Source organism: Amycolatopsis sp. WAC 04197 (assembly GCF_003947475.1).
GTDB lineage: Bacteria > Actinomycetota > Actinomycetes > Mycobacteriales > Pseudonocardiaceae > Amycolatopsis > Amycolatopsis japonica.
The window spans coordinates 114,802-171,713 of the sequence record NZ_QHJK01000014.1; the positions used below are offsets into that span (position 1 = coordinate 114,802).

Here is a 56,912-nt window from a genome sequence, read left to right on the forward strand (position 1 = left end):
GAACGGCATGACGCTCATCGGTTTCCTGCGCGGCGACAGCATGAACCTCTACACCGGGGAACAGCGGGTGCTCGGCCTCGGGAGCTGAGTCAGGCACCCACCCAGTTGCCGTGGAAACCGTTCGGCACCCGGTCCGGCAGGTGCACGGCGCCCACGGTCTCCAGCGTCTCCGCGTCCAAAATGGTCAGATCGCTCTTCTGCGTCGCGGGGTCGTAGACGAACCCCATCAGCACGCCCTCGTCCTCGCCGGCGTCCACCGAGGACGGCACGAACACGAACTCCCCCACCTGCGCGCCGTCGCCGAATTCCCGCGACCGGACCGACCGGTTCCACAGATCGTGCTTCAGCAGGGAACCCGACGACGCCGAACCATCCTTTGTGGACACCGAGTAGCCGAACCGGTGCGGCCGCCCGACCAGCCGTTCGTCGACGCGCGGGAACTCCTGCCCCTGGTCGTCGAGACGTTCCTCGACGACCTTGCCGACGCTCAGGTCGACGGTCCAGCGGTCCAGGGTCGGCGGCCCCTCGGCCGGTCCGAGCAGCTCGGTGTCGAACATCTTCGGATGCCGGACGACGTCCAGCACGATGGTGTCGCCGTCGTCGTAGGCGTTCATCGGGTGGAACACGTAGCACGGCTCGATCTCGAACCAGCGGACGTCGCCGTTGCCGCCGTCGCGCGGCATGACACCGATCCGCGCCGGGTACTTCGGGTTCCAGCGGTACGGCAGGCCGGCGTTGCCCGAGATCCGCTGACGCAGCCGCGCGCTGAGCGGATCCGGCACCTTCACCTTGCCCACCAGCGCGGACACCACCAGCTGCGCGGGCGTGCGCAGGAACGGCGGCACGGACGCGGCCACGGCCTGCTCGCTGTCGAAGGCGACGGGGAGGTCGTAGAAGACGACGTGTTTCTCGGTCAGGGAGAAGTCGTGCATCATCGGCGAACCGGCGACCTCGACGTCGACCGTGCGCCGCGCCCGGCCCTGCGCGTCGATCACCGAGTACTGCACCTTGTTCCCCGAGCCGAAGAAGTACGAGACGGCGTGCAGCTCACCGGTCTCCGGGTCCCGCTTCGGGTGCGCTGTGTAGCCGCCGGGCAGGGTGCCGTCGAAATCGCAGGCGCCCACGGTGTCGAGTTCGTCGGTCAGTTCGAAACTCGTGGCGCCGCCCTCGATCAGGGCGAGGGTCTTGCCCGCGTGGCCGATCACGTTCGTGTTGGCCCCCAGGCCGGCGGCCGTGCCGCCTTCCCAGCGTTCACCGAGCTCCCGCGCGAGCCGGGGATTGCGCACCCAGCGGTTGCGGTACCACTCGGCGCGGCCGTCCCGCAGCCGGACGCCGTGCACCATGCCGTCGCCCATGAACCAGTGGTACGTCGCGGGGTCCACTTCGGACAGCGGGTTCGGCCCGTTCCGCAGATAACGCCCGTCCAGGTACTCCGGGATGTGCCCGGTGACGTTCAGTTCGGTGATCGTGTGCTCACGGCTGACCGGGGCGAAGTTGCCCTCGAGGAACTTGTTGCCCATCACAGACCCCTACCCTGGAATAACGATGTTATGCGCTCATTTATAACAGGGTTATGAGATACTGGCAAGCATGGCACCGAAACCCTCCGCCGCCGAGGTCAAGGGCAAGCTGATCGAGGCGGCGATCCGGCTGCTCGCGCACGGCGGCCCGGAGGCGCTCCAGGCGCGCAAGCTGGCGGCCGAGATCGGCGCGTCCACCATGGCCGTGTACACCCACTTCGGCGGGATGGGCGCGCTCGTGGACGAGGTCGCGCGCGAGGGATTCCGGCGGCTGTCGGCGAATCTGGGCCGGGTCGAGGAGACCGACGACCCGGCGGCCGACATCCTCACCCTGGCGCTGGCGTACCGGCGGACCGTCGTGGACGACCCGCAGCTCTACGCGGTGACCTTCGGCCAGAGCCAGCCCAGCGGGCAGAAGGTGACCCTCGGCGACATGACCAACGAGGAGACCCGCCAGAACGCCAGCGAAGAGGGCATCGAGGCCTTCGGCTATCTCGTCCGCGCCGCGAAGCGGGTGATCGACGCCGGCCGGTTCCGCCCCGCACCGGAGTTCGAGGTCGCCGCGCAGCTCTGGAGCGCCGTGCACGGCTACATCACGCTGGAGGTCGCCGGCCATTTCGGCGACGGCGAGAATGGTGTGGACCACATCCTGATTCCCCTGGCCACCGCCCTCGGCGTGGGTCTGGGCGACACTTACGAGGCCGCGACGCGGTCCGCCCGCCGCTCGATCGAGGCCTGGCGCGCGAAAGAGGGAAACATCGGCACCTGATCCGGCGATACCCCGGTCACAGGTCGGTGAATCGTGCAACCTTCGAGCGGAAACGCGCGTCTGACCTGGTGGAAGCTCTACGGGGGAAACGGGGATCGGTGAACGAGGACGACCAGGGGCACACGACGCTGCCGGGGGTGGACGGCGCCCGCCGGTGGCTGAGCCGTCGTTCCGTGCTGATCGCGGGCGCCTCCGGCCTCGGCGTCGCCGGTCTCGCCGCCGGAACGGCCACCGGAGCCCTGCCGTTCAGCGAAGCGCTCCAGCGGGCGCTCGGTGTCGCGTCGCCGACCCCGGCCACCCAGCTGGGCAGTCCGCGGGTCGAACGCGTCTACTCCGAAGCCCGCGGCCGCGAGGTCGATCTCGTGCTCATGCTGCCGACCAAGGCGCCGCCCAAGGGCCTGCCGATGTCGCTGATGCTGCACGGCCTCCACGGCACCGCGCGGCACGCGGCCCCGACGGGACTGCTGAAACAGCTCGGCAGCGAGGTCGCCCGCAAGGCGGTGCCCCCGTTCGGGTTCGTCGCCGTCGACGGCGGAGACCACTACTGGCACGAGAACAAGCCGGGTGACAACCCGATGGCGATGCTGCTCGAAGAGGTCCCCCGCTGGCTGGCCGCCCGCGGTCTCGGCGGCCGGGACGGGCAGCCGTTCGCCGCCACCGGGCTTTCGATGGGCGGCTTCGGCGCGCTGCTGTACACCCGTCGCCGTCTGGAACGCCGTCGCCCGCCCGCCGCGGTCGCGGCCCTCGCGCCCGCGCTGATCACGTCGTGGGCCGAGATGAGCAAACGGCGCGCGTTCCGCGACGCCGCCGACTGGGGCTCGCTGGACCCGTTGCGCCATATCGACGTCACCAAGAGCGTGCCGACGGGGATCTGGTGCGGGACCGAAGACCCGTTCATCGGCGGGGTGCGGAAGTTCATCTCCGAGGCGCGGCCCATGGTCGCGCACACCTCGCGCGGCAAGCACGGCGACGCCTTCAACCGCACGGTCGTGCCGAGCCTGATCGCGTTCCTCGGCAAACACGTCCCGAAGAACGCCTGAGCCGCTCAGACGCGGAAGTAGATCCTGGTCACCGTCGACCCCGGTCTCAAGTACTGCCGGACCAGGTCGGCGACCTGGTTCACCAGCACCAGGCCACGTCCGCCGATCTGTCCCGGCGAGGCGGGACGGCGGCCGGCCAGCGGATCGCTCAGCGTGCCTTCGTCGATGACCTCGCAGAGCACGTAGTCCTCTTCACGCCAGACGCGGACGACACCGTGGCCGGAGCCGTGCAGCACGCTGTTGGCGGACAGTTCGGCCACGGCGAGCACGAGATCTTCCACCCGCTCCAAAGCGAGCCCGTACTCCTCGGCCCGGTCCTGCGCGAAACTCCGCACCGCGCCGAGCCGGGCGAGGTCGAAGCGGAACGCGTCGGCCGCCCTGGGTTCGGGCAGCGGCAGGTTGTACTTCTCGACGACCGCGTCGGGCGCGTATCCAGCGCTCGGGCGGTCTCCCTCGGCGCCGGACAGCGTCGGATGGGTTCGTTCGGCGTCGGCGAGGACGTCGTCTTCGAGCCGGTTGCGGTCGTACGGGCAGAGGATGCTCAGCTCGCGGTCCCCGAAGGCGAAGTTGATCAGGGCCTCGTGCTGCGCGCACGCCGGGTATTCGAGGGCCGACCGGCCCGCCCAGATCGGCTCGCCGATGATCCGCACCGGACCCGGGCGGTTGTCCGCGAACGCGAGCAGCACGCCGGGGAGGATGCGGCCGGGATTGCGGCCCGCCTCGGTCATGTCGATGAACTCGACCGCGGTCGCGGAATCGCCCAAGGCCGCTTCGATCAGCGCCAGATTCCGGCCGGGGACGGCCACCGCGACGGGCTCATCGAGTTTCAGGCCCTCCAGGATGTACGGAACCGTACCGTTCAGATACTCGGTGTCACCGGAGTAGAGCAGGCCCACGTGGGAAAAGAGACCCGCGGTGACTGTCACGGTGTCGTCTTACCCCGCGGAGACGGTTTTGAAACCCTGCTAACGGAGGGAAAACGCGGAAACGGTGCCGGGCCGATCAGCCGAGCCAACGCCCCGCCATCGAGATCAGCCAGAATCCGGCGAGCGTCGCACCGGTGAACAGCCCGGTCCAGGCGACGAGCGATCGGTTGGCCCCCGCGCTTTTCGCCGTCTTGAGCCGGACGAGCGCGTACGCCGAAACGGCGAAGAACGGCAGCGGGATCAGCGGCAGCGGCGACAAGCGGACGACCCCGGCCACCAGGCAGGTCGCCACGAGCACGCCCAGCGCGATCGTCAGCGCGCGCGGGAGCCACGGATGCCCGCGGTAGGCCCCGACGACGATACGTTCGGTGAGTTCGACGAGTCCCCTGACCTCGCGTGGACTCGCGGCTGCCAGCTCGGGAGCCTCGTTCTCGTCCTTCGTGGGAGTCAGCGGCACCTTCGCATCCTATCCCGGTCCGGTCGCCGGCCGGACCGGGCCGGAGAAAGCGATGCCCCGGCCGGAGGTTTCCGGCCGGGGCATCGCTGACGAAACAGCTTTTCGTCAGGCGGACTTCTCGCCGCGCTCGCTGCTGCGACGGCGTGACGGCTGACGCGCCACGATCGTCGGGTTCACGTTCTCGCGGACGGTCTGCTCGGTGATGACGACCTTCGCGACGTCGTCGCGGCTGGGGATGTCGTACATGACCGGCTGCAGGACCTCTTCCATGATCGCGCGCAGACCACGGGCGCCGGTGCCGCGGAGCACGGCCTGGTCGGCGATGGCCTCGAGCGCGGTCTTGGTGAACTCCAGCTCGACGTTGTCCATCTCGAAGAGCTTCTTGTACTGCTTCACCAGCGCGTTGCGCGGCGTGGTCAGGATGCTGACCAGCGAGTCCTTGTCGAGGTGGGTCACCGTCGCCACGACGGGGAGACGCCCGATGAACTCCGGGATCAGCCCGAACTTGATCAGGTCCTCCGGCATGGTGTCGGAGAAGATGTCGCTCTCGTCGATCTCGGCCTTGGTGCGGATCTCCGCGCCGAACCCGAGGCCGCGTTTGCCGACCCGCTCGTTGATGATCTTCTCCAGCCCGGCGAACGCGCCGGCCACGATGAACAGCACGTTCGTCGTGTCGATCTGGATGAACTCCTGGTGCGGGTGCTTGCGGCCGCCCTGCGGCGGCACCGAGGCGGTGGTGCCCTCGAGGATCTTCAGCAGCGCCTGCTGCACGCCCTCGCCGGACACGTCGCGGGTGATCGACGGGTTCTCCGACTTGCGGGCGATCTTGTCGACCTCGTCGATGTAGATGATGCCCGTCTCGGCGCGCTTGACGTCGTAATCCGCCGCCTGGATCAGCTTGAGCAGGATGTTCTCGACGTCCTCGCCCACGTACCCGGCTTCGGTGAGCGCCGTGGCGTCCGCGATCGCGAACGGGACGTTCAGCATCTTCGCCAGGGTCTGGGCCAGATAAGTCTTGCCGCAGCCCGTCGGCCCCAGCATCAGGATGTTGGACTTCGCCAGCTCGACGGTCTCGTCCTTGGAATCCTTCGGCCCGGCCTTGTCGTCGGACTGCACACGCTTGTAGTGGTTGTACACCGCCACGGCCAGCGAACGCTTCGCGTCGTCCTGGCCGATGATGTACTGCTCGAGGAACTCGTGGATCTCGGCGGGTTTGGGCAGCTCGTCGAGCTTGACCTCACCGGCCTCGGCCAGTTCCTCTTCGATGATCTCGTTGCAGAGATCGATGCACTCATCGCAGATGTAGACCCCGGGGCCGGCAATGAGCTTCTTCACCTGCTTCTGGCTCTTGCCGCAGAAAGAACATTTCAGCAGGTCGCCGCCGTCACCGATCCGTGCCATGGCCGTTGACCTCGTCCCCTCCGGCGCGATACGCGCCTGACTGTCTTACCGCCCCGGTCACGGATGACCTCTCGGAGCCTCACACACTGCCACTGACGGTACCCGTCCGATGCCGCCGACGGGAGAACCAACGTCACATCTGAGCACGCCAGAAGCTGACCATAGACCAGGGGTCCGGTGCGTGTCGTCTCCCGACACGCACCGGTCCCCTCGCCCGATCAGCTGCTCGAAGCCTTGCGGTACTCGAGCACCTCGTCGACGATCCCGTACGCCTTGGCCTCGTCGGCCGTCAGGATCTTGTCGCGCTCGATGTCCTTCTTGACCTCGTCGGCGTCCTTGTTCGTGTGCTTCGCCAGGATGACCTCCATCTGGCGCCGCACCCGCTGGATCTCGTTGGCCTGGATCTCCAGGTCCGACACCTGGCCGTAGGTGCCCTCGGTGGCGGGCTGGTGGATCAGCACGCGCGAGTTCGGCAGCGTGAACCGCTTGCCGGGGGTACCGGCGGCCAGCAGCACCGCGGCGGCCGAGGCGGCCTGGCCGATGCACATGGTGACGATGTCCGGGCGGACGTACTGCATCGTGTCGTAGATCGCCATCAGCGCGGTGAACGAGCCACCGGGCGAGTTGATCAGGATCATGATGTCGCGGTCCGGGTCCTCGTGCTCGAGGTGCAGCAGCTGGACCATCACGTCGTTGGCCGACGCGTCGTCGATCTGCACGCCGAGCATGATCTGACGCTCTTCGTACAGCTTGTTGTACGGGTTCGATTCCTTGATGCCGTAGCTCGTGCGCTCGACGTACGAGGGCAGGACGTACCGCGACTGCGGCAGCTGGAGCCGCGACTGCATCCCGGGCGCCTGCGACCCGATCGGAAGCTGGAAGTTGCTCATTGAAATTCTCCTGTGTGCCGGGCGCGGATCAGCTGTTGGGAAGCGGGTTCTCACGGGTGAGGACCTGGTCCACGAAGCCGTAGTCCTTCGCCTCCTGCGCGGTGAACCAGCGGTCGCGGTCACCGTCCTTGACGATCTGCTCGACCGTCTGGCCGGTCTGCTCGGCGGTGATCCGGGCCAGCTCCTGCTTCCACTTGCCGAACACCTCGGCCTGGATGGCGATGTCGGAGGCCGTGCCGCCGACACCCGCCGAGGGCTGGTGCATGAGGATGCGCGCGTGCTGCAGCGCGTACCGCTTGCCGGGCGTGCCGGAGGAGAGCAGGAACTGCCCCATCGACGCGGCCAGGCCCATCGCGTAGGTCGCGACGTCCGGGCGGATCAGCTGCATGGTGTCGTAGATCGCGAAACCCGCGGTGACCGAGCCACCGGGCGAGTTGATGTAGAAGCGGATGTCCGACTCGGAGTCGTCTGCGTCGAGCAGCAACAACTGGGCGGTGATCCGGTTCGCGACCTCGTCGTTGACCTCGGAGCCGAGGACGACGATGCGCTCCTGGAGCAACCGCTCGAAGACCGAGTCGGTGAGGTTGAGCCCTGCGGTACCGGTCCGCGCCTGGGGCGTGTGCTGCGTCACGTCATGCCTGCCTTTTCGCCGACGGCGGCGGGTGGAACGTTCGCCGCCGCGTATGTCCAGATGCTTGAGGATCTTGCAACCGACCCTAACGAACTTGGGCGGTGCAGAATGCCTGACACCGCCCAAGTTCGCTTACAGCTTTACGGTCCGATTCGACCGGACCGGATATTCCCTACTCGGCCGCAGTCTTCGCGGTCTCCTCGGTGACCTGCGTCTCCTCGGCTGCGGGGCCGAAGAGCTCTTCGAGGTCGACCGTGGCGCCGGAGGCGTCGGTCACGGTGGTCTTGCGGACCACCGAGGCCAGCGCCTTGCCGCGGCGCACGTCGGCGTAGATCGCGGTCAGCTGACCGGACTGCTGCGCCCGCTGGACGTACTCGTCCGGGCTGACGCCGAAGCGCTGCGCCTGGTAGATGATCCGCTCGGTGAGCTCGCCGTCGTTGACCGACGTCTGCTCGGCGTCGGCGATGCTGTCCAGCAGCAGCTGCGTGCGGACCGCCTTCTCCGACTCCTCGCGGACCTCGGTGTCGAACTCTTCGATCGTGCGGCCTTCGGCCTCCAGCGCCTTCGCGAACTGCGCCTCGTCGTGGTCGAAGGGGTGGATCGCGTCGTGCTTGCGGTTCTCGATCTCGGCCTCGAGGACCTTCTCCGGGATCGCGACCTCGGTGCGCTCGAGGAGCTCCTCGAGGACCTTGTCGCGGGCCTGGACGCCCTGCTGCATCTTCTTGACGCGGCCGAGACGCTCGCGGAGGTCGTTCTTCAGCTCTTCGATCGTGTCGAACTCGCTCGCCATCTGGGCGAACTCGTCGTCCGCCTCGGGCAGCTCGCGCTGCTTGATGGTCTGCACGGTGACGGTGACGTCGGCGTCCTTGCCGGTGTGCTCGCCGGCGACCAGCTTCGTGGTGAAGGTCTTGGTCTCGCCGGCGTTCGCGCCGATGATCGCCTCGTCGATACCGTCGACGAGCTGGCCGGAGCCGATCTCGTAGGACAGGCCGGTGGTCGAGGCCTCCTCGACCTCCTGGCCGTCGACGGTGGCCGCGAGGTCGATCGAGACGAAGTCGCCGTTCTCGGCCGGGCGGTCGACACCGGTCAGCGTGCCGAAGCGGGCGCGCAGCTCGTCGAGCTGCTCGTCGACCTCGGCGTCGGTCAGTTCGACGTCGTCGACGCTGACCGCGAAGCCCTCGAGGTCGGGCAGCGAGATCTCCGGGCGGATGTCGACTTCGGCGGTGAACTCGAGGACCTCGCGGTCCTCCAGCTTGGTCACCTCGAACTCGGGCTGGCCCAGCGTGCGGACCTCGCCCGCGCGCACGGCTTCCATGTACTTGGCCGGAATGACCTCGTTGACGACCTCGTCGAGCACCGGGGCTCGCCCGATCCGGCTTTCCAGCACGCGAGCCGGCGCCTTGCCCGGACGGAAGCCGGGGATGCGCACCTGCTGGGCGATCTTGCGGTAGGCGCGGTCGAAGTTCGGCTTGAGCTCGTCGAACGGCACCTCGACATTGATCTTGACTCGCGTCGGGCTGAGCTGCTCGACGGTGCTCTTCAACGTATTCTCCTCGAGCGGTAAACGATGTGTTGGGGCATCCGCGCGTCTTCGACGGCGGATGTGCCCTGGTCACCTTGCAGACCGGGCCGTCCGAGTCTAGGCCCCGGGGCTTACCGGCCCGGGCCCGGGGCCATCAGCCCGCCCTCGCCCGCCGGTCACAGGTTTCGAACCACGTCGGACCATCAGGCCCCCGACCACCCGATCGGACCAGTTTTCGGTTCTTCTCTGTTACGAACCGGCCCTTTCCTGGACACGGATGCGTGCCACGCTTCACCATCGGACGCCGTGACGAGGCGTTTCGGCGATCGGATGAAGTTTACAAACCAGTACTAATTGTCTACGGTGTGCAAGCTTGTCCCGGTAGCCATCGACCGAGGGGAACGATCGATGACCGTCGCCGTAACCCGGTCCGAGGACACGGGGGAATCACCCGAGAGAAGACCGAGACGCGGTGTGCCCAATCCGCGGCTGCCGCTGCCGCTGGTCTCGGTACCGACCGTGCTGCTGTTCACCGGCGGTGCCATGGTCTGGACGGGCGCCACCTGGCTGGTCGTCACCGGGGCCGCGCCGCTGTGGGTGACCATTCCCCTGCACGCGCTCGTCACGTTCACCATGTTCACCGTGCTGCACGAGTCGACGCATCACGCGGCCGGGCGGCTCACCTGGGTCAACGAACTGCTCGGCAGGCTCGCGATGCCGTTCGTGGCGGCCTACGGCTCCTTCCCCCTGGTGCGCTACATCCATCTGGAGCACCACCGCAACACCAACGAGGACGCCCACACCGACCCCGACGCCTGGACCGCGCACGGCCCCTGGTGGCAGTTGCCGCTGCGCTGGCTGACCATCGACTTCTGGTACGCCCGTTTCTACGTGGCCCGGCAGCGCACGCGGCCGCCGTCGGAGCGGATCGAGACCGCGGCCGTCGTCACGCTGAGCCTCGCCGCGTTCGCCTGGCTGACCGTCAGCGGCCACGGCTGGGAACTGCTGATGGTCTACCTGATCCCGCAGCGGGTCGGGCTGGCCGTGCTGGCCTGGTGGTTCGATTGGCTGCCGCATCACGACCTCGGCGCGCAGCGGCAGAACCGGTTCGGCGCCACCCGCGTCCGCGTCGGGCTCGAATGGCTGATGACGCCGATCATGCTGTGCCAGAACTACCACCTGGTGCACCATCTCCACCCGGCCATCCCGTTCTACCGGTACCTGCGCACCTGGCGGGACAACCGCGACGCCTACCTCGCCAGGGACGTCCCGATCGCGACTCCGTGGGGCCGCGAGCTGACGGCGGCGGAGTACCGCGAATGGCGGCGGCTCACCGGCTCGTTCGACGAGGAACCGCCCGCACCGCAGCCACTGCGGCCGAGCCGGTTCCACTCGCTGCGGGTCGCCGAGGTCCGGCCGCTGTGCGAGGGCGCCGTCACCGTGACGTTCGAGGTGCCGGAGCGGCTGCGCGAGACCTTCCAATTCACCCCCGGCCAGCACCTCGTCATCCGCGCGGAGGTCGACGGGGAAGAGGTGCGGCGCGCCTACTCGATCTGCTCGACGCCGGACTCCGGTGAGCTGCGGATCGCGATCAAGCACCAGCTCGGCGGCGCGTTCTCGACGTTCGCCACCACGGAACTCGCGGCGGGCGACGTCCTGGACGTCCTGCCGCCGGACGGCGAGTTCACGCTGACCCCGGAGTGCGGCCGCGCCGGTCGTTACGTCGCGCTCGCCGCGGGCAGCGGCATCACGCCGATCCTGTCGATCCTGACCGCGACCCTGCGGAACGAGCCGAACAGCAAGGCGACCTTGCTCTACATCAACACCTCCGGCGCCAGCACGATGTTCGCCGACGAGCTCGGCGAACTCGCCGCGCGGCTGGGCGGACGGCTGCACGTCGTGCACTACCGCACCGACGAACGCGACCCGGATCTGCGCACGCACCGGCTCGAGAAACCGTTCGACATCGTCGGCGAGGCGCTGGCCATCTCGCACGAGCGCTACCAGCGCGGCCGTCTCGACAGCACCCGCCTCCGCGCGCTGCTGCAGGCGCGGTTGCATCCGGCGAAGGTGGACGACTGGTTCCTGTGCGGCCCGCGCGACCTCGTCGACATGGCCCGCCGGACGCTCGCTGACCGGGATGTCCCGGAGGAGAACGTCCACTTCGAACTGTTCCAGGGCGCGCTTCCGGTCCGCCCCTCGCGGCGCCCCGGCCCGACGCTGACCGTCACCGCGGGTGGCAAGACCGTCGAAATCCCCGCGACCGTGGGCGAAACCGTGCTCAGCGCCGCGCTCCGGCACGGCGTCGACGCGCCATACGCGTGCGTCGGCGGGGCTTGCGGCACGTGCCGGGCGACCGTGGTGCGGGGCAGCGCGCGGATGGACGTCCACTACGCGCTCGGGGACGACGAGGTCGCCGCGGGCCGGATCCTGACCTGCCGGGCGGTGGCGACGTCGCCCGAACTCGGCGTCGACTACGACCGCTGATCGGCCCCCAATCACGCGAGTTCCGTCTCTGATCACGCGAGTGACGTCTTCAATCACGCGAGTGCGGCGTTGCGGCACACAGCGGGCTCACAGGTGGGACACAACGCGCGCATACGACGGCGGCGCACGCTCGGGTCATGGCATCCGGTCCGACCGCCGGCCCGCGCCGGTGGCCCCGGCCCGGGCGGCTTTCCCTGCGCGCCAAGCTGACCGGCTCGATGGTCTTGCTGCTCACGTTCGTCTGCCTGGTGATCGGCGTGGCCAGCGAGATCGCGCTGCGGTCGTTCCTCACCCGCCAGATCGACGACCAGCTCTCGGCCGCGTCGTCCCGCGCCCAGGACTTCGCCAACCGGCCGCCGGAGGACGGACTCGGTCCCAATCCGCTCAACGCCCCGGGCCAGGCCTCCGGGACGCTCAGCGTGCGGGTCTCCGGAGACCGCGTGCTCTACGCGGGAGTCCTTACCGTGCAAGGACTTCCGCAAGGACTGTCGGCCGAGCAGGAGGCCGGGCTGTTCTCGATCCCGGCGGACCGTCCGCCGATGACGCTGACGATCGGCGGGCTGGGCGACTACCGCGTGCAGGCCTCCTCGATCCCCGGCGGCGTGGTCGTCACCGGGCTCCCGCTCGGGCCGATGCAGGACACGCTGGCCACCGTCGGGTGGATCCTGTTCGGGGTCGCGGCGGCGGGCGTCACCGGCGCCGGGTTCCTCGGCGCGTTCGCCGTCCGGCGCACGTTGCGGCCGCTCGACCGGGTCGCGGCGACCGCGGGCCGGGTGTCGGCGATGCGGCTCGACCGCGGTCAGGTCGCGCTTTCCGTACGGGTGCCCGAGATCGACACCGATCCGCGGACCGAGGTCGGCCAGGTCGGTTCCGCGCTGAACCTCATGCTCGGGCATATCGCGCGGGCGCTGGAAGCCCGGCAGGCCAGCGAGACCCGGGTCCGCCGGTTCGTCGCCGACGCGAGTCACGAACTCCGCACGCCGCTCGCGGCGATCCGCGGGTACGCCGAACTCGCCGGCCGCGGCAGCGCGCTGGCGCCGCCGGAGGTCGCGCGTTCGATGTCGCGGATCCAGTCCGAGGCGGCCCGGATGACGACGCTGGTCGAGGATCTTCTCCTGCTCGCGAGACTCGACGCCGGGCGCCCGCTCGAAGCGGGCGATGTCGACCTCACCAGGCTGGCCGCGGACGCCGTCGGCGACGCGCACGTCGCGGGTCCGGACCATCGCTGGGAACTCCGGCTCCCGCCCGTTCCCGTCCTTGTCCGTGGCGACGTCCAGCGCCTGCACCAGGTGCTGGCGAATCTGCTGTCCAACGCGCGCACGCACACCCCGCCGGGCACCACGGTGATCACCGCGCTGACCCGCTCGCACGGTGGGGCCGCGGTGCTCACCGTCACCGACGACGGCCCCGGGATCGCCCCGGAACTCCTGCCGAGCGTGTTCGAACGCTTCGCCCGCGGCGATTCCTCCCGGTCCCGGACCGCGGGCAGCACCGGGCTCGGGATGGCGATCGCGTCGGCGATCGTCGTGGCCCATCACGGCACGATCGAGGTGCACAGCCGTCCGGGCCGCACCGAATTCGCCGTCCACCTTCCGGTGATCGGATCCTCACAGCGGGTGCACAGCTTCGGCACAACCACCCCCCAGGTCGGCCCCCGACGCTGAGGCCATGACCCTCCTCGCCTCCCGCGACGAAGCCGATCGAACCGCTCCCCCCGCCCGAGGCACGCCGGCCGATCCGCGCTGGGTCCGGCCGTCACTGGCCGCGCTCCTGCTCGCGACCGCCGTCCTGTACCTGTGGAACCTCGGGGAATCCGGCTGGGCCAACGCCTTCTACTCGGCGGCCGCGCAGGCGGGATCGCTGAGCTGGAAGGCGTTGTTCTTCGGATCCAGCGACGCCGCGAACGCGATCACGGTCGACAAGACACCGGCCGCGTTGTGGGTGATGAGCCTTTCCGCGCGTCTGTTCGGCGTCGACGCCTGGAGTGTCCTGGTGCCGCAGGCGTTGATGGGCGTCGGCTCGGTCGCGGTGCTGTACGCCGCGGTGCGCCGGACGTCCGGCCCGGCCGCGGGGCTGCTGGCGGGCACCGTCCTCGCGCTCACTCCGGCCGCCGCACTGATGTTCCGCTTCAACAACCCGGACGCGTTGCTCGTCCTGCTCCTGACCGCGGGCGCGTACTGCGTCGTCCGCGCGCTGGAGAAGGCGAGCCCGCGCTGGCTGGCGCTGGCCGGGGTCGCCGTCGGTTTCGGCTTCCTCGCGAAGATGCTGCAAGCGTTCCTGGTGCTGCCCGCGTTCGGGCTCGCCTACCTGATCGCCGCGCCGACCTCGCTCGGCAAACGTCTGCTGCACCTCCTCGGCGCTTTGGGCGCGACCCTGGTCTCTGCCGGCTGGTATCTCGCCGTCGTCGCGTTGTGGCCCGCCGCCGACCGGCCCTACATCGGTGGCTCGCAGGAGAACAGCCTGTGGGAACTCGCTTTCGGCTACAACGGCCTCGGCCGGATCACCGGCGACGAGGTCGGCAGTGTCGGCGGCAGTCCCAACGGCGGCTGGGGCGGCACGGGCTGGGACCGGTTGTTCGGCGAGGAGATGGCGGGCGGCATCGCCTGGCTCCTGCCCGCCGCCGTCGTCGCGCTGGCCGCCGGGTTGTGGTTCACGCGCCGTGCCCCGCGCACCGACCGCGGCCGGGCGGCGCTGATCGTCTGGGGCGGCTGGTTCGTGGTGACCGCCGTCGTGTTCAGCTACATGGGCGGCATCATCCACGCGTACTACATGATCGCGCTCGCCCCGGCGGTCGCCGCACTCGTCGGGATCGCGGGCACGCAATTGTGGCGCGCACGGGGGAATCCGGCCGCCGCGGGCACGTTGAGCGCGGGGATCGGGTTGACCGCGCTGACGGCGTATCTCCTGTTGTCACGGCAATCCGACTGGCTTCCCGGGCTCGCGATCACTGTCCTCGTGGCCGGGCTTCTGTGCGCCTTCCTGGTGTTCTTCGCCTCGCGTTTGCCTGCCGTGGCACGGCGTCTGATCGCCGCAAGCACACTCATCACCATTCTCGCCGGCACGGGGGCGTACACGGTCGCGACCGCCGCCACCCCGCATTCCGGCGCGCTTCCCTCCGCCGGACCGGACACGGGCCGGGGCATGCGGATGGGCGGCGGCGGACTGCTCGGGACGAGCCTGCCCGGCGACGAACTGGCCGCGCTGATCCGGCAGGGCAGCGCGAACTACACCTGGGCGGCGGCGACCGTCGGCTCCAACAACGCCGCGGGCTACCAGCTGGGCAGCGGTGCGCCGGTGATGGCCGTCGGCGGGTTCAACGGCACGGATCCCGCCCCCACGCTCGAACAGTTCCAGGAATACGTCCGAAAAGGACGGATACATTACTTCCTCGGCGAAGGCATGATGATGCGCGGAGAGACCGGCAGCGACGCCGCCGAGCGGATCGCCGCCTGGGTCGCGGACACCTACGAACCGACCACTGTGGACGGTGTCACCGTCTACGACCTGAGCCGGTGAATCCCGTGACAGGACACAGCGACAGCACAGCTCGGGCACAAGGCGACCTCAGCGCGATGGCCGAGATTGACGTCATGACAACCGCGATCCTCTCCGGCGCCGAAACCGGCCGCCGCCCCGCCATCGCCCCGGACGGCTCCCCCGTGCTCGACGTCGTCATCCCGGTCTACAACGAGGAGACCGACCTCGAACCGTGCATCCGGAGGCTGCACGCGCACCTCGTGGAGCAGTTCCCGTACCCGTTCCGGATCACCGTCGCCGACAACGCCAGCACCGACGGCACACTGCACGTCGCGGAACGGCTGAGCCGCGAGTTCGACGCCGTCGAAGTCCGGCACCTCGACGAAAAAGGCCGTGGCCGTGCGCTGCGTGCCGTTTGGTCCACTTCGGACGCTCCGGTGCTCGCGTACATGGACGTCGACCTCTCGACCGATCTGGCCGCGCTCGGGCCGCTCGTCGCGCCGCTGCTGTCCGGCCACTCCGACCTCGCCATCGGCAGCAGGCTCGCCCGTGGCGCGCGAGTGGTGCGCGGGCCGAAGCGGGAGTTCATTTCCCGGTGCTACAACCTGATCCTGCGCGGCACGCTGGCGGCGAGGTTCAGCGACGCGCAATGCGGGTTCAAGGCGATCCGCGCCGACGTCGCCGAACGGCTGCTCCCCCACATCCAGGACACCGGCTGGTTCTTCGACACCGAACTGCTCGTGCTGGCGCAGAAGGCCGGGCTGCGGATCCACGAGGTCCCGGTCGACTGGGTGGACGACCCGGACTCGTCGGTGAACATCATCGCCACCGCGACCGCCGATCTCAAAGGCATCGCACGGCTGACCAAGGCCACGATGACCGGCCGGATCCCGATCAGCGGCCTGCGCGAACAACTCGGCCGCGCGCCGATCCAGGTACAGGCGCCGGGAGTGGCACCGAGCCTGGTGCGGCAGCTGGTGCGGTTCGCCGCCGTCGGCGTCGCCAGCACCGTCGCGTACCTCGTGCTTTTCCTGCTGCTGCGCACGTTCACCGGCGCGCAGGCGGCGAACCTCGTCGCGCTGCTGGTGACGGCGATCGGCAACACCGCGCTCAACCGGCGCCTGACCTTCGGCATCCGCGGCAGGCAAGGCGCGGGCTTGCACCAGTTCCAGGGCCTCATCGTGTTCGGGCTCGGGCTCGCGCTCACCAGTGGCGCGCTGGCGCTGCTGCACACGATGACCGCGCCGGGGCTGGCACTGGAGATCACCGCGCTCGTGCTCGCGAACCTCGCGGCCACCGTCCTGCGTTTCCTGCTGCTGCGGGGCTGGGTGTTCCGCCGCCGCCCCGCCACCGAGATGGAGAGCTGAGCCATGACCACCGCACTCGCTTCCCGGGCAGAACCCGGCCACGTCGGGGAAACCGCCACGAAACCACCCGGCCGATGGGTCCGGCCCGCCGTGTTCGGGCTGCTCGCCGCCACCGCGCTGCTGTACTTCTGGAACCTGACCGCTTCCGGCTACGGCAACTCGTTCTACGCGGCGGCCGTGCAGTCGGGCACCCAGGACTGGAAGGCGTGGCTGTTCGGCTCCCTCGACGCGGGGAACGTCCTGACCGTCGACAAACCCCCGGCCGCGCTCTGGGTGACGACGGCGTTCGCGCGGATCTTCGGTTTCTCCAGCTTCACCGTGCTGGCCCCGCAAGCGCTGATGGGCGTGGCATCGGTCGGTTTGCTGTACCTGACGGTGAAGCGGACCTCCGGACCGATCGCCGGACTGTTCGCCGGGGCGGCGCTCGCCGTCACGCCGGTCGCCGCGCTCATGTTCAAGTTCAACAACCCGGACGCGTTGCTGACGCTGCTCCTGATCGCCGGCGGGTACTGCACGATCCGCGCGATCGAAACGGCGAGCCCCCGATGGCTGGCGCTGGCCGGGGTCGCCATCGGATTCGGCTTCCTGACCAAGATGATGCAGGCGTTCCTGGTGCTGCCCGCGTTCGGGCTCGCGTACCTGGTCGCGGCGCCGACCTCGCTGGGCAAACGCCTGCTGCACTTGCTCGGCGCAGTGGTCGCGGTCGTCGTCTCGGCGGGCTGGTTCATCGCTCTGGTCGATCTGTGGCCGACCGACTCACGACCGTACATCGGCGGCTCGGACGGCGACAGCCTGCTCGAACTCGCCTTGGGCTACAACGGTCTCGGCCGGATCTTCGGCATGGGCGGCGGCGTGATGGTCGGCGGCCCCGGCGGTTCCGTCAGCTCCGGCGGCGGGAACGTCGGCTTCGGCGGCGAGAGCGGCCTGACCCGGATGTTCGGCGCCAGCTTCGGCGGCGAGGTGTCGTGGCTGCTGCCCGCCGCGCTGATCGGGCTGGTCGCGGGACTGTGGTTCACCCGGCGGGCGGCCGGGACCGACCGGACGAGGGCCGCGTTGATCGTGTGGGGCGGCTGGATGCTGGTCACCTCGCTGGTGTTCAGCTTCATGAGCGGGATCGTGCACCCGTACTACGCCGTCGCGCTGGCGCCGTCGATCGCCGCGGTGGTGGCGATCTCCGGGACCTCGCTGTGGCGCGGCCGGGCGCACTTCGCGCCTCGGGTGTTCCTGTCGCTGATGATCGCGGCGAGCGCCGTGTGGGCGTACATCCTCCTGGACCGTGACGCGGACTGGCTGCCCGCGTTGCGCTGGATCATCGTCTGCCTCGGTCTGGTGACCGCGACCGTCGTGCTGGTGGGTGTCCCGTCGACGCGCAAACTCGCCGCCGTCGTCGCGACGGTCTCCGTGCTGACGATCGGCCTCGGGACCACCGCGTACGGCATCGAGACCGCTTCGCAGTCGCACTCCGGCTCGATCCCGATCTCCGGCCCGTCCACCGGTGGCGAGCGCGGAATGGGCATGGGTATGGAAGAGGGGTCCTCGGCGGAGATCGGGGCGGTGCTCGCGGCGACCACGACGAAATGGGCGGCCGCGACGTCGAGTTCGCAGTCGGCGGCGAACCTGGAACTCGCGAGCGGGAAGTCGGTGATCGGCATCGGCGGTTGGAGCGGCGGGGATCCCGCACCGACCCTGGCCGAATTCCAGCGGTACGTGGCGAACGGCGACATCACCTATTACGTCGAAGGCGGCCGCGGCGGCGGGCCGGGCGGCGGTTCGAACGAGATCTCCGAATGGGTCGCCCAGAACTTCACCGCCACGACGGTCGGCGAGCAGACGGTGTACACCCTGCTCTCCTGAAATTGCGTCGACAAACCTCGGGGCGCACGGGAACCTGGACGGCGTGAATCGGCCGTACCGCTGGGATCTCGTGCGCCCCGACCAGCTCGGGACGCTACTGGAGCGCGCCGGAGAACCGTGGTTGTGGTTTTTGGACGAATTGATCGAATGCGCCGCGAAGGTGGTCGCCCGGGCGGGAGACGCGGACCTCTACTTCGTCGGCCGCTCCGCGGACAGCGTGCACGATCTGCTGAGCGGAACCCCTTGGCGGGAACGGATCCACCAGTTGCCGCTGTCGTTCGCGGGAGTTCGATCCGGACTGAGCGAGTCCGATGTGGACACTCTTCGCGGCTATCTCGCTTCGGCGGGCCTGAGCCCGCACGACCTGGCGCGCGGGCGGCCGAAGGTGTTCGTCGACCTCGTCCACTCAGGACAGACGTTCACCGAACTCTACGGACTGCTGCGAAAGTGGATCGACGACGAGCGTGAGGCGTGGAGCATCGTCCGCGGTCGGCTCCGGTTCCTCGGGATCACCGTCCGAGAGCGCACGACACCGTCGGCGTTCCGCTGGCAGCAGCATTTCGACTGGCCGGCCGACCTGCCCGCGAACGGCGTCCGGAACATTTCGCTCGCTTGGCCGGTTTGGCACTACTTCGGCGACCGGCAGGAGAAACTCACGGCGTCGTTCCCGCGGCCGCGCTGGTCGGACGAGAACGGCCGCGCGCCGGAGCATTCCGAGGAGCGGCTGCGGGGGCTCGCCGAGGCGGTCGCGATCGTCGAGGCGGGGCGCTCGAAGGCGGGGCGGGACCTGCTCGTGCGGCATCTGCGGAAGGAACCGGCGATGGCGGAGAGCTGGCTGCGGACCCTGATCACCCGCCTGCGCTGACCGACAGCTGCCTTTCACCTACCCCTCAGCTCGCCCACAGGATTCGGGCGCACTCTGGAAGCAGGGCATCACCCAGGGGTGAGGAGTGGACGATGAGGGAGCTTCCGCACTGGCACACGGCGAGCGCACGGGGACCGCGCGAGTACAACGCGGACGCCATCGCGGCGTACGCGGCGGCGGGCGGCCGCGGGATCGTGTTCGCGCTGGCCGATGGAGTCGGAGATCACCCGAATGCCGCACACGCGGCGCGGACGGCGGCATCGGCGGCGGCGAGGACACCGGTCGATCAGGGGGCGGCCGGGGCCGTTCTCGCTGCTCAGCGGGCCGTGCTCGCCCTCGGCGGGGCCGGTGACTGCGTCCTCGTCGTGGCCGTCCGGACCGGCGAAGGGTATGGCATCGCGTGGGTCGGGGACGCGCGGGCGTACGCTTGGGACGGTTACACCGTGCGGCAGGTGACGAAGGACCATACGCTCGCGCAGTACTTCCGCGACCACGACCAACCCGTGACACCGCGGATGGAACACGTCGTCACCACCAGCGTCCGCACGGCCGGTGCGCACGAGATCGGCACCGCCACCGTCACCACCGGCGGGCTTCTGCTCACCAGCGACGGTGTGCACAAGACGCTCAGCGGTCCGGCCATGCTCGACATCCTGGGATGCCGGACGGGGCGGCCGCGGAGCTGGTGCGGACGGCGATCTCGCTCGGTGGCTCCGACAACGCCACCGCGATCGTGGTGGATCCGCCCGGCGCGGAGGTCACCACGGAAAAGTTTCGCGTCGCGGCCTGAACCGGGCGGTCAGGCCGCGACGCGATCCCTCTTCAGCTGACGGTATTCACGCAGCACCAGCACGACGATCAGGACGTCGAGGGCGGCGAAGAACGGCAGCGCGAGCGAGTGCGTGTGGATCGCGCGGAAGATCTCGTAGACCACGAACGCCGAGAGCACCACGGCGGCCACGGGGTAGGCCCGCATCACCTTCTTCGCGAGCGCCCACACCAGGCCGAGCTTGATGAGGCCGTGCACGACGAGGTACACGACGGCGAACGTCCGGCCCTCGGCGAAGTGGCCGGCGGCGAGTTCGAGGTGCCGGGCCAGCGTCCCTTCGGGGTCGCCGAGCAGGTCACGGGTGACCACGGCGTGCGCGAAACCGGAGATGACCGTCGCCGGCACGATCATCAGCACCAGCCCGCCCACCAGCTGCAACGCGCCGTCGAGTCCCTTCAGGGTGATGGCGATCCGGAACAGCTTCTCGGTGCTCATGTCACCTCACCCTGCCGCACCGGGCCGCCGTCCGCAGCCACCGTCACCGGAACAGGCGGTCCCGGCAGGTCGGGCATCGTTCGTGCCGGGCGGTCCGGCCGGAGGCGTCCCTGCCGTAGAACGGAAAGCACGGCGCCCCGCAGACGGCGAGGTAGATCCGCCCGCACCGCAGCGGCCGCTCGCCGACGTGATGCGCCACGATCAGCGCGCGATGGCGCTCGCCCGCTTCGGGCAGCCAGCCGTCGTCGGGCAGCTTCGCGAGCACGTCCGCGTCGACGTCGTCCGATCGGGCGAGCAGCGCCGTGCCGAGGTCGGTCAGCCGCTCGCCGAGATCACGAAGGACGTCGGCGCGCGGCGCGTCGTCCTCGACCATCCGGGTGACGGAGGTGATGTCGGTGCCCAGGGAGCCGTGGAGATCCCGGAGCCGGTCGATGAGACGGTGATCCATGCCCTCCCATTAAGGCGTTGCGCCCGGGCAAGGAAAGGGTCACGAGGCGTAGGTGACCCGGCCGTTCATGACGGTGGCGGTGACGGGGATGTCGCGCAGTCCGGCCGGGGACAGGCGCACCGGATCCACCGCGGTGACGACCAGATCCGCGACGTCGCCCACGGCCACCCCGGTCCGGCCGCCGGACGACGCCGCGAGCGCGGCCTCCAGCGGCATGGCCTGCTCGGGGTGCCACGCCGGACGGTCGTCGTCGGTGCGGCTGACCGCCGACGCGATCGCGTCCCACGGGTCCAGCGGCGCGACCGGCGCGTCCGAGCCGAACTCCAGGCGCACCCCGGCGCGGTACAGGGCGCCGTACGGGAACGCCCGATCGGTCCAGCCGTGCCAGTGCCGTTCGGCGACGTCGCGGTCGTCCGGCTGATGGGCGGGCTGCACGCTCGCCACGACACCCAGCTCGGCGAAGCGGGCGACGTCCTCGGAACGCAGCAGTTGCGCGTGCTCGATCCGGCCCGCGCAGCCGACGTTCGCGAACGCGTCGAGCGCGATCTTGTTGGCGTGATCGCCGATCGCGTGCACCGCGGGTGAGAGACCGTGCTCGGAAGCCTTGCGCATCAACGGCTCCAGCTCTTCGGGCGGCAGTTCGAGCAGCCCGTGGGACTCGGTTCCGGCGTAGTGGCCCACGCAGTACGCGGTGCGCGTGTTCAGCGAACCGTCGACGAACAGCTTGAACGGGCCCACCGTGAGCAGCCCACCGCTGCCCTCCAGGACGTCGCCGGAGCGGTGGCCGCGTTCGATGGCCGTGTCGAGCAGGTACTTCGCGATCACGCAGGAAACCCGGACCGGCAGCGGTTTCCGCGCCAGCCGTCGCCGCCAGTCGGTGACGGTGTCGGCGTATTCGTAGTCGACGATCTTGGTGACGCCGCGGGCGGCCGCCGCGTCGAGGGCGTCGGCGACCCAGCCGTCGATGACGTCTTCGGGGGCGACCGGGAGTTCGGCCGTCGCGCTCATGCAGTCGTTCTCCAGCAGCACCCCGGTCGGGTGCTCGCGGCCGATGAGCTTCAGCGCGGCGGGGCTGAGCCACAGCGTGTGGAGGTCGGCGCTGAAGAGCGCGACCGGATGCCCGGGCAGCGCCTTCTGCAGCAGATCCTTGTGCGGGGCGTCGGGCCAGAGGCCGTCGCGGAACCCGGCGCCGAGCACGAGTTCGCCGGGCGGCGCGGGATTCGCCAGCAGATGGGCGAGCACGAGCTCGACCGTGTGCGCGGCGGAGGTCGCCTCCCCCAACGGGATCCGGCGGCGCGCGGCGGACCACTGCGCGGTGTGCACATGCGTGTCGACCAGCCCGGGCAGCAGGGTGCCGCCGTGCCCGTCCAGGATCTCCGACGCCTCACCCGCCTGCCCCGGGCCCGCGATGGCCGCGACCCGGCCGCCCTCGATCCGCACGTCCGACAGGGAACCCGCCAGGCCGACCCGGACCCGGCGCAACAGAAGATCGTCCACGCCCTCACCTTGCCAGCCCGGCCGCGTTTAGTCCTCTGAATGCGGTCCTTGCGCGCGCAACGATCGCTTTCAGAGGACGAAATGCGGGGGGTCAGGAGCGGGCGAAGGTGAGCTTTCCGAGCGCGGCGACCAAAGGCGCGAGTTCGGGGAGTTCCTCGGCGGCGGCGAGTGCCTCGGTGAGGACGGTGTCGTGCGTCGGCCGCGCGGCGGCGAGCAGTTCCTGTCCCGACGGCGTGACCTCGGTGTAGATCCCGCGCCGGTCGTCCGGGCACAGGTACCGCTGCAGCAGCCCCCGGTCCTCCAGCCGCGACACCAGCCGCGTCGTCGCCGACTGGCTGAGCACGACGGCGTTCGACAGCTGGTTCATCCGCAGGTGGAAACCGTCCTGACGGGCGAGCACGTCCAGCACGGTGTACTCGCTCACGGACAGCGAGTGCTGCTGCGCCAGCGCGCGCTCGAGCGCGTCCTCGATCCGCGCGTGCAGCGCGGCGAGGGTCCGCCAGCCCTGCGCGCGTGCCTCCACGGCGTCGTCGGCCAGTGACACGGTTCACCTCTTCCCCGGTTGCCCGAGCTTCGTTGCGTCATGCATCATCAAGCGTGTGCAATATACGGCGCGTGCAACTATTTCAGACGCCCGTAGTTGCCAACGCCAGCCAACACCACTCTACGGGAAGAAGTGAGCCTCCAATGCCTGCCGCTCTGCTCGCACTGGCGATCAGTGCCTTCGGTATCGGCACCACCGAGTTCGTGATCATGGGGCTGCTGCCCGAGGTCGCGGGCGACTTCGGCGTCTCGATCCCCTCCGCCGGGCTGCTGATCTCCGGCTACGCGCTCGGCGTCGTGGTCGGCGCCCCGCTGCTGACCGCGCTCGCGTCGCGGGTGCCGCGCAAGACGGTCCTGGTCGGCCTGATGGTCCTGTTCATCGCCGGCAACGTCGTGTCCGCGCTGGCCCCCACCTATGGCTTGCTGATGACCGGCCGGGTGGTCGCCGCGCTGTCGCACGGCGCGTTCTTCGGCGTCGGGGCGGTCGTCGCCGCCTCGCTGGTCGCGCCGACCAAGCAGGCGGGCGCCATCGCGATGATGTTCACCGGCCTGACCGTCGCCAACGTCCTCGGCGTGCCCGCCGGGACCGCGCTCGGCCAGGCACTGGGCTGGCGCTCGACGTTCTGGGCGGTCAGCGCGCTCGGCGTGATCGGCCTGATCGGGATCCTCGCGCTGGTCCCCGTCCAGGCGACCACGCAGAGCGCAGGGCTGCGCAGCGAACTGGCCGTGTTCCGGCGCCCACAAGTGTGGCTCGCGCTGGCGATGACCGCGCTCGGCTTCGCCGGGGTGTTCGCGTCCTTCACCTACATCGCCCCGATGATGACCGAGGTCGCGGGCTTCTCCCCCGGCGCGGTGACCTGGCTGCTGGTGCTGTTCGGCGGCGGCCTGTTCGTCGGCAACCTGCTCGGCGGCAAGGCGGCCGACCGGTCGCTGATGCCCAGCCTGTACGTCATCCTCGCCGTGCTCGCGGCCGTCCTGGTCGTGTTCGTCTTCACCGCGCACGCCCAGCTCCCCGCCGCGATCACCATCGCGGTCTTCGGCGCCGCCGGTTTCGCGACCGTCGCGCCGCTGCAGGCCCGTGTCATGAACAAGGCCGAAGGCGCGCCCGCGCTGGCCTCGGCGGCCAACATCGCCGCGTTCAACCTCGGCAACGCCGGGGGCGCGTGGCTCGGCGGCAAGGCCATCGACGCCGGTCTCGGCTACACCGCGCCCAACTGGATCGGCGCCGCGCTCGCGCTCGCCGGACTGCTGGTCGCGGTCATCTCGGGCATGCTCGACCACGGGCGGCGAAAGGCTCGTCGCGCCGAACTGGCCCCCGCCGCCTGAACCGGAAACACCCATGAAAGGAACGCAAGTGACCGACATTCCCACCGTCAAGCTCAACAACGGGGTGGAGATGCCGCAGCTCGGGTTCGGCGTCTTCCAGGTGCCGGACGAGGAGACCACCGCCGCGGTCAAGGCCGCGCTGGACGCGGGCTATCGCAGCATCGACACCGCCGCCATCTACGGCAACGAAGCGGGCGTCGGCAAGGCACTCGCCGAGTCCGGGATCGCCCGCGACGAGCTGTTCATCACCACCAAGCTGTGGAACAGCGAACAGGGCTACGACGCCACGCTGAAGGCGTTCGACGCCAGCCTGGCCAAGCTGGGCCTGGAGCAGCTGGACCTGTACCTCATCCACTGGCCGACGCCCGAGCGCGATCTCTACCGCGACACGTGGAAGGCCTTCGAGAAGCTCTACGCCGACGGCCGGGTGCGCGCGATCGGCGTGTCCAACTTCCAGCCCGCGCATCTCGAACGGCTGGCCGACGCCGGTTCCGTGACCCCGGCGGTCAACCAGGTCGAGGTGCACCCGTACCTGCAGCAGGCCGAGGTGCGCGCATACGACGCGAAGCACGGCATCGCGACCGAGGCGTGGAGCCCGCTGGCCAAGGGCGGCGACCTGCTCGGCGAGGACGCGGTGAAGGCGCTGGCGTCGAAGCACGGCCGCACGCCGGCGCAGATCGTGCTGCGGTGGCATCTGCAGCTGGGCAACGTCGTGATCCCGAAGTCCGTGACCCCGTCGCGGATCAAGGAGAACCTCGACGTCTTCGGCTTCACGCTGTCGGAGGAGGACATCGCCTCGCTGTCCGTGCTGGACCGGGGCGAGCGGACCGGGCCGGATCCCGACACCTTCAACGTCGCCTAGTCACAAGTCCGTGAAGGCCTCCTTGAGGGACTCTGGGTCTCTCAAGGAGGCCTTCACGGACTTTCCCAGGTAGCGGGCGTAGCGCTTTGTTTTCGCACGAGCCCGCTGCGTAGCCGGTTACTATTCGGCCGCACAGACGGCACTTGTGCGAAAAGAGGTAACCGACGATGCAGGCCCGAGGACGCGCCGTCCTCGCGACACTTCTGCTCGTGGCGTTCCCGGTGGTGGTCGTCGCGACAGGTGTCGCCAGTGTGCTGGCGGGCCTGCGGATCCAGGGCAAGATCGGCACCTACGTCATGTTCGGCGGGCTGGCGATCATGGTCGCGCTCGCCTTCGGGCTGCTGAGCGCGTTGCGGGCGCGGCGTCCCCCGATCGAGGGGCCGCGGCTGGACCGCGACGCCCATCCCGCGTTGTGGGAGATGATCGACGACCTCGCCGCGCAGGTGAAGACGCGGCCGCCGGACGAGATCGTGCTGATCGGCGAGATCAACGCGGCGGTCAGCGAGGACGCCCGGTTCCTCGGTCTGCGGCCGGGCCGCCGCACGATGCTGATCGGGCTGCCGCTGCTGGCGGCGATGAGCGTCAGCGAGCTTCGGTCCGTCCTCGCGCACGAACTCGGCCACTACAGCGGCGGCCACACCCGCCTGCTCGCGCTGACCTACCGCGGCACCCAGACCCTCGCCTTCACCGTCGACAGGCTGGACGGCGGCCCCGCCAGGGCCTTGCTCTCCGCCTACTCGAAGCTGTACCTCCTGGTCGCGCGGTCGGCGAACCGGCGGCAGGAACTGCAGGCCGACGAGGCGTCCGTACTCGCCGCGGGCAGCCGGACGGCGGCCGCGGCGCTGCGGAAGGCCGCGACGCTGAGCCCGCTGTGGAAGGACTACTCCGAGCGCTATCTTTCGCTCGGCGCGGCGGCGCGGCGCACTCCCCCGGTGCTGCTGGGGTTCCGGTCGTACCTCAACCACCCCGTCCAGCGGGACTGGGTGGCCGAGTACGCCGAAGACGTCATCGACGGCGAAGAGCTCTCGAAGTACGACAGCCACCCGCCCACGAAGCGGCGTATCGCCGCACTGGCGGGAGTCCCGGACAACCCGGTGAAGCCGGACGCGCGACCGGGCTGGTCGCTGCTGGGAGCGCCGAAGATCGACGTGCCTGAGGCGGAACTCGACGTGCTGATCCGCGACGTCGGGCCACGCGCGGACTGGGACGAGGTCGTCAAACGCGCGGGCCGGGCGTCGGTGGCGGAGGGCGCGCGGCTGCTGACCGCGGCCGGGATCGAGAGCAGGCTGGCGCCGCGCGGCACGATCGGCGAGGTCGTGCGGGTCCTGCGTGACGGCGACGCCGACGCGCTCGCGAAACCCCTGCGGGCCCCGTCGCGCGAAGAGGGCCTTGAACTGCTGACCGAGCTGTTCGCCGACACCGTCACCGCCGCGATGATCGACAACGGCGTCGCCGCGCACCGCCTGAACTGGGGCGGCGGCTGGGAACTGTGCCTCGGCGACGGCGAGCCGTTCGACGTCGCCGAACTCGTCGGCGCGGCGGTGCGCAGCCCGCGCGCGGTCGACGAACTGGTCCACAACCTGCAACTGCTGAACGTGCCCGCCGCCTACTTCTGCAAACAGGAACCCCAGCCGGAGCCGGATCCCGCCGAAGCCCGCATGCTCGGGCTGTTCACCGCGTTGAAGGCCAAACGGAAGCTCTACGACCTGATCGTCTGCGACACCGAAGTGGTGCTGCTGCCGATGGCGCGTTCGGTGCTGATCCGCCGCGGCCTCGCCGGCCTGATCGGGGCCCGCGGGGTGTCGGACCGCAAGCGGATCCGGAAGCTGCGTGAGCGCGGCCTCGACGATCTGCGCGCCGAACCGGGCGCCCGGCGGATCCCGTTCTCGGACATCGTCGCGGGCGGTTTCCCGCGCCGGAAGCTGACCACGTACCTGACGCTGGAACTCTCCGACGGCGAGACGCTGGAACTGGCGATCACCGGCAACACCGAAGATTTCGGCGCCGCCCACGACGAGCTGACGGCGTTCTTCGGCTCACTGAAAGCCTGACGCCGTTAAGGCTTGATCCCCACACCACCGAGACTCAGATGGTTCAGCTCCGTCAGCGGAGCGAGACGCGGCCCCTCCGGCCACCACTCGTGCAGGTGCACCACGCCGGGCTCGAGGATCTCCAGCCCGTCGAACAGCGACTCGATCTCGTCGCGCCCGCGATGCACCGTGCGGTGCCCGGTGCCGGCCATCAAGTCGTCGAGCTTCCGGGCGAGCGCGCCGCGCGAGCCCTCGCCGGGCGTGAAGTCGTGCGTGATCAGCACGTAGGACCCCGGCGCGATCGCGTCGACGTAGGCGCGCACGACGGCCCGCGCCTTGTCGAGGTCTTCGATGTGGTGCAGTACCGAGTTCAGGATCACCGCGACCGGGCGGTCGAGTTCGATGTGCTCGGTGACCACCGGATCGGCGAGGGTCTGCGCGGGATCGGTCAGATCCGCGCCGCTCACGTGGACGAGGTGGTCCTCCAGCAGCGCCAGGCCGTGCGCCTGGACCACCGGGTCGTGGTCGACGTAGACGACCAGCGCGTCCGGGTTGTACCGCTGCGCCGCCTGGTGGGTGTTCTCCGCGGTGGGCAGCCCGGAGCCCAGATCGAGGAACTGGTCGATACCGCGGGCGTCGGCGAGGAAGCGGACCACGCGGTTCGCCCAGGCGCGGAACTCCTTCGCCATCGCGGCGGCGTCCGGGGCGAGGGCGAGCAGGTCTTCGACGGCGCGCCTGTCGACCTCGTAGTGGTCGTGCCCGCCGAGCAGGACGTCCTTCATCCGGGCGAGATTGGGCTTGCTGTAGTCGAGGGGGAGCGGGCGCCTCGGCACAGACCGGACCTCGTCCGAAGTCATGGACACGTTCCACCCTTCAGCCGCGCACAGGCCACGCGAACGCGCCCGCGGCTCCCTCGACATCGACGGACCGTACACAGATTACGACATGGCGTGCACCCCCGTGAACCTCCCCAAGGGCCTTGGCCACCTGCGACGATCACGCGAAGCCGAGTTCGCGCCACGTGCGTCCGCCGTCGGTGGTGCGGTACACGGCGGACCCGCCATCGGCGTCCGGCAGGCCGTCCACGACCACACCGACCCGTTCGTCCGGGAAGTCCAGATCGTTGAGGCAGACCCCGCGGCCGCTGAGCACGGTCGTCGTCCAGGTCGTCCCGCCGTCGGTGGTGCTGTGCAGGAAGCCGGTGCCGCCGCCTTCCGCCGCGACGGTCGCCGCCGTGGGTGAAGCGGCGCTGAAACTCTGGTTGATGCCGAGGGTCGGCGCCTGCGCCGTCCCGGTGAAGTGCCCGCCGAGTTTCGGCGCGCGCCACAGCCGCCGGACGGTCGCGCCCGGCTGCGGTGTCCCCGGTCCCCCGCTGCACAATGCGAGCACCTGTCCCCGCCGTACTCCGCTCAGCGAAGCCGAACTGTCCGCCGGGCAGGGCGGCGGCGCGGTCGCGAAGGTCAAGCCGTCCGAAGACGTCCAGTACTTCTGGACGCGGTAGTCCGCCCCCATCGACACCTGGACTCCGCCGCTCGTGGCGATGTCGCCATAGGTCGTGGAGCCGGTGACGGTGAATCCCGGGACCGGCAGGAGAAGCCGCGTGCCGGAGATCCCGGCGTACAGCGTCGTCGTCGACGGGCTGCCGAAACCGGTGACCATCGCGAACACCCGAGGGCCCGCTTCGGTGATCTTCGAAATATAGAAGGGTTCCCGGACCCCGGCGAGCCTGACCGCGGACCAGCTGCCGCCGCCGTCGTGGCTGGCGAGCAGCCGGGTGCCGTCGGAAAGGAAGACGTCGCGCTCGTCGATCACCGTGAGCTTGACCTGATTGTGGTTGTCCGGCAACGAGATCGGCGGTTCGCCCGCGCGCCGCCACCGCTTCCCGCCGTCGGTCGTCGACAGCAGGGACGCGCACCATCCCGGTTTCCCGCACGGCGAGAACCCGAGGACGAATCCGCGCGACGGCCCGGTCCAGCTCGTCGACGCGGGAGCGAAACCCCGAGGCACCAGCGGATCGGCGACGGCGGGCGGGGTGAAGACGGCCAGGGCGGTCAGTGCGGCGGCGGCGAGCGCGGCCCACCGGTTCGGCTTCATGACCACGAGACGTACGGCCCCCGCCGGGGTTGCCCGCCGTTCGGGGTGAACCCGCGGATCGTCTCCGGTAGGCTCCCCACCCTTGTTTCGCCCGGGGCCGGACCGGGTATACGGCGTTCGGCCGGTGAGACGGAGGTAACCCCCGATGGACGACGCGGGTTCGCGTGCTGGTGGTGACGAGGAGGAACCCGATGCCGGGACCACTCAACGCCGGTTCAGCCTGAACGTCCACGACCCGGACCATCTTCCGCGCAAACTCGCCGGCCGCTACGAGGTCGGCGAGCTGCTCGGGCGCGGCGCCACCGCACGCGTCTTCCGCGCCCGTGACCTGCTCGAACAGCGCGAAGTGGCGCTGAAGCTGTTCCACGCCGACACGATGACCCGGGACGAGCGCCGCCGTCAGCAGGAGATCCAGACGCTCAGCGCAGTCCGCCACCCCGGGCTCGTCCCGCTGTACGACGCGGGCTCCGACGACGGCTACACCTACCTCACGATGCGCCTGGTCGACGGGCCGAACCTGGCCCAGCGGCTGCGCTCCGGCCCGCTCCCCCAGGACGAGGTCGTCGAGCTGACCGCCCGGCTGGCCGACGCGCTCGCGCACGTCCACGCGCACGGCATCACCCACCGCGACCTCAAACCGGCGAACATCCTGATCGCCGACGACGGCCCGCTGATCGGCGACTTCGGCGTGGCGCACGCCTTCGACGCGACCAGGGTGACCGAGACCGGCGGTGTCGTCGGCACGGCGGCGTACATGGCGCCCGAACAGGTCCGCGGCGAGAACGTCGGCCCGCCCGCCGACGTCTATTCGCTCGGCCTGGTCCTGCTCGAATGCCTGTCCGGGGAACGGGAGTACACCGGGACGCCGGTCGAGGCCGCGGTCGGACGGCTGCACCGGCCGCCGCGGATCCCCTCCGGGTTGTCGGCGACCATGACGACGCTGTTGCGCGGGATGACGGCGCGGAAACCGTCGCAGCGCCCGACGGCCGCGGCGATCTCCCGGATCCTGCTGGAGGATTCCACCGGTACGAAGGTCGCCCATCTCGCGCCCGCCACCCGCAAACGGGCGGCCGTGGTCGCCGCCATCAGCGCGCCCGCCGCCGCGATCACCGTCGGGGTGCTGCTCGCGGTGAACCAGACCCCGGCGGACCAGCCCGGCCTGCCGGGCAGCCTGCTACCCCCCGCGGCGACCGGCTCGTCCGCCCCGGTGGCGGGCCAGGGGCCCCGGTCCTCGGAAGTGGCCGAGGTGGCCACCCGCGGCCCGAAGGCCAGCAACGCCACTGTCGTGGTGACCGAAGACGCGCCCGCTTCCGCGGATCCGCCCGGTGCCACCGAAAGCGTCGACGCCACCTCGACACCCAGGGAAACGACCGCCGCCAGCGAGCGGCAGAGCACCTCGGGCAAGCCGAGCAAGACCCGGCCGAGCCCGCCGACGAAGAGCAAGCCAGGCCCTCCCGGCTGAGCGACCGCCCGGCCGGGTGTCCACAGTGGACGATGATGGGAGACGGCGATGACCTACATCAACGACCCGCGTGAGCCACCGGAAGAGATCGTCGAACAGACGCCCGCCAGGATCCGTGTCGTGCGGATCGTCAACGCCCTCGTCCACGCGATCTGCTGGATCTTCGCGCTGGTGCTGATCGTGCACATCCTGCTGGTGTTCGGCGAAGCCAATCCGGGGAACGGGTTCGCGCAGCTGATCGACCAGTGGTCGCGAGCGGTCTCGCTCGGGCTGCGGAACCTGTTCACCCCGGAAGGGATCAAACCCCGGACGCTGTTCAACGACGGTCTCGCCGCACTGCTGTGGCTGATCATCGGCGGCGTGGTGACCGATCTGGTGTCGCGGATCGGCCTGCCCGGCCCGAAGCGGGTCTGGTACCGGCGACCGCTCAGTTGAGCGAGCCCGGTCTCGCTTCCGGAGCGTCACCGGCCTGGGCCTGCTCGGCCTGGGCGTCGGTGACCTCCGGGGCGGCCTCGGTCTCGGCCGACGGCTGCTCCGGTGCGTGCTCCGTCTCGAAGTGCTCACGGCACCAACGGCCGTAGCGTCTGGCATGCACGGTCATCGCGGCACCTCCTCCTCTGCCCACCACGATCCCCCATCATTGTGACGCGCGCCACTCGTTTATCCGGCGAATCGGGCCACGATCGCGGCGCAGAACGCGGGGAGGTCGCCGGGGTTCCGGCTGGAGATCAGGCCGTTGTCGTCGACCACCTCCTGGTCGACGACGGTGCCGCCGGCGTTGCGGATGTCGGTGCGCACACTCGGATACGACGTGAGCGTGCGGCCGCGGACCACGTCGGCCTCGACCAGCGTCCACGGCCCGTGACAGATCACCCCGACCGGCTTCCCGCTGTTCACGAAGTCGCGCACGAAGCGGACGGCGTTCTCGTCCACGCGCAGGTTGTCCGGGTTCATCGTGCCGCCGGGCAGCACGAGCGCGTCGAAGTCGTCGACCGTGACGTCCTTGACGACCCGGTCGACGGTGAACTTGTCCGCCTTGTCGATGTCGCCGTTCATGGCCTGGATCTCGCCGGGTTCCAGCGAGACGAGCTCGGCCGTCGCCCCGGCGTCCGTGACCGCCTTGCGCGGTTCGACCAGTTCGACCTGTTCCACGCCGTCCGCGGCGAGGATGGCCACGCGGCGTCCGTTCAGCGATGTCGTCATCGGTTCCCTCCTGAAGTCGTCTTCGCCCCCGGCTACCCCGCGGCGGCCTCGCCGAACCATGGGCATGAACCGCGATCACCGGGGGTATTCGCGGCGCATGCGATTGCGGCGAGCGGATCTGGGCTCCCCCGGTATCGGGAGGCGGCGAAGAGGCCGGGGTTTCGGCTACCTGACGCCGGACGGCGAACCGTTGAAGGACGAGGAAACGATCGAGCGCATCGAGGCGCTCGCGATCCCGCCCGCGTGGCGGCGCGTGTGGATCTCGCCGCACGAGAACGCCCACATCCAGGCCGTCGGCGTCGACGACGCCGGCCGGAAGCAGTACCTCTACCACGGCGAATGGCGACGTGCCCGCGACGAGGAGAAGCACGAGCGCGTCCTCGCGCTGGCGCGGCGGCTCCCCCGGCTGCGCCGGACCATCCGGGAGGATCTCGCTTCCCGCGGCCTCACCCGCGAACGGGTGCTCGCCGGCGCGCTCCGCATGCTCGACCTCGGCGTGTTCAGGACCGGTGGCGAAAGCTACGCCGACGAGAACGGCACGCACGGGGTGGCGACCCTGCTGTGCGAGCACGTTTCGATCCGGGAGGGCTGCCTTTTTTGCGACTATCCGGCGAAAGGCGGGATCCAGCGGAAGGTCCGGCTGCGGGACGAGGACCTCGTCCGGCTGATCCGCTCGCTCAGGCGGGCCCGCGGTGACGAGGTGCGCCTGCTCGCCTACCGGAACGGTCGCGGATGGCAGGAGATCCGGGCCGAAGACCTCAACGAGCGGTTCAAGGAACTCACGGGCGACGACTTCACGGCCAAGGACCTGCGCACCTGGAACGCCACCGTCCTGGCCGCTTCGGCCTTCGCGGAGGCCGAAAAGCCTTCCAGCGAAAGAGGTTTGAAGCGGGTCGAGAAGGCGGTGATGACCGAAGTCGCCGAAGGACTGGGCAACACGCCCGCCGTGGCACGACGGTCCTATGTGGACCCGCGCGTGATCACCGCCTACCGCCGGGACCGGACGATCGCGCGTGCGACGCGACGGGCGGGGAAGGTCTCCGATCCCGACGAGGCCCGCGACATCGTGGAGCGGGCGGTGGTGCGGCTACTGAGCGGGTCGTGAGGCCTCGATGGCGAGGACGGCGATGTCGTCGTGCGTCCCGCTGCCGAGCCATTCCCGCACCGCGGTGCGGATCCGGGCGACCACCTCGCGGCCGGACATCCCCTGGCAGCCGGCCAGCAGTTCGCGCAGCCGCTCGTCGCCGAACAGGTCCGACGGCCGCTCGTGGTGGCGCGCTTCGGTGATGCCGTCGGTGTAGAGCAGGCAGACGTCGCCCTCGCCCAGCCGGATGGCCGTCTCGGCGAACCGCGCCTGCGGCGAGATCCCGACCAGCGTGCCGGGCAGGGTGATCTCGTCGACGCCGCCACGGCGGCGCACCACCAGCGGCGCGGGATGGCCGCCGGAGGCCAAGGTGACGCCGAGACCGTCTTCGTTCGCCAGCACCGAACCGAGCACCAGCGTGGCGAACCGGCCGCTGCCGCCGGTGATGAGCAGGGAGTTGAGCAGGCTCAGCAACGTGGTGTTGTCGTGCTCGACGAGGTCGAGCGCGGCGAGGGTCTGCCGGACCCGGCCGGTGAGCGCGGCCGCCTCGGCGCCCTTCCCGCAGACGTCGCCGAGGACGAACATCGCGCCGCCGCTTTCGCGCGGCAGGACGTCGTAGAAGTCGCCGCCGACGTCGAGCAGACCGCCCGACGGCTCGTACCAGACGTCGAATTTGACGCCGTGGACGTCCGGCGGCGGGGTCGGGCGCAGCGTGGTCTCCAGGCCGCGGGTGGCCTCTTCCTGGCGGGCGTAGCGATGCGCGTTCGCCAGCGCCGTCCCGGCCGCACGGGCGAATTCGGTCACCGCGCGCGGGTGGTCCTCGCCGAACGCGGGCGCGCCGCGCCTGCCGAGCACCACCGCCCCGGTGACCCCGGCGCCGCCGTCGAACCCCAGTGAGACCACGGTCACGGACGGATGGACGGCGAGCCGTTCCGCGACGATCGCGGGCAGCGTCGCGATCTCCTCCTCCGGCACCGCTTTGGCTTCGAGTTCCTCGGTGGAGGCGAAGGTGCCGGCGAGCACCGGCGCGAGCTGGACCGGGACCCGGCGGATCCGGCCGTGCCCGTGGTTGGTGCGGTGATCGCAGCTCCACCATTCCCACCGGCCCCGCGTGGTCGGCAGCAGCACGAACACGCAGTCGGCGAGTTCGGCGGCGGCGACCTCGGCGATCACCTTCGCCGTCCCGTGCCTTCCCCGCGCGGAGGCGAGCCTGGGTCCCGAAGCGGCGAGGAAGCCGTCCACGCGCGGGCCGTCGGCCGCGACCGCGGAGGTCACCGTCCACGCGTGCCAGCCTCCGGGCAGCGTCCGGATCCGGGCCGGGAACCGGCGGCCGGTGTGCTCGACATGCCCGACGTCGGGACCTTCGGCGGTCAGTATCGGGCGGCCGCCGCCGAACAGCTCGCGGGCGGCGGGGTTCGACCAGCGCAACGCGCCGCCGACGTCCTGCACGAGCACCGCGTCACGGACGTCTTCCAGCAGCTCACGCCAGAACCGCCCGGATTCGGGCAGCGCGCCCTCGCTGGTCGCCGTCGACGACTCCGAGGGGAGCGACGTCGAGGCCGGGGCCGGCCGTGACACCATTCCCGGACCTCCTCCTGCCTGGCGGGTAGCGCAGTGTGAGCGGGCGGACTGGCTCGAAGTGTAGGTCGAATCATGGCACGCTGATGCGACGACCATGGCTTGGCATGCGTGGTGGAGAGGGTCGACACAGATGACACAGCACTCCCAAAGGGACCGGCTCCCCGTGGAAGGTGGTGGCGGCCAGGTGGACGAAGCGACCCTGGAACGCCTGCTCGCGGCGGCTCGTGACCTCGGGGACGGCAACTTCCGGCGGCGGCTGGTGGCGCACGGCGACGGGCTCGCGGCCCAGCTCGCGGGCGCCTTCAACGACATCGCCGAACGGAACCAGCGACTGGTGACCGAACTCCTGCGCGTCCGCGAGGCGGTCGGCAAGGAAGGCAGGCTGACCGAGCGCGTCGCGGCCGAGATCGGTCCCGGCGGCTGGGCGACCGCGGTCGACGTCGTCAACGGGCTGATCGAAGACGTGAGCAGGCCCACGGCCGAGCTCAACCGCGTCCTCGGCGCGGTCGCCGAGGGCGATCTGTCCGAGCCGATGCCCCTGGAGGTCGGCGGACGGCCGCTGCAGGGTCAGTTCGCCGAAGTCGCGAAGACGGTCAACGGCCTGATCAAGCAGCTTTCGCGGTTCGCGACCGAGGTCACCAGAGTGGCCCGCGAGATCGCCACCGAAGGACGGCTCGGCGGTCAGGCCGAGGTCCCGGGGGTGGCGGGCACCTGGCGTGATCTCACCGACAACGTCAACGTGATGGCCAGCAACCTGACCGACCAGGTCCGCAACATCGCCCAGGTGACCACCGCGGTGGCGCGGGGCGACCTGACCCAGAAGATCAACGTCGACGCGCGCGGCGAGATCCTGGAGCTCAAGAACACTGTCAACATCATGGTCGACCAGCTTTCGGCGTTCGCCGACGAAGTGACCCGGGTGTCGCGCGAGGTGGGTAGCGAAGGCCGTCTCGGCGGGCAGGCGCAGGTCCCCGGCGCGGCCGGCACGTGGCGCGACCTCACCGACTCGGTGAACCTGATGGCGGACAACCTGACCGACCAAGTCCGCAACATCGCCCAGGTGGCCACGGCGGTGGCGAAGGGCGACCTCTCGCAGAAGATCAACGTCGACGCCAAGGGCGAGATCCTCGAACTCAAGAACACCCTGAACACGATGGTCGACCAGCTCTCGTCGTTCGCCGACGAAGTCACGCGAGTCGCGCGCGAGGTCGGCAGCGAAGGCCGGCTCGGCGGGCAGGCGCAGGTGCCCGGGGTCGCCGGGACGTGGCGCGGGCTCACCGACTCGGTGAACCAGATGGCCGACAACCTGACCGACCAGGTCCGCAACATCGCCCAGGTCACCACCGCCGTCGCGAAGGGCGACCTGACCCAGAAGATCACGGTCGACGCGCGCGGCGAGATCCTCGAACTGAAGACGACCGTCAACACGATGGTGGATCAGCTGTCGTCGTTCGCCGACGAAGTCACGCGAGTCGCGCGTGAGGTCGGCACGGAAGGTCAGCTGGGCGGCCAGGCGCAGGTGCCGGGCGTCGCCGGGACGTGGCGCGACCTCACCGGGTCGGTCAACTTCATGGCGAACAACCTCACCGCGCAGGTCCGCAACATCGCCCAGGTGGCGACCGCGGTGGCGAAGGGCGACCTCTCGCAGAAGATCGCCGTCGACGCCAAGGGCGAGATCCTCGAACTCAAGAACACCCTGAACACGATGGTCGACCAGCTGTCGTCGTTCGCCGACGAGGTCACCCGAGTGGCCCGCGAGGTCGGCAGCGACGGGCGGCTCGGCGGTCAGGCGCAGGTGCCGGGCGTGGCCGGGACGTGGAAGGACCTGACCGACAACGTCAACTTCATGGCGAAGAACCTGACCGACCAGGTCCGGAACATCGCCCAGGTCACCACCGCCGTCGCGAAGGGCGACCTGACCCAGAAGATCATCGTCGACGCGCGCGGCGAGATCCTGGAGCTCAAGAACACCGTCAACATCATGGTCGACCAGCTCTCGGCGTTCGCCGACGAGGTCACCCGGGTGTCGCGCGAGGTCGGTACCGAAGGCAAGCTCGGCGGCCAGGCGCAGGTGCGCGGCGTCGCCGGGACGTGGAAGGACCTCACCGACAACGTCAACGTCATGGCCACCAACCTCACCGACCAGGTGCGGAGCATCGCGACGGTGACCACGGCGGTGGCGAACGGCGACCTGTCGAAGAAGATCTCGATCGACGCGCAGGGCGAGGTCGCCGTCCTCGCCGAGACGATCAACAGCATGGTCGAGACGCTGCGCGCGTTCGCCGACGAAGTCACCCGCGTCGCCCGCGAGGTGGGTACGGAAGGCATCCTCGGCGGCCAGGCCCGCGTGCCGAACGTGGCGGGCACGTGGAAGGCGTTGACGGACAACGTGAACGTCATGGCCGACAACCTGACCGGCCAGGTGCGGAGCATCGCGACGGTGACCACCGCGGTGGCGCAGGGCGATCTGTCGAAGAAGATCGACATCGACGCGCGCGGCGAGATCCTCGAACTCAAGACGACCATCAACACGATGGTCGACCAGCTCTCGGCCTTCGCCTCCGAAGTCACCCGTGTCGCCCGCGAGGTCGGCACGGACGGCACGCTCGGCGGCCAGGCCGAGGTGCCCGGCGTCGCGGGCACGTGGTCGCGGCTGACCGAAAGCGTGAACCAGCTGGCCGGGAACCTGACCACCCAGGTGCGCGCGATCGCGCAGGTGGCCACCGCGGTGACCGCCGGCGATCTGACCCGGCACATCACCGTCGACGCGTCCGGGGAGGTGGCCGAACTCAAGGACAACATCAACCAGATGATCGCGAACCTGAAGGAGACCACCCGGGCGAACCGCGAACAGGACTGGCTCAAGACCAACCTCGCGCGGCTGTCCGCGCTCATGCAGGGGCACCGCGACCTCGCGTCGGTGGCGACGCTGATCCTGTCCGAGCTGACGCCGCTGGTGTCCGCGCAGCAGGGCGCGTTCTTCCTCGCCCGCGAAGACGAGCAGGAAGAGGTGGTCCTGGAGAGCATCGCCACCTACGGGCTGGCGAAATCCCAGAACGGGCTGCGGTTCTCCCCCGGCGAATCGCTCATCGGACAGGCCGCCGTCGACCGGCGCACGATACTGGTCCACGAAGCGCCGCCGGAGTACGCGCTCATCTCGTCGGGACTGGGTTCGGCCGCGCCGGTCAACGTGATCGTGCTGCCGGTGCTGTTCCAGGGCGAGGTGCTCGGGGTGCTGGAACTGGCGACCATCAACGCCTTCAGCACGGTCCACATCGACCTGCTGGAACAGCTGAAGGAGACCATCGCGGTCAACGTCAGCACCATCCAGTCCAACTCGCGCACCGAAGCGCTGCTGACCGAATCCCAGCGCCTGGCACAGGAACTGCGCGCGCGGTCCGAGCAGTTGCAGGCGCAGCAACGGGAACTGCGGCGGTCCAACACGGATCTCGCGGAGAAGGCGGCGCTGCTGGCGCAGCAGAACCGCGACATCGAGGTCAAGAACAGCGAGATCGAGCAGGCGCGGCAAGAGCTCGAAGAACGTGCCGGGCAGCTGACCATGGCGTCGCAGTACAAATCCGAGTTCATGGCGAACATGTCGCACGAACTGCGGACCCCGCTCAACAGCGCGCTGATCCTCGCGAAACTGCTCTCGGAGAACCCGGACGGGAACCTGTCGGAGAAGCAGGTCCAGTTCGCGCGGACGATCTACTCGGCGGGCAGCGACCTGCAGCAGCTGATCAACGACATCCTCGACATGGCCAAGGTCGAGGCCGGGCACCTGGACCTGCAGATGTCCGACGTCACGCTGCCCGAACTGGTCGAGTACGTCGAATCGATCTGCCGTCCGCTCACCTCGGACAAGGGCCTGGAGTTCGCCGTCCTCATCGACCCGCCGGTGCCGTCGTCGATCCACACCGACGAACACCGCGTACAGCAGGTGCTGCGGAACCTGCTGTCCAACGCGGCGAAGTTCACCGACGAGGGCGGCGTGCGCCTGCACATCCGGATGGCCGACCCGGGCGAGGTCGAAGCCGACTCGCTCCGCAACGCCCCCGGCGTCCTCGCGTTCGCCGTGGAGGACACCGGGATCGGCATCGCGCCGGACAAACTCGCGATCATCTTCGACGCGTTCCGCCAGGCCGACGGCACCACGAGCCGCAAGTACGGCGGCACCGGGCTGGGCCTGTCGATCAGCCAGCAGCTGACGGAACTGCTCGGCGGCGAACTGCGGGTCCGCAGCGAGCCCGGCAAGGGCAGCACGTTCACCCTGTACCTGCCGGTGAGCGCGGCGAACCTGGTGGTCCCGACCTCCGCCGCGGCGAGCGGTGTTCCGCTGATCATGGCCGTACCGCAGGTGGTCCCGGTGACGCCGTCGCAGCGGTTCCACGGCGAGAAGATCCTGATCGTCGACGACGACCTGCGCAACGTCTTCGCGCTGGCCGCCGTGCTGGAACGCAACGGCCTGGAGGTCATCTACGCCGAGACCGGCGTCGCGGGCATCCGGGCGCTGGAGCGGCACGAGGACACCGCGCTCGTCCTGATGGACGTGATGATGCCCGAACTGGACGGCAACGCCACGATCACCGCGATCCGTGCCGAGGCCGCGCACGAAGACCTGCCCGTGATCGCCGTCACCGCGAAGGCGACCGCGGAGGACAAGGCGCGGACGCTCGCTTCGGGCGCCGACGACTACGTCACCAAGCCGGTCGACACCGACAAGCTGCTGGACCTGATCGCGGCCCATCTGGAGGCGGATGCCGCCTCCAGCGGCCTCTCACAGGCCGTGGCACCCGCCGAGTCGGACTGAGGCGTTGGGCTGGGTTGGCGCTTGTCCTGAAGGCCCCCTTTGAGACGTTGGATGTCTCAAAGGGGGCCTTCAGGACTTTGCCCAGACACGAAAGAACCCGCAGGCCAGGCGCCTGCGGGTTCTGATGTGGAGCTGTGGAGCGGGTGACGGGAATCGAACCCGCGTAGCTAGTTTGGAAGACTAGGGCTCTACCATTGAGCTACACCCGCGTGCCCCCGGAGTACCGGGTGCGAAAACAGCTTAGCGTGACCCGCTAGGCTGTGCGCACACCCCCCGGGAGATCGGGGAAGTCACGGGATGTGGCGCAGCTTGGTAGCGCATCCGCTTTGGGAGCGGAGGGTCGCAGGTTCAAATCCTGTCATCCCGACCAGATGGGGCCGGACCTGCGGGTTCGGCCCTTTTCGTTGCCGAAGGTTCCAGCTCGGAGGGCTGCGGCTGTCCGGTCTGTTCCAGCCGGCCGGAGTGCCGCTTCGGCAGAAGCATCTTCAGCACTTCGAGCGCCGCGTCGCGCCGGGCCTTCTTCCGCGTGAAGATCGCGCAAAACGCGACCACGGACACCAGTCCCAGGTAGCCGACCGGCACGAGCCCGACGAGCTCGATCGCCGGGAGTCCGGAGAACGAGGAAAGTGCCATGGCCCCTCCGTCAGTACACGCAGTAGCCGCGCTGACGGGGCGGTTTTCCGCAGGTCGAAGTAAGACCCGCAAGGGATCGAGACGATCCGACACCTCGACTTCGGGCTCTGGTCAAAGCTCGAAGGAGGAAGGTCCCCCATGGACCAGTACTCCCTCGTGATCACGAGTCACGTGTCCGGCCGGACCGGATGAGAGCTCCTCCTCCACGATAGGAGCAAGCCCGGCCCTTCCGTACCGCCGAGAGAGGGTCCGCATGATCGGCGATCACATCGACTGGAACCTTCGGGCTTTAATGGCGATCATGGAGATCCGCCACGCCAGCGCCACCGACGCCCCAGCCGTGACCACCCTCCTAGCCGAGCTCGGCTACCCCGACAACACCGAGACCGACGTACGCGGCCGGCTCGAACGCTGGGCCCGTCATCCCGAAGGCGCGGCGTTCGTCGCCGAGTCCGACGGCACCGTGGTCGGGATCATCGCGGTGGTCGCGATCCCGCTTCTCGAGCGGGAAGGCGCCGTGGGACGGATCGTGGCCCTGGTGGTGGACGAGACCCGACGCGGCACCGGGGTCGGCCGCGCACTGATCACCGCCGCCGAAGAGCAGGCGCTGCGGTGGGGCTGCGGCGCCATGGAGGTCAGCAGCTCCCGCCGCAGGACCGGCGCGCACGCCTTCTACCGGGCGCGGGGGTACGAGGACCGTTGTGAACGCAGCGCCAAGTTCTTCCGCGAACTGACCACCTGACCAGCTCCCGGATGGTGAGAGCCCTAGGCCCACCGCCACCCGCTTGCGAACATCGGCACCGTGACCGGCAGGCGGAGCGCCAGTGCCAGCGCGGTGCTCCGCGTGGTACTGGACGAAGGGGCGATAGCGCGCAGCACCATCGCGCGCCGCACCGGGCTGAGCGCCGCGGCCGTCACGGGGCATGTCGCGGAGTTGATGCGCCGCGGGTTCCTCATCGAGCTGCCCGAGGTCGCGGGCGCGGTCGGCAGGCCGTATGTGCCGCTGGAGCTCGACACCGAGCGGTTCGTGGTGTGCGGAGCGCATGTCGCGGTCGACCATCTCACCGTCGGGTTGCTCGATCTGCGCGGGAAAGTGTTGGCACAGCTGGAAGCCCCGCATCACGGCGCCGAGCCGGCCGTGCAGGTCGCGCAGATCGCGGAGCTGCTCGACGACCTCCTCGTCGGACACGCGCCGGAGCGGACACCGCTCGGGCTGGGGGTGGCGACCGGCGGATGGGTCGACGAGGCTTCGGGAACGGTGGTGGAGCACGGGTTGCTCGGCTGGCGCGGGGTCCCGTTGCGCGAGCTGCTCACGGAGGTCACCGGTCTCGACGTCCGCGTCGACGGGCATTCGCGGGCGCTCATCCACGCCGAACGCCTGCTGGGGCAACCGCGAGCGCGGAGCAGTGTCGTGCAGTTGTTCACCGGCAACGTGGTCGACGCCGCCTTCGCGACCGGGGACACCGTCCATCATGGACCGAGGTCGGCGGCGGGCGCCGTCGCGCATTTGCGGGTCGACGACAGTGAGGAACCCTGCCGTTGCGGGCGTTCCGGCTGTCTCGAAGCGACAGTGTCCGAGCGCACGATCGCCCGTAAGGCCGTCGAAGCGCGAATCATCGAAGAACCGGATTTCACCGATGTGCTCCATTTGGCGGCATCGGGAAACAAAGGCGCCGTCGCCCTTTTCCGGGAACGCGCGAGAATCATCGGACAGGCCGCCGCCTTGCTGTTCGACGTCCTCAATCCGGAAATCCTCATCGTACTCGACCAGAGTGTACGCGACGTCGACGGCTGCCTTTCCACGATCCGGGACGAGGTCGCCCAGCGCTCGTGGATCTGCCAGGACGCGGAGAAAAACGTTGTGGCGTCGAGCTTTCCGGGTACCGAGCTGGCGACGGCCGGCGCGGCGGTCATGCTGAACGCCCTCTACGAAGATCCGCTTTTCACGAACCTCGCCAACGCATCCTGAGTTACTTCACTAAATCGCAAAATTGACGCTCTCCGCCGGGCCTGCGAAGAATCTTCTCAACGACGCGAACCCGAACGAAAGAGCCCACCGTGAAGAAACCAGTGCCCTTGATCGCCGCGCTCCTCGCCGGATTGGCGCTGTCGGGCTGCGGCGCCTCCGCGACCCCGGCGGGCGTGGCCGGGCAGCCGGAGAAACTCGAACTCCGCTACCAGGGGTCGGCGAACAACGTCACCTTCCCCGAACTCGCCGAAGACCTCGGCTACTTCGGCCCGGTCAAACTCAAATGGGTCGGCAACACGATCAGCGGGCCGCAGGACATCCAGTCCGCCGCGACCGACCAGACCGACTTCGGCGGCGCCTTCACCGGCGCGGTCGCCAAACTCGTCGACGCCGGCGCCCCGATCAAGGCCGTCGTCAACTACTACGGCTCCGACGAGAAGACCTTCTTGGGCTTCTACGTCAAGGAGGACAGCACGATCCGCACCGCGCGTGACCTCATCGGCAAGAAGGTCGGTGTCAACACCGTCGGCGCGAACCTGGAGGCCGCCCTCGACACCTGGCTCAAGCGCAACGGCCTCACCGACGCCGAGATCGACCAGGTGCAGCTCGTCGTCCTGCCGCCGATCAACACCGAACAAGCCTTGCGCAACGGCCAGATCGACGTCGCCGCGCTCAACGGCGTCCTCCAGGACCGAGCCCTCGCGGGAGGCGGGGTGCGGCCGATCGTGAAGGACGTCGAGGCGTTCGGACCGTACAACGGCGGGCCGTACGTGCTGCGGACCGACTTCATCAAGAAGTACCCGGAGACCACGAAAACCTTCGTCACCGGCGTGGCCAAGGCGATCGAGTGGGCGCGCACCACTCCGCGCGAGGAGGTGATCGCCCGGTTCACCAAGATCATCCAGAACCGCGGCCGCAACGAGAACACCGAAACACTCAAGTACTGGAAGAGCCCCGGTGTCACCAAGGGCGGGCTGATCTCCGACAACGACTACACGCTCTGGACGGACTGGCTCAAGCAGTCCGGGTTCATCAAGAACGACCAGCTCGACCTCAAGAAGATCTACACCAACGAGTTCAACCCGTACCGCGAAGGCGGTGGCGCATGACCGCCAAGATCAGCCTGCGCTCGGTCACCAAGACCTTCGGCGCGTTGACCGCGCTCGACGACGTCTCCCTCGACATCGAGGACGGCACGTTCCTCTCCCTCGTCGGGCCGAGCGGTTCCGGCAAGTCCACACTGCTCGATCTGCTCGGCGGGCTCGCGAAACCCACCTCCGGCGAGGTCCTGATCGACGGGAAACCCGTCACCGGGCCGGGGCTGGATCGCGGGGTCGTGTTCCAGCAGTACGCGCTGTTCCCGTGGCGCACCGCACGGGCCAACGTCGAGTTCGGCCTCGAAGGCGGCACCCTGAACAAACGACAGCGCGCCGACCGAGCGCGGGAATTCCTCGACCTGGTCGGGCTTTCCGGCTTCGAAGACCATCTCCCCCATCAGCTTTCCGGTGGCATGAAACAACGGGTCGCGATCGCGAGAAGCCTCGCCTACGACCCGGACGTGCTGCTGATGGACGAGCCGTACGCCGCGCTGGACTCCCAGACCCGCGAACTCCTGCAAGAGGAGTTGCGCCGGATCTGGAAACGCACCGGCAAGACCATCGTCTTCATCACCCACAGCATCGAAGAAGCCGTCTATTTAGGACAGAAGGTCGCGGTGCTCACGTCCCGGCCGGGCAGGCTCAAGGACGTCGTCGACATCGACCTCGGCGACCGCTCGAACGACGACCTGCGCTCGGCGCCCGCCTTCGTGGCCCATCGCCATCGGCTGTGGGAACTGCTGCACGACGAGATCCGGAGGGCCGCCTGATGACCGCCACCCTCGAAGCGCCGAAAGTCCACACTGGACCGAAGGCCGCCGAGCAACCCCGCAAGAAGAAGAACCCGTTACGCAAGGCTTTCCGCAGTTCGGCGGCGATACTGCTCTTCCTCGCCCTCTGGGAGCTGGCTCCCCAATACCTGCTCGACGAAGGCACGAGGACCTTCCTGCCGCCGCTGTCGGAAGATCTCGTCGCACTCTGGGAGCTGATCCTCAACGGGCAGCTGGCCGACCATCTGCTGGCGAGTCTCGGCCGGTCCGCCGCCGGATTCGTCATCGCGGTGGGCGTCTCGGTGCCGCTCGGCCTGCTGATCGCCTGGTACCGGCCGCTCGCCGAGTTCCTGAACCCGTTACTGGAACTGGCCCGCAACACCGCCGCGCTGGCCCTGCTGCCGGTGTTCACGCTCCTGCTCGGCATCGGCGAGGTGTCCAAGATCGCGCTGATCGTCTACGCCTGCGTCTGGCCGGTGCTGCTCAACACGATCGCCGGGGTGCACACCGTGGATCCGTTGCTGGTCAAGGCCGCACGCTCGCTCGGGCTGTCGAGCCCCAGCCTGTTCCGGAAGGTGATCCTGCCGTCGGCGGTGCCGACCATCTTCACCGGCATCCGGATGGCGGCGGCGTATTCGATCCTCATCCTCATCGCCGCCGAGATGGTCGGCGCCAAGGCCGGGCTCGGCTATCTGATCAACAACTCGCAGGTCAACTTCCAGATCCAGCAGATGTACGCCGCGATCATCACGGTGTCGGTGCTGGGCCTGGCCATCAACGCGGGCTTCGTCGCACTGGAGCGGCGGTTCTCCACCTGGCGTGTCAAGGAGAAGGCGTGAAGCACTTACACCTCAACGCGTTCGTGATGCCGAACGGTCATCACGAGGCGGCGTGGCGGCATCCGAGCACGGATCCGCACCGCGCCGCGACACTGAAGCACTACGTCGACATCGCCCGCACGGCGGAGCGCGGCAAGCTGGATTCGCTGTTCCTCGCCGACGGTGTCGCCTTGTGGGGCAACGTCCGCTACAACTCCCACACCCTGTTCGAACCGCTGACGTTGCTTTCCGCGCTGGCCGGGGCGACCGAGCACATCGGCCTGATCGCCACCGCGTCGACGACCTACAACGAGCCGTACCACCTGGCGCGGAAGTTCGCGTCGCTCGACCATCTCAGCGGCGGGCGCGCGGGCTGGAACATCGTGACGTCGGCGGGCGAGGACGAGGCGCGCAACTTCAATCGCGACGCCCGGCCGGCGCACGCGTTGCGGTACGAGCGCGCCACCGAATTCGTCGAAGTGGCCAAGAAACTCTGGGACAGCTGGGACGACGACGCGGCGGTGATCGACAAGGCGAGCGGCGTCTACGCCGACACCGACCGTATCCACCCGATCGACCACAACGGCCCGCATTTCCAGGTCCGCGGCCCGCTCAACATCCCGCGTCCGGTGCAAGGCCATCCGTTGCTCGTCCAGGCCGGTTCGTCGGAGACGGGCAAGGAATACGCGGCCCGGTTCGCCGAGGCGGTGTTCACCGCGCAGCAGACCTTCGCCGAGGGCAAGGCTTTCTACGACGACGTCAAGGGAAGGCTCGCGAAGTACGGCCGCTCGCCGGAGGAGATCAAGATCCTGCCGGGGATCAGCCCGGTCCTGGGGCGCACCGAGGCCGAAGCGAAGGAACGCGAGGCCGAACTCAACGCCCTCATCACGCCCGCGTACGGCGTGCGGCAGCTGTCGAACATGCTCGACCACGACCTGACGCCGTACCCGCTCGACGGTCCGCTGCCCGACGTCGGCACGTTCACCGAAGGCGCCCAGAGCCGGTTCGAGCTGGTCACGGGCCTGGCGCGACGCGAGAACCTCACCATCCGTCAGCTGATCGAGCGGCTGGCGGGTGGCCGGGGACACCGCGTCTTCGCCGGAACCGCCACGCAGGTGGCCGACCAACTGGAGCACTGGTTCACCGAAGGCGCCGCGGACGGCTTCAACGTCATGCCGCCCACGCTGCCGGGAGGTCTCGAGGACTTCGTCGACCTCGTGGTGCCCGAGCTGCAGAGACGCGGCCTGTTCCGCACCGAGTACACCGCCACGACCTTGCGCGGCCACTACGGCCTCGCCCGCCCAGTCCACCGCACCCCAGTGAAGGAGCACGCCGCATGACCGCCCTCAACACCCAGGTCGAAGTCCGCAAGATCACCGGCAGGATCGGCGCGCAGGTGCTCGGCGTCGACCCGGCCAAGGAACTCGACGCCGCGACCGTCGCGTTCGTGACCGACGCCCTGCACGAGCACAAGGCGCTCGTCTTCCGCGATGTCGACCTCGACGACGCGGGCCAGCAGCGGTTCGCCGAGCACTTCGGCGAACTGACCAAGGCGCACCCGACCGTCCCGTCGGTGGACGGCGAACCCGCGATCCTGCCGGTCGACAGCGAACAGGGCCGCGCGAACCAGTGGCACACCGACGTCACCTTCGTGCACAACCCGCCGAAGGCCAGCACGCTGCGCAGCCTGGTCGTCCCTCCGTACGGCGGGGAGACGCTGATCGCCAACTCGGCCGCCGCGTACCGGGATCTGCCGGAGCCGCTCCGGGCGTTCGCCGACACGCTGCGCGCCGAGCACACCAACGACTACGACTACGCGAAGGCGCCCGAGACCCTCGACGACGCGGAGCGGGAACGCCGCGCGGTGTTCGTCTCGCAGAAGTTCCGCACGGTCCACCCCGTGGTGCGGGTGCATCCGGTGACCGGGGAACGCGGGCTGTACATCGGCGGGTTCGCGCAGCGGATCATCGGGCTGTCGAAGGGCGAGTCGCGGGACATCCTGCGGCTGCTGCAGTCCTACGTGACCCGGCCGGAGAACGTCGTCCGGGTGAGCTGGGAGCCGAACCAGCTGGTGCTGTTCGACAACCGCATCACCCAGCACTACGCCGTCGACAACTACGACGACCTGCCCCGCCGCCTGAACCGCGTGACCGTGGCCGGCGACGTCCCGGTGGGCATCGACGGGGTGCCCAGCGAATCCCTCGAAGGCGACGCTTCGCACTACTCCCCCGTCGCCTGACACCCCCGCATTTAGTCCTCTGGATGCGTACCAACCGCATCCAGAGGACTAAATGCGGTAAGACTGGCGTCGTGAAGACCGATCGTCAGGTGGAAGCGCTCCTGAGGGAGCTGGCCCCGCAGGTCATCGGGCTGCTGGTGCGCAAGCACGGGCAGTTCGACGCCTGCGAGGACGCCGTCCAGGAAGCCCTGCTCTCGGCCGCGCAGCAATGGCCGGAGCAGGGCGTCCCGGACAGCCCGAAGTCCTGGCTCGCGACGGTCGCGTCACGGCGGCTGGTCGACGAGTGGCGCAGCGAAAGCGCGCGGAGGCGGCGCGAAGAGAACGACGCGCTGATGGACCCCGCCCCGGCCCCTGTGTCCGATTCGGACGACACCCTCACCGTTCTTTTCCTTTGCTGCCACCCGTCTTTGTCCGCGCCGTCGCAACTCGCGCTCACACTGCGCGCCGTCGGCGGGCTGACCACGGGCGAGATCGCGAACGCGTTCCTGGTCCCTGAATCGACCCTCGCCCAGCGGATCAGCCGCGCGAAACAGACCATCAAGAAGGCGGGCGCCGAGTTCGTCCTGCCGCCGTCCGCGGAACTCGGCGAACGGCTCCGCGTCGTCCTCCAGGTGCTGTACCTGATCTTCAACGAGGGCTACACGACCAGCGGCGGCCCCGACCTGCACCGCGCCGACCTGACCGCGGAGGCGATCCGGCTCACCCGGCTGCTCCGGCGGCTCATGCCCGACGAGGACGAGGTCACCGGCCTGCTCGCGTTGATGCTGCTGACCGACGCCCGCCGGGCCGCCCGCGCCGGCGACGACGGCTCGCTCGTCCCGCTCGCCGAACAGGACCGCACGCGCTGGAACGCGGAAACGATCGCCGAAGGGGTTTCGCTGGTGAGCGAGGCACTGGAGTCGGGTCCGGTCGGGCCGTACCAGGTGCAGGCCGCGATCGCCGCCGTCCACTCCGAGGCTGCCACCGCGGCCGACACGGACTGGCCCCAGATCCTCGCGCTCTACGACGTGCTCGAAAAGGTCTCGCCCGGGCCCGTCGTCACGCTCAACCGCGCCGTCGCGGTCGCCGAGGTCAACGGGCCGGAAGCGGGTCTGGAACTGCTGGCCACGCTCGACGACGACAGCCGGATGAGCCAGACGCACCGGCTCGATTCCGTCCGCGGGCACCTGCTGGAACTGGCCGGGGACACCGGCGCCGCGCGCGAGGCCTACCTCCGGGCCGCCGGGAAGACGGCCAGCGAACCCGAGCGGCAGTACCTGACCCGGCGCGCGGAGCGGCTCGCCTAGTCTTCGGCCTTGCGGGCCGTGGCCATGGCGCGCTCGGTCTCCCAGAACGCGCGCATCGACACGATCAGCCCGTCCTCGCGCACCCGGTAGACGAACACTCCGTCGGTGTCGACGCGGTAGCCACCGGGCAGGTACGTGGTGATCGTGCCGACGTTCGCGACTTCGTCGCCGGCCGCGTGGGAGTCGCGGATGGTGAACCGGAAGCGTTCGACGTTGGCGATCGTCTTGTCCCAGAAGGCACTGATCCCGTCGTGCCCGTGGTGTCCCTTGCCTTCTTCGTCGAACATCGACTTGCCGATCGGGTCCTCGACAACGGCGTCGCCGGCGAAGAGTCCGAGCCAGGCGGACTTGTCCCCCGCGGTGACCGCGGTCATCGAAGCGAACGCGGCCTGCCGCGCGGGCGGCTGCTCGGTGGCCGGATCCCAGCAGACGTCGACACCCATGGTTCAGTCTCCGATCTTCGCGATGATCTCGTCGCCGAACTTCTTGATGGAATCGAGCTTCGGGCCGACCTCGGCGTCGAAACCGAGGCCGTCGAGCACCCACGGCATGGTGATGATGTCGGTGACGCCGATGTCGCCCTGCTCGCGATAACCGTCGAGACCGAACTTGTCGATGCAGACGGCCTGATACTCGAAGGGATCTTCGGCGCGGCCCTGTTCGGCCAGCAGCCCGCGCAGTTTGGCGATCGTGTCACGGAGGTCGTCGAACTTCATCATCGCCGAAGACCAGCCGTCGGCGACGCGGGCCGCCCGGCGCAGCGCGACGTCGGTGTGGCCGCCGATATAGAACGGCACCCGCGAGGGCGGTGTCGGGCTCATGCGGAGCTTGTCGAAGTCGAAGAACTCGCCGTGGAACTCGACCATCCCGCCGTCGAGGATCAGGCGCAGCACCTCGATGGCCTCGTCGACGCGCTTGCCGCGCTTCTCGTACGGCGCGCCGCACCAGCGGAACTCCTCCGGTGACCAGCCGACGCCGAGCCCGAGCCCGAAACGGCCGCCGGTCAGCGCCGCGACCGAGTTGACCTGGCGGGCGAGCAGGACCGGGTTGCGGGAGCCGAGTTTGAGCACGGAGGTGTAGAAGGTGAGCCGTTCGGTGACGGCGCCCATCGAGGCGGCCGCGACCAGCGGATCGGCCCAGGGCGTCTCCTCGGTCCAGAAGCGGCTGCCGTCGGGCGTGTACGGATAGTCGGCCGAGACCGTTTCGGAGTAGAACAGGGAATCCGGGAGCGCGATCGAGGAGAAACCCGCCTCTTCGGCGGCCCGGGCGAGCTCGCCCAGCTGATCGAGCGGATTCATCGCGATCGACAGGGTGAACTTCATGGAGCCGAACTATAACGTGTTCTAGTTTCGCCCGCCAGTGCGCGCGGGAACCCCCGGCGGGTTCCCCGCGTTGATCCGGGCAAAGGCCGAACGATTCCTGGAGTTGAACCCATGGGCACCGCGATCTTCCTGATCGTGCTCCTCGTCGTCGTGGTGGGCGGCGGCATCTACTTCGCGAAATCCCAGGCGGCGGCCAAGAAACGCCAGCTGGACGACGCGAAGGCGGACGCACGGCGCCTCGTCGAACGACTGGGCGGTCAGGTCATGAACCTCACCGGCACGGACACCGCCTCCCAGCAGGCGATGGCGGACGCGTCCGAACGTTTCACCGCCGCCGGCTCCCAGATGGAGCAGGCGCAGACCGTCGAGCAGGCCCGGCTGGTGCGCGAGACCGCCATCGAGGGTCTCTATTACGTCCGCGCGGCGCGGCTCGCGATGGGCATGGACCCCGGTCCGGAACTGCCCGGCAGCGAAGAGCGCGATCGGGCGGGCAAGGTCACCGAGTACCGCTCGGTGGACGTCGAGGGCGAGCACTACGAGGCTTCGCCGGACCCGAGCCAGCGCACGCCGCACTACTACCCCGGTGGCCGTGTGGCGGGCCGTCCGGTGCCGCAGGGCTGGTACAGCGAGCCGTGGTGGAAGCCCGCGCTCGTCGCCGGCGCCTGGGGTCTCGGCTCGATGCTGCTGTTCAGCGCGATGTTCTCCGGGATGGCGGGGATCGCGAGCGCGTCGGCCTGGGAGTCGGGTTACGACGCGGGCCAGGAAGACGCGGGTGCCGGCGGTGACGCGGGCGACGCCGGAGGCGACATGGGCGGGGACGCCGGTGGGTTCGACGGCGGCGGCTTCGATGGTGGCGGCTTCGACGGCGGCGGGTTCGATGGCGGAGGCTTCGACTTCTAGCCCGCGCCCCGTCCCGCAAGTGCCATGAAAGGTCCTTTCCTTGCAAATTTTGCAAGGAAAGGACCTTTCATAGCGTCGGGAAGTCCCTCAGGCGGGCTGACAGGTCGGGCACCAGAAGAGATTCCGCGCCGCCAGATCGCTCCGCAGCACCGCCGTCCCGCACACGAGACACGGCATCCCCTCGCGCCGGTAGACGTAGACCTCGCCGCCGTGCCGGTCCTGCCGCGGCGCGCGGCCGGTGGCCTCGGGCAGATGCTCCGGCGCGACCGTGTCGATCCGTCCCACCCGGACACCGTGCCGCATCAGCGTCACCAGATCCGCCCACATGTCGTCCCACAGCCCGCGATCGAGCGCGCGGCCCGGGACGAGCGGGGCGACACCGTGCCGGAACAGCACTTCGGCGCGATACACGTTGCCGACGCCCGCCAGCACCGACTGGTCCATCAGCAGCGCCGCGATCGACGTCTTCGACCGCGAGATCCGTTCCCACGCCTTGTCCGGCTTGGCGTCACGCCGCAGCGGATCCGGGCCCAACCGCGCCTTGATCGCGTCGACCTGCGGCGCGTCGAGGAGTTCACACCGCGTCGGGCCGCGCAGGTCGGCGTAATGTGTCGGACCCGCCAGCCGCATCCGCACCTGCCCGACGGGCTCGGGAGCGGGCAGCGGCTCGTCGGAGAACGTGCCGTAGAGGCCGAGGTGGACGTGCACCGTCCCGTGTGGACCGTAGTCGTGGAACAGGTGTTTCCCGTACGCCTCGGCCTTCACCAGCACCCGGCCGTCCAAACGGGACGCTTCGGCGGCGAACCGTCCCTGCGGACTGCTCACCTCGACCGGGTGACCGGCGAAACGGCGTTTGTGCAGACGTGCCAAGCGATGGAGCGTGTGCCCCTCGGGCATGTCAGTGCTCGGGAAGCGGCGGCGGCCAGCCGGTGTTCTCGTAGTCCAGGATCTGCTGGACGCGGCGGCCGTGGCGCTCGTCCGGGCTCGGCGGGGTCGCGAGGAACGCCTCGACGATCTCCGTGGCCTCTTCGGTGGTGTGCATCCGCGCGCCGACGCCGATCAGCTGGGCGTGGTTGTGCTCGCGGGTGAGCTTCGCGGTCTCGACGCTCCACGCGAGGCCGGCGCGAGCGCCCTTCACCTTGTTGGCCGCGATCTGCTCGCCGTTGCCGGAGCCGCCGACGACGATGCCGAGGCTGCCCTCGTCCGCGACGACGCGGCGGGCCGCCTCGATGCAGAACGCCGGGTAGTCGTCGGCCGCGTCGTAGACGAAGGGGCCGACGTCCTCGACGTCGTGGCCCTGCTCCTTGAGGTGGGCCACGAGGTGGTTCTTCAGTTCGAAACCGGCATGGTCGGAGCCAAGGTAAACACGCACAGCGCGGAGTCTGCCATCACGTTCCGGCGCGGGCATGCTGTGGGGGTGGACATCAGGCTCGAATGGGGACCCGAGGGGGTCGCCGCCTTGGGCGCGGACTGCGCCGTGCTCGTCGTGGTCGACGTGCTTTCCTTCTGCACCACAACGGATCTCGTCCTGGGGAACGGCGGCCGCGTGCTGCCGGTCCGCTGGCGCGATCACCACGGCGAAGAGGCCGCGAAAGCGCGGGGCGCCATCCTCGCGGGTGAAAGCGAATGGACTTTGCGACCTTCGTCTGTGACGGAAATCCCTTCCGGCACGCTTCTGGCGCTGCCGTCTCCCAACGGCGCCACGCTCTGCGACGCCGCCGCCACGACCGGTGCCCGAGTTCTGGCGGGCTGCCTGCGCAACGCCTCCGCCGTCGCCGCCCGCGCGGCGGAGCTCGCGGACGGACGACCGATCGGTGTCATCCCGGCCGGGGAACGCTGGGGCATCGACATGCGCACCGAGGTCAAGACTTTCGGGCCGCTGAGGCCGTGCGTCGAGGACCAGCTCGGCGCGGGCGCGATCGTCGCGGCGCTGGACGGCTACGGCCGCCTGTCCGCCGAGGCCCGTCTCGCCGCCGTCGCGGCAAAAGCGATCGACATCGCCGAAGCACTGACAGAGTGTTCTTCCGGGCGCGAGCTCGCCGCGGCCGGGCACGCGAACGACGTGAAGCTGGCAGCCGAGCTCGACACGAGCGGCACGGTTCCCGTGCTGCGCAACGGAATTCTGGAGGATTCGTGACTTGGCTCGAACTCGCGGACGGCGTGTACGCCCGCCGTTACGAGGAGCTGGACCTGACCGTCGGCCTCGTCGTGGGCGGCGAGCGCTGCCTGGTCGTCGACGTGCGCGGTGACGTCGACCAGGGTGCCGAACTGGCCGCGGCGGTGCGGGAGATCACGCCGCTGCCGTGGTCGGTCGTCTACACCCACGCGCATTTCGATCACGCCTTCGGCACGACGGCGTTCCTGCCGTGCGACGTCTGGGCGCACGAAGGGTGCCTGACCGAGCTGACCACCTACGGCGACGGCGCACGGCTCAAATGGATCCAGCACTACCTCGGCGAGAACCGCCCGGAGATGGCGGAGGCGCTGGAGCGCACCGAAATCACCCTGCCGGACAAACCCGTCGTCGACACCGCCGAGATCGACCTCGGTGGCCGCACCGTCGTGCTGCGCTTCCTCGGGCGAGCCCACACGGATCACGACCTGTTCGTGCACGTGCCCGACGCGGGTGTGGTCTACGCGGGCGACGCCGTCGAGAACGCCGAAGCCGGCTTCAGCGCGTTCTCCTTCAACGACGGCAGCTTCCTGGCCGAATGGCCGGACGTGATGGACGCGATCCTCGCGCTGGAGCCGAAGATCATCGTCGCCGGGCACGGAGACCCCGTCGACACCGCCTTCATCGAGAAGCACCGCGACGGGCTGCGCGAACTCGTCGCGCTCAAGACCGGGATCGCGGCGGGAGACCTCACGACGGACGAAGCCGTCGCGAGGTCCTCCTACCCCGGCGATGTCACCAAGGCCGCCCTGGAAACTCCTTAGTCGAAGTTCAGCTCACCGGACCGGGTGCGCTTCAGCTCGAAGAAGTCCGGGTAGCTCGCCAGCGCGCGGGCGCCGTCGAACACCTTGACGGCGTCCTCGCCCCGCGGAATCGAGCTGAGCACCGGGCCGAAGAAGGCGACGCCGTCGATGTGGATGGTCGGGGTGCCGACGTCCATTCCGACCGGATTCATACCTTCGTAGTGACTCTTTTTGAGCGCTTCGTCGTACTCGGTCGACTCGGCGGCCTCGGCCAGCTCGGCCGGGGCACCGATGGCCTCGAGGGTCTCCTTGATGACCTTCGGGATGTCCTTGTCGCCCTGGTTGTGGTGGCGCGTGCCGAACTCCGTGTAGAAGTCGCGCAGGGCCTCTTCGCCGTTCTTCTGCGCCAGCGCGGTGGCGACGCGGACGGGTCCCCAGCCGCGCTCCAGCAGCTCCTTGTACTGCTCAGGCAGGTCCTCGCGGCCACTGTTGAGCTCGGACAGGCTCATGATCCGGAACCTCAGGTCGAGGTCGCGGTGCTTCTCCACTTCGAGGATCCAACGCGAGCTGATCCAGGCGAAGGGGCAGATCGGGTCGAAGTAGAAGTCGACCTTGGTCTTCTCGGACGGGGCGGTCATCAGGTTCTCCCAGTGCCATCGTCTTGGGGTGGTCCGGTACACACACAGTGCTACACAGCGGCCAACATCGCCGCCGTCGGCGTTGTTCCCGTCGTCAGCACGGGCTCCGACATGATTGGATGCCTGTAGTTGGAAACCAAAACCGATACCGATGACCAGAGGTGCCAGTGCCCGCCCCCAACCTGACCCGAGACCAAGCCAAGCTGCGCGCGGATCTGCTCGACGTCGAGTCCTACGACATCGAGCTGGATCTGACCGACGGCCGTGGCGGTCCCGGTGAGAAGACCTTCACGTCGAAGACGACGATCAAGTTCGCGAGCGCCAGAAGCGGCGAAGCGTCGTGGGTCGACATCGTCGCCGAGGGGATCGAGTCGGCCGTCCTCAACGGGACGGACCTCGACGTCAGCGGGTACGTCGAGGACAAGGGCGTCGAGCTGCCCGGGCTCGCCGAGTCGAACGAGCTCGTCGTGGACGCGGTCTGCCGGTACATGAACACCGGCGAGGGCCTGCACCGGTTCGTCGACCCGGTCGACGACGGCGTCTACCTCTACACGCAGTTCGAGACCGCGGACGCGAAGCGCATGTTCGCCTGCTTCGACCAGCCCGACCTCAAGTCGGTCTACCGGCTCACCGTGATCGCGCCGAAGGACTGGAAGGTCGTCTCGAACGCGCTGATCGAATCGACGGAGGAGACCCCGGAAGGGGCCGTCCGCACCGTGTTCAAGGTGTCCGAGCGGATCTCGACGTACCTGGTCGCATTGATCGCCGGCCCGTACAGCGAGTGGCGCGACGAATTCTCCGACGAACACCGCACGATCCCGCTGGGCATCTACTGCCGCGCCTCGCTCGCCGAGCACATGGACGCGGACAAGCTGTTCACCGAGACCAAGCAGGGTTTCGCCTTCTACCACGAGAAGTTCGCGACCCCGTACCCGTTCTCCAAGTACGACCAGCTGTTCGTGCCGGAGTTCAACGCGGGCGCGATGGAGAACGCCGGCGCGGTCACGTTCCTGGAGGACTACGTCTTCCGCAGCCGGGTCACCCGCTACGCCTACGAGCGCCGCGCCGAGACGCTGCTGCACGAGATGGCGCACATGTGGTTCGGCGACCTGGTCACCATGCGCTGGTGGGACGACCTGTGGCTGAACGAGTCGTTCGCGACCTTCGCGAGCGTGCTGGCCCAGGCCGAGGCCACCGAGTACAAGAACGCGTGGACCAGCTTCGCGAACATCGAGAAGTCGTGGGCGTACCGGCAGGACCAGCTGCCCTCGACGCACCCGATCGCCGCGGACATCGTCGACCTGCACGCGGTCGAGGTGAACTTCGACGGCATCACCTACGCCAAGGGCGCGAGCGTGCTCAAGCAGCTCGTCGCCTATGTCGGGCTGGAGCACTTCCTCGAAGGCCTCAAGGTGTACTTCGGCAAGCACGCCTGGGGCAACGCGACCCTGGCGGACCTGCTGGGCGCGCTGGAAGAGGCCTCGGGCCGCGACCTGTCGTGGTGGAGCGCGCAGTGGCTGGAGACCACCGGTCTCAACTCGCTGAGCCCGCGCTACGAGGTCGGCGCCGACGGCACGTACACCGCGTTCGCCGTCACCCAGACCGGCGCCAAGCCGGGTGCCGGTGAGCTGCGCACGCACCGCGTCGCGGTCGGCGTCTACGACGAGGACGAGAACGGCAAGATCGTCCGCAAGCACCGCGTCGAGCTCGACGTGGACGGCGAGCGCACCGAGGTGCCGGGGCTGGTCGGGCTCCCGGCGGGCAAGCTCGTGCTGGTCAACGACGACGACCTGACCTACTGCACGATGCGGCTCGACCCGGCGTCGCTGACCACGCTGATCGACCGCATCGCCGACATCACCGAACCGCTGCCCCGCACGCTGTGCTGGTCGGCGGCGTGGGAGATGACGCGCGAAGCCGAGCTCAAGGCCCGCGACTTCGTCACGCTGGTGCAGCGCGGCGTGCACACCGAGACCGAGGTCGGTGTGGTGCAGCGGCTGCTGCTGCAGGCGCAGACGGCGCTGAACTCGTACGCGAAGCCGGAGTGGGCGGCGGAAAAGGGCTGGCCGGAGTTCTCCGCGCGGCTGCTGGAGCTGGCGCAGGGCGCCGAGGCCGGTTCGGACCACCAGCTCGCGTTCGTGAACTCGCTCGCCGGTTGCGTGCTCGACGACAAGACGCTGGCGATCATCGCGGGCTGGCTCGACGGCACGGCGCCGCTGGAGGGCCTGACCGTCGACACCGACCTGCGCTGGCGGCTGCTGCACGCGCTGGTCGCGCACGGCAAGGCGGAGAACCCCGAGATCGACGCGGAGCTCGGCAAGGACGACACCGCCGCCGGACGGCGGCAGGCGGAGCGCTCGCGGGCGCTGCGGCCGACCGCCGAGGCGAAGGCCGACGCGTGGCAGCGGGCGGTGTACGACGACGAGCTGCCCAACGCGGTCAGCGACTCGCTCATCACCGGCTTCTCCCACCCGGGCCAGAAGCACCTGCTGGGCGACTACGTGACGCGCTACTTCGAGGTCATCGACGAGGTGTGGCAGCGGCGCTCCAGCGAGCGGGCGCAGCCGACCGTGGTCGGGCTGTACCCGTCGTGGGCCGTCGAGCCGGCGGCCGTCACGGCGTCGGACGAGTGGCTGGCCGGGGAGCACCCGGCGGCGCTGCGCCGTCTCGTGTCGGAAGGCCGGGCCGGGATCGTGCGGGCGCTGGCCGCCCGTGAGTTCGACTCGCAGGCCGGCAACTAGTCCCGTAATGCAATGAAAGGTCCTTTCCTCGCAAATTTTGCGAGGAAAGGACCTTTCATTGCACTTGAAGCGGCTTGAAGAGCGTCAGTGCTGCGGAGCGCCCGCCTGGTCGCTCAGCATGCGGAGGGCGTTCACGAGGCCACCGACGAGGTCGCCTTCCTTGAACGAGGCCA

The 56,912-nt window shown here is 69.4% G+C and carries 51 protein-coding genes, 2 tRNA genes and 1 pseudogene (2 of these 54 only partly in view); 30 read left to right on the plus strand and 24 right to left on the minus strand.

Annotated elements, in window-relative coordinates; all coding sequences use genetic code 11:
* On the plus strand, positions 1 to 88 hold the final stretch of the coding sequence (gene fdhD, locus DMC64_RS37885) for a formate dehydrogenase accessory sulfurtransferase FdhD (RefSeq protein ID WP_125737458.1). The gene continues 746 nt to the left of window position 1, outside the view; only the last 88 of its 834 coding nucleotides appear in the window; its start codon lies beyond the left edge, outside the window; the stop codon is at positions 86 to 88.
* A gap of 1 nt (position 89) precedes the next feature.
* Here fdhD and DMC64_RS37890 read toward each other — a convergent pair whose 3' ends face one another.
* Positions 90 to 1,520, minus strand: a complete 1,431-nt coding sequence (locus DMC64_RS37890; protein WP_125737459.1) for a carotenoid oxygenase family protein — start codon at positions 1,518 to 1,520, stop codon at positions 90 to 92.
* A 70-nt stretch (positions 1,521 to 1,590) separates the two neighbouring features.
* Here DMC64_RS37890 and DMC64_RS37895 point away from each other — a divergent pair, with 70 nt between their 5' ends.
* Both DMC64_RS37895 and DMC64_RS37900 read left to right on the plus strand, forming a co-directional pair.
* Entirely contained in the window at positions 1,591 to 2,289 is a 699-nt protein-coding gene (locus DMC64_RS37895) for a TetR/AcrR family transcriptional regulator (RefSeq protein ID WP_125737460.1), read from the plus strand.
* A 98-nt stretch (positions 2,290 to 2,387) separates the two neighbouring features.
* Positions 2,388 to 3,329, plus strand: coding sequence for an alpha/beta hydrolase family protein (locus tag DMC64_RS37900; RefSeq protein WP_037347565.1), 942 nt, complete (start codon positions 2,388 to 2,390; stop codon positions 3,327 to 3,329).
* Positions 3,330 to 3,334: 5 nt separating this feature from the next.
* On the opposite strand, the gene DMC64_RS37905 is transcribed toward DMC64_RS37900, so the two are convergent.
* From DMC64_RS37905 to tig, 6 genes are all read right to left on the minus strand, one after another.
* Complete coding sequence (locus tag DMC64_RS37905) at positions 3,335 to 4,255, minus strand: sensor histidine kinase (protein ID WP_305019660.1); 921 nt, start codon at positions 4,253 to 4,255, stop codon at positions 3,335 to 3,337.
* A 76-nt stretch (positions 4,256 to 4,331) separates the two neighbouring features.
* On the minus strand, positions 4,332 to 4,712 hold the full coding sequence (locus tag DMC64_RS37910; RefSeq protein WP_125737461.1) for a hypothetical protein: 381 nt from the start codon (positions 4,710 to 4,712) through the stop codon (positions 4,332 to 4,334).
* Positions 4,713 to 4,817: 105 nt separating this feature from the next.
* Positions 4,818 to 6,113 carry an ATP-dependent Clp protease ATP-binding subunit ClpX gene (gene clpX / locus DMC64_RS37915; RefSeq protein ID WP_016332355.1) on the minus strand — a complete coding sequence of 432 codons (1,296 nt, stop codon included), beginning with the start codon at positions 6,111 to 6,113 and terminating at the stop codon, positions 4,818 to 4,820.
* A gap of 218 nt (positions 6,114 to 6,331) precedes the next feature.
* Positions 6,332 to 7,003 (minus strand): ATP-dependent Clp protease proteolytic subunit, encoded by a 672-nt coding sequence (locus tag DMC64_RS37920; protein ID WP_016332354.1) that lies wholly within the window; start codon positions 7,001 to 7,003, stop codon positions 6,332 to 6,334.
* Positions 7,004 to 7,031: 28 nt separating this feature from the next.
* Entirely contained in the window at positions 7,032 to 7,634 is a 603-nt protein-coding gene (locus DMC64_RS37925; RefSeq protein ID WP_016332353.1) for a ClpP family protease, read from the minus strand.
* Positions 7,635 to 7,806: 172 nt separating this feature from the next.
* A complete protein-coding gene (gene tig, locus DMC64_RS37930) occupies positions 7,807 to 9,177 on the minus strand; it encodes a trigger factor (protein ID WP_037347570.1) in 1,371 nt (456 codons plus the stop codon).
* 453 nt (positions 9,178 to 9,630) lie between these two features.
* On the opposite strand from tig, the gene DMC64_RS37935 reads away from it, so the two are divergent.
* The 7 genes and pseudogenes from DMC64_RS37935 (at position 9,631) to DMC64_RS37965 (ending at position 19,996) form a co-directional block, all read left to right on the plus strand.
* Complete coding sequence (locus DMC64_RS37935) at positions 9,631 to 11,643, plus strand: fatty acid desaturase (RefSeq protein WP_125737552.1); 2,013 nt, start codon at positions 9,631 to 9,633, stop codon at positions 11,641 to 11,643.
* A gap of 137 nt (positions 11,644 to 11,780) precedes the next feature.
* Positions 11,781 to 13,307, plus strand: a complete 1,527-nt coding sequence (locus DMC64_RS37940; RefSeq protein ID WP_125737462.1) for a cell wall metabolism sensor histidine kinase WalK — start codon at positions 11,781 to 11,783, stop codon at positions 13,305 to 13,307.
* Between the two features lie 4 nt (positions 13,308 to 13,311).
* The gene (locus tag DMC64_RS37945) at positions 13,312 to 15,159 is read left to right on the plus strand and encodes a glycosyltransferase family 39 protein (RefSeq protein WP_199755222.1); all 1,848 of its coding nucleotides are present in this window, start codon (positions 13,312 to 13,314) and stop codon (positions 15,157 to 15,159) included.
* A 74-nt stretch (positions 15,160 to 15,233) separates the two neighbouring features.
* Positions 15,234 to 16,487: a bifunctional glycosyltransferase family 2/GtrA family protein gene (locus DMC64_RS37950; RefSeq protein ID WP_233629966.1), complete on the plus strand. Its 1,254-nt coding sequence runs from the start codon at positions 15,234 to 15,236 to the stop codon at positions 16,485 to 16,487.
* A gap of 3 nt (positions 16,488 to 16,490) precedes the next feature.
* Entirely contained in the window at positions 16,491 to 18,341 is a 1,851-nt protein-coding gene (locus tag DMC64_RS37955) for a glycosyltransferase family 39 protein (RefSeq protein WP_125737463.1), read from the plus strand.
* 43 nt (positions 18,342 to 18,384) lie between these two features.
* Positions 18,385 to 19,206: a hypothetical protein gene (locus DMC64_RS37960; protein ID WP_125737464.1), complete on the plus strand. Its 822-nt coding sequence runs from the start codon at positions 18,385 to 18,387 to the stop codon at positions 19,204 to 19,206.
* Between the two features lie 92 nt (positions 19,207 to 19,298).
* Positions 19,299 to 19,996 (plus strand): annotated as a pseudogene (locus DMC64_RS37965) (PP2C family serine/threonine-protein phosphatase).
* Positions 19,997 to 20,005: 9 nt separating this feature from the next.
* Here DMC64_RS37965 and DMC64_RS37970 read toward each other — a convergent pair.
* The 4 genes from DMC64_RS37970 to DMC64_RS37985 all read right to left on the minus strand — a co-directional run bounded on the left by DMC64_RS37970 (position 20,006) and on the right by DMC64_RS37985 (position 22,959).
* A complete protein-coding gene (locus tag DMC64_RS37970; RefSeq protein WP_125737465.1) occupies positions 20,006 to 20,470 on the minus strand; it encodes a DUF2127 domain-containing protein in 465 nt (154 codons plus the stop codon).
* Between the two features lie 43 nt (positions 20,471 to 20,513).
* On the minus strand, positions 20,514 to 20,918 hold the full coding sequence (locus DMC64_RS37975) for a hypothetical protein (RefSeq protein ID WP_125737466.1): 405 nt from the start codon (positions 20,916 to 20,918) through the stop codon (positions 20,514 to 20,516).
* Between the two features lie 39 nt (positions 20,919 to 20,957).
* Positions 20,958 to 22,415 carry an amidohydrolase gene (locus tag DMC64_RS37980; protein WP_125737467.1) on the minus strand — a complete coding sequence of 486 codons (1,458 nt, stop codon included), beginning with the start codon at positions 22,413 to 22,415 and terminating at the stop codon, positions 20,958 to 20,960.
* Between the two features lie 91 nt (positions 22,416 to 22,506).
* On the minus strand, positions 22,507 to 22,959 hold the full coding sequence (locus DMC64_RS37985; RefSeq protein WP_037347597.1) for a MarR family winged helix-turn-helix transcriptional regulator: 453 nt from the start codon (positions 22,957 to 22,959) through the stop codon (positions 22,507 to 22,509).
* A 143-nt stretch (positions 22,960 to 23,102) separates the two neighbouring features.
* Between DMC64_RS37985 and DMC64_RS37990 the strand changes: the two genes are divergently transcribed.
* The 3 genes from DMC64_RS37990 (at position 23,103) to DMC64_RS38000 (ending at position 27,197) form a co-directional block, all read left to right on the plus strand.
* Positions 23,103 to 24,284, plus strand: a complete 1,182-nt coding sequence (locus tag DMC64_RS37990; RefSeq protein WP_037347598.1) for an MFS transporter — start codon at positions 23,103 to 23,105, stop codon at positions 24,282 to 24,284.
* A 28-nt stretch (positions 24,285 to 24,312) separates the two neighbouring features.
* Positions 24,313 to 25,146, plus strand: a complete 834-nt coding sequence (locus DMC64_RS37995) for an aldo/keto reductase (protein ID WP_125737468.1) — start codon at positions 24,313 to 24,315, stop codon at positions 25,144 to 25,146.
* Positions 25,147 to 25,313: 167 nt separating this feature from the next.
* Positions 25,314 to 27,197 (plus strand): M48 family metalloprotease, encoded by a 1,884-nt coding sequence (locus DMC64_RS38000; protein WP_125737469.1) that lies wholly within the window; start codon positions 25,314 to 25,316, stop codon positions 27,195 to 27,197.
* Between the two features lie 5 nt (positions 27,198 to 27,202).
* On the opposite strand, the gene DMC64_RS38005 is transcribed toward DMC64_RS38000, so the two are convergent.
* Positions 27,203 to 28,033 carry an SAM-dependent methyltransferase gene (locus tag DMC64_RS38005; RefSeq protein ID WP_037347601.1) on the minus strand — a complete coding sequence of 277 codons (831 nt, stop codon included), beginning with the start codon at positions 28,031 to 28,033 and terminating at the stop codon, positions 27,203 to 27,205.
* A 139-nt stretch (positions 28,034 to 28,172) separates the two neighbouring features.
* Positions 28,173 to 29,270: a hypothetical protein gene (locus DMC64_RS38010; protein WP_125737470.1), complete on the minus strand. Its 1,098-nt coding sequence runs from the start codon at positions 29,268 to 29,270 to the stop codon at positions 28,173 to 28,175.
* 145 nt (positions 29,271 to 29,415) lie between these two features.
* Here DMC64_RS38010 and DMC64_RS38015 point away from each other — a divergent pair, with 145 nt between their 5' ends.
* Positions 29,416 to 30,732 carry a serine/threonine-protein kinase gene (locus tag DMC64_RS38015; RefSeq protein WP_125737471.1) on the plus strand — a complete coding sequence of 439 codons (1,317 nt, stop codon included), beginning with the start codon at positions 29,416 to 29,418 and terminating at the stop codon, positions 30,730 to 30,732.
* A gap of 48 nt (positions 30,733 to 30,780) precedes the next feature.
* Positions 30,781 to 31,167 (plus strand): hypothetical protein, encoded by a 387-nt coding sequence (locus tag DMC64_RS38020; RefSeq protein WP_037347603.1) that lies wholly within the window; start codon positions 30,781 to 30,783, stop codon positions 31,165 to 31,167.
* Here the strand turns inward: DMC64_RS38020 and DMC64_RS43070 are convergent.
* Positions 31,160 to 31,333 (minus strand): hypothetical protein, encoded by a 174-nt coding sequence (locus DMC64_RS43070; protein ID WP_162836917.1) that lies wholly within the window; start codon positions 31,331 to 31,333, stop codon positions 31,160 to 31,162. The genes DMC64_RS38020 and DMC64_RS43070 overlap by 8 nt on opposite strands.
* A gap of 59 nt (positions 31,334 to 31,392) precedes the next feature.
* Positions 31,393 to 31,935 carry a type 1 glutamine amidotransferase domain-containing protein gene (locus DMC64_RS38025; RefSeq protein ID WP_037347604.1) on the minus strand — a complete coding sequence of 181 codons (543 nt, stop codon included), beginning with the start codon at positions 31,933 to 31,935 and terminating at the stop codon, positions 31,393 to 31,395.
* A gap of 97 nt (positions 31,936 to 32,032) precedes the next feature.
* On the opposite strand from DMC64_RS38025, the gene DMC64_RS38030 reads away from it, so the two are divergent.
* Entirely contained in the window at positions 32,033 to 33,040 is a 1,008-nt protein-coding gene (locus tag DMC64_RS38030; RefSeq protein ID WP_199755224.1) for a DNA topoisomerase IB, read from the plus strand.
* Here DMC64_RS38030 and DMC64_RS38035 read toward each other — a convergent pair.
* Entirely contained in the window at positions 33,023 to 34,600 is a 1,578-nt protein-coding gene (locus DMC64_RS38035; protein WP_125737473.1) for a SpoIIE family protein phosphatase, read from the minus strand. The genes DMC64_RS38030 and DMC64_RS38035 overlap by 18 nt on opposite strands.
* A gap of 130 nt (positions 34,601 to 34,730) precedes the next feature.
* Here DMC64_RS38035 and DMC64_RS38040 point away from each other — a divergent pair, with 130 nt between their 5' ends.
* Positions 34,731 to 39,410, plus strand: coding sequence for a HAMP domain-containing protein (locus DMC64_RS38040; RefSeq protein WP_370325608.1), 4,680 nt, complete (start codon positions 34,731 to 34,733; stop codon positions 39,408 to 39,410).
* Positions 39,411 to 39,545: 135 nt separating this feature from the next.
* On the opposite strand, the gene DMC64_RS38045 is transcribed toward DMC64_RS38040, so the two are convergent.
* Positions 39,546 to 39,619 (minus strand) — tRNA-Gly (locus DMC64_RS38045).
* 84 nt (positions 39,620 to 39,703) lie between these two features.
* Here DMC64_RS38045 and DMC64_RS38050 point away from each other — a divergent pair.
* Positions 39,704 to 39,780 (plus strand) — tRNA-Pro (locus DMC64_RS38050).
* Here the strand turns inward: DMC64_RS38050 and DMC64_RS38055 are convergent.
* Positions 39,759 to 40,043: a hypothetical protein gene (locus DMC64_RS38055; protein WP_125737475.1), complete on the minus strand. Its 285-nt coding sequence runs from the start codon at positions 40,041 to 40,043 to the stop codon at positions 39,759 to 39,761. The two genes, DMC64_RS38050 and DMC64_RS38055, sit on opposite strands and share 22 nt — an antisense overlap.
* Positions 40,044 to 40,296: 253 nt before the next feature.
* On the opposite strand from DMC64_RS38055, the gene DMC64_RS38060 reads away from it, so the two are divergent.
* From DMC64_RS38060 to DMC64_RS38095, 8 genes are all read left to right on the plus strand, one after another.
* On the plus strand, positions 40,297 to 40,785 hold the full coding sequence (locus tag DMC64_RS38060; protein ID WP_233629967.1) for a GNAT family N-acetyltransferase: 489 nt from the start codon (positions 40,297 to 40,299) through the stop codon (positions 40,783 to 40,785).
* Positions 40,786 to 40,845: 60 nt separating this feature from the next.
* Positions 40,846 to 42,012 (plus strand): ROK family transcriptional regulator, encoded by a 1,167-nt coding sequence (locus DMC64_RS38065; RefSeq protein WP_125737476.1) that lies wholly within the window; start codon positions 40,846 to 40,848, stop codon positions 42,010 to 42,012.
* Positions 42,013 to 42,101: 89 nt separating this feature from the next.
* Complete coding sequence (locus tag DMC64_RS38070; RefSeq protein WP_125737477.1) at positions 42,102 to 43,121, plus strand: ABC transporter substrate-binding protein; 1,020 nt, start codon at positions 42,102 to 42,104, stop codon at positions 43,119 to 43,121.
* The gene (locus DMC64_RS38075; protein WP_125737478.1) at positions 43,118 to 43,879 is read left to right on the plus strand and encodes an ABC transporter ATP-binding protein; all 762 of its coding nucleotides are present in this window, start codon (positions 43,118 to 43,120) and stop codon (positions 43,877 to 43,879) included. Before DMC64_RS38070 ends, DMC64_RS38075 begins: the two co-directional genes overlap by 4 nt.
* Positions 43,879 to 44,718, plus strand: a complete 840-nt coding sequence (locus tag DMC64_RS38080; protein WP_125737479.1) for an ABC transporter permease — start codon at positions 43,879 to 43,881, stop codon at positions 44,716 to 44,718. Before DMC64_RS38075 ends, DMC64_RS38080 begins: the two co-directional genes overlap by 1 nt.
* Positions 44,715 to 46,037, plus strand: a complete 1,323-nt coding sequence (locus DMC64_RS38085; RefSeq protein ID WP_255432916.1) for an LLM class flavin-dependent oxidoreductase — start codon at positions 44,715 to 44,717, stop codon at positions 46,035 to 46,037. The genes DMC64_RS38080 and DMC64_RS38085 overlap by 4 nt, the downstream gene beginning before the upstream one ends.
* A complete protein-coding gene (locus tag DMC64_RS38090; RefSeq protein WP_037347617.1) occupies positions 46,034 to 46,936 on the plus strand; it encodes a TauD/TfdA family dioxygenase in 903 nt (300 codons plus the stop codon). The genes DMC64_RS38085 and DMC64_RS38090 overlap by 4 nt, the downstream gene beginning before the upstream one ends.
* A gap of 71 nt (positions 46,937 to 47,007) precedes the next feature.
* On the plus strand, positions 47,008 to 48,222 hold the full coding sequence (locus DMC64_RS38095; protein ID WP_125737480.1) for an RNA polymerase sigma factor: 1,215 nt from the start codon (positions 47,008 to 47,010) through the stop codon (positions 48,220 to 48,222).
* On the opposite strand, the gene DMC64_RS38100 is transcribed toward DMC64_RS38095, so the two are convergent.
* A complete protein-coding gene (locus DMC64_RS38100) occupies positions 48,219 to 48,665 on the minus strand; it encodes a nuclear transport factor 2 family protein (protein WP_125737481.1) in 447 nt (148 codons plus the stop codon). The two genes, DMC64_RS38095 and DMC64_RS38100, sit on opposite strands and share 4 nt — an antisense overlap.
* A 3-nt stretch (positions 48,666 to 48,668) precedes the next feature.
* A complete protein-coding gene (locus tag DMC64_RS38105; protein WP_125737482.1) occupies positions 48,669 to 49,544 on the minus strand; it encodes a TIGR03619 family F420-dependent LLM class oxidoreductase in 876 nt (291 codons plus the stop codon).
* Between the two features lie 111 nt (positions 49,545 to 49,655).
* Between DMC64_RS38105 and DMC64_RS38110 the strand changes: the two genes are divergently transcribed.
* On the plus strand, positions 49,656 to 50,444 hold the full coding sequence (locus tag DMC64_RS38110; RefSeq protein ID WP_073846418.1) for a hypothetical protein: 789 nt from the start codon (positions 49,656 to 49,658) through the stop codon (positions 50,442 to 50,444).
* 87 nt (positions 50,445 to 50,531) lie between these two features.
* Here the strand turns inward: DMC64_RS38110 and DMC64_RS38115 are convergent, their stop codons facing one another.
* On the minus strand, positions 50,532 to 51,341 hold the full coding sequence (locus DMC64_RS38115) for an Fpg/Nei family DNA glycosylase (RefSeq protein ID WP_016332317.1): 810 nt from the start codon (positions 51,339 to 51,341) through the stop codon (positions 50,532 to 50,534).
* Position 51,342: 1 nt separating this feature from the next.
* Positions 51,343 to 51,816: a ribose-5-phosphate isomerase gene (locus DMC64_RS38120; RefSeq protein ID WP_007034718.1), complete on the minus strand. Its 474-nt coding sequence runs from the start codon at positions 51,814 to 51,816 to the stop codon at positions 51,343 to 51,345.
* Positions 51,817 to 51,861: 45 nt separating this feature from the next.
* Here DMC64_RS38120 and DMC64_RS38125 point away from each other — a divergent pair, with 45 nt between their 5' ends.
* Positions 51,862 to 52,581: a 2-phosphosulfolactate phosphatase gene (locus DMC64_RS38125; protein ID WP_233629968.1), complete on the plus strand. Its 720-nt coding sequence runs from the start codon at positions 51,862 to 51,864 to the stop codon at positions 52,579 to 52,581.
* The gene (locus DMC64_RS38130) at positions 52,578 to 53,381 is read left to right on the plus strand and encodes an MBL fold metallo-hydrolase (protein ID WP_125737484.1); all 804 of its coding nucleotides are present in this window, start codon (positions 52,578 to 52,580) and stop codon (positions 53,379 to 53,381) included. The genes DMC64_RS38125 and DMC64_RS38130 overlap by 4 nt, the downstream gene beginning before the upstream one ends.
* On the opposite strand, the gene DMC64_RS38135 is transcribed toward DMC64_RS38130, so the two are convergent.
* Positions 53,378 to 53,998, minus strand: a complete 621-nt coding sequence (locus tag DMC64_RS38135) for a DSBA oxidoreductase (RefSeq protein ID WP_037347628.1) — start codon at positions 53,996 to 53,998, stop codon at positions 53,378 to 53,380. The genes DMC64_RS38130 and DMC64_RS38135 overlap by 4 nt on opposite strands.
* Before the next feature lie 167 nt (positions 53,999 to 54,165).
* Here DMC64_RS38135 and pepN point away from each other — a divergent pair, with 167 nt between their 5' ends.
* Positions 54,166 to 56,739 (plus strand): aminopeptidase N, encoded by a 2,574-nt coding sequence (pepN, locus tag DMC64_RS38140; RefSeq protein ID WP_125737485.1) that lies wholly within the window; start codon positions 54,166 to 54,168, stop codon positions 56,737 to 56,739.
* 84 nt (positions 56,740 to 56,823) lie between these two features.
* Here the strand turns inward: pepN and DMC64_RS38145 are convergent, their stop codons facing one another.
* On the minus strand, positions 56,824 to 56,912 hold the 3' end of the coding sequence (locus tag DMC64_RS38145; protein WP_038517360.1) for a DUF5130 family protein. 394 nt of this gene lie beyond the right edge of the window; 89 of the gene's 483 nt are visible here — the last part of the coding sequence; its start codon lies beyond the right edge, outside the window; its stop codon occupies positions 56,824 to 56,826.

What these genes read in the sequence shown, in the direction of transcription:
- DMC64_RS38000 (WP_125737469.1), top strand. Translation starts at nt 25,314, where the DNA reads ATGCAGGCCCGAGGACGCGCCGTCCTCGCGACACTTCTGCTCGTGGCG.
- DMC64_RS37955 (WP_125737463.1), top strand. Translation starts at nt 16,491, where the DNA reads ATGACCACCGCACTCGCTTCCCGGGCAGAACCCGGCCACGTCGGGGAA.
- DMC64_RS38115 (WP_016332317.1), bottom strand. Translation starts at nt 51,341, where the DNA reads ATGCCCGAGGGGCACACGCTCCATCGCTTGGCACGTCTGCACAAACGC.
- DMC64_RS38135 (WP_037347628.1), bottom strand. Translation starts at nt 53,998, where the DNA reads ATGACCGCCCCGTCCGAGAAGACCAAGGTCGACTTCTACTTCGACCCG.
- DMC64_RS38015 (WP_125737471.1), top strand. Translation starts at nt 29,416, where the DNA reads ATGGACGACGCGGGTTCGCGTGCTGGTGGTGACGAGGAGGAACCCGAT.
- DMC64_RS38090 (WP_037347617.1), top strand. Translation starts at nt 46,034, where the DNA reads ATGACCGCCCTCAACACCCAGGTCGAAGTCCGCAAGATCACCGGCAGG.
- DMC64_RS38025 (WP_037347604.1), bottom strand. Translation starts at nt 31,935, where the DNA reads ATGACGACATCGCTGAACGGACGCCGCGTGGCCATCCTCGCCGCGGAC.
- DMC64_RS37890 (WP_125737459.1), bottom strand. Translation starts at nt 1,520, where the DNA reads ATGGGCAACAAGTTCCTCGAGGGCAACTTCGCCCCGGTCAGCCGTGAG.
- DMC64_RS37950 (WP_233629966.1), top strand. Translation starts at nt 15,234, where the DNA reads ATGACAACCGCGATCCTCTCCGGCGCCGAAACCGGCCGCCGCCCCGCC.
- DMC64_RS37990 (WP_037347598.1), top strand. Translation starts at nt 23,103, where the DNA reads ATGCCTGCCGCTCTGCTCGCACTGGCGATCAGTGCCTTCGGTATCGGC.
- DMC64_RS38030 (WP_199755224.1), top strand. Translation starts at nt 32,033, where the DNA reads ATGCGATTGCGGCGAGCGGATCTGGGCTCCCCCGGTATCGGGAGGCGG.
- DMC64_RS38005 (WP_037347601.1), bottom strand. Translation starts at nt 28,033, where the DNA reads ATGACTTCGGACGAGGTCCGGTCTGTGCCGAGGCGCCCGCTCCCCCTC.
- DMC64_RS37920 (WP_016332354.1), bottom strand. Translation starts at nt 7,003, where the DNA reads ATGAGCAACTTCCAGCTTCCGATCGGGTCGCAGGCGCCCGGGATGCAG.
- DMC64_RS38105 (WP_125737482.1), bottom strand. Translation starts at nt 49,544, where the DNA reads ATGAAGTTCACCCTGTCGATCGCGATGAATCCGCTCGATCAGCTGGGC.
- clpX (WP_016332355.1), bottom strand. Translation starts at nt 6,113, where the DNA reads ATGGCACGGATCGGTGACGGCGGCGACCTGCTGAAATGTTCTTTCTGC.
- DMC64_RS38110 (WP_073846418.1), top strand. Translation starts at nt 49,656, where the DNA reads ATGGGCACCGCGATCTTCCTGATCGTGCTCCTCGTCGTCGTGGTGGGC.
- DMC64_RS38035 (WP_125737473.1), bottom strand. Translation starts at nt 34,600, where the DNA reads ATGGTGTCACGGCCGGCCCCGGCCTCGACGTCGCTCCCCTCGGAGTCG.
- DMC64_RS38055 (WP_125737475.1), bottom strand. Translation starts at nt 40,043, where the DNA reads ATGGCACTTTCCTCGTTCTCCGGACTCCCGGCGATCGAGCTCGTCGGG.
- DMC64_RS43070 (WP_162836917.1), bottom strand. Translation starts at nt 31,333, where the DNA reads ATGACCGTGCATGCCAGACGCTACGGCCGTTGGTGCCGTGAGCACTTC.
- DMC64_RS37975 (WP_125737466.1), bottom strand. Translation starts at nt 20,918, where the DNA reads ATGGATCACCGTCTCATCGACCGGCTCCGGGATCTCCACGGCTCCCTG.
- DMC64_RS38075 (WP_125737478.1), top strand. Translation starts at nt 43,118, where the DNA reads ATGACCGCCAAGATCAGCCTGCGCTCGGTCACCAAGACCTTCGGCGCG.
- DMC64_RS38060 (WP_233629967.1), top strand. Translation starts at nt 40,297, where the DNA reads ATGATCGGCGATCACATCGACTGGAACCTTCGGGCTTTAATGGCGATC.
- DMC64_RS38020 (WP_037347603.1), top strand. Translation starts at nt 30,781, where the DNA reads ATGACCTACATCAACGACCCGCGTGAGCCACCGGAAGAGATCGTCGAA.
- DMC64_RS37940 (WP_125737462.1), top strand. Translation starts at nt 11,781, where the DNA reads ATGGCATCCGGTCCGACCGCCGGCCCGCGCCGGTGGCCCCGGCCCGGG.
- DMC64_RS38100 (WP_125737481.1), bottom strand. Translation starts at nt 48,665, where the DNA reads ATGGGTGTCGACGTCTGCTGGGATCCGGCCACCGAGCAGCCGCCCGCG.
- DMC64_RS38010 (WP_125737470.1), bottom strand. Translation starts at nt 29,270, where the DNA reads ATGAAGCCGAACCGGTGGGCCGCGCTCGCCGCCGCCGCACTGACCGCC.
- DMC64_RS37895 (WP_125737460.1), top strand. Translation starts at nt 1,591, where the DNA reads ATGGCACCGAAACCCTCCGCCGCCGAGGTCAAGGGCAAGCTGATCGAG.
- DMC64_RS38040 (WP_370325608.1), top strand. Translation starts at nt 34,731, where the DNA reads ATGACACAGCACTCCCAAAGGGACCGGCTCCCCGTGGAAGGTGGTGGC.
- DMC64_RS37945 (WP_199755222.1), top strand. Translation starts at nt 13,312, where the DNA reads ATGACCCTCCTCGCCTCCCGCGACGAAGCCGATCGAACCGCTCCCCCC.
- DMC64_RS37970 (WP_125737465.1), bottom strand. Translation starts at nt 20,470, where the DNA reads ATGAGCACCGAGAAGCTGTTCCGGATCGCCATCACCCTGAAGGGACTC.
- DMC64_RS38080 (WP_125737479.1), top strand. Translation starts at nt 43,879, where the DNA reads ATGACCGCCACCCTCGAAGCGCCGAAAGTCCACACTGGACCGAAGGCC.